Raw genomic sequence first — 45,607 nt, 5'->3', positions numbered from 1 at the left:
ATACCTCTATTCTCCCAGGTCACAGACGCTCTGTCATCACCCATTAGGGTGGGAAAACCCTCACGTTTCCCCAACGGAGGCCGCTCAAACACCTTGGGACACAAGACAAAACGGGCACCAATTGGCCCGTCCGGCTCCCACGCGCCATCCCCACGTCCGCCAACCCAACATCCACAAAGCACTCATCTCTCCGTCGTCGCCCGCCTGAACCCGCACTCAAACGAACCCCACCACGAAGACGCCACCCCAACAGGCTCCTACCTCGTCATCGCTGCCGCCCTTGGTGCAGCGCCGCCACCCGCCCACACCGTTCCCTCGCACCCGACAGGTTCCATTTCCGGTCTCCCCAGGCACGGCCCACCCCCTATGCCTGCCTAGGTCCGCTTAGGTCCGCCTAAGTCTGCAACCAGATCTTGAAGCGGTAGCGGATGTCCTCGCCGTTGGTGGACACGATCTCGAAGCCAGAGCGGGCCAGGACCGCCTGCGACGCCGTGTTGGCGATGGTGGTCTCGGCCTCGACCCTCGTGACGCCCTCGCGGCCCATCGCCCATCCGACCAGGGTCAGGACGGCGTCGGTCGCCAGGCCTTCGCCGCGGGCCTCCGGCACGAGCTCGTAGCCGATTTCGACCATGCCGTTCTCGTCCGGCGCCGCGTGGAAGCCGACGTCGCCGACCACGAGGGCGTCCTCGCTGCGCACGATCTGGTACATCCCGAAGCCCGGCTTCCACCGTCCGTCGTCCATCGCCGCCACCAGCATGCCGACAGCGATCTTGGTGCCGTCGAACGGGTACTGCCTGGACCAGTCGGACTCGCGCTCACCCGCCAGGAGGCGCTTCGCGCCGTCGGCCGCGAGCTCACGAAGCTCCACCCGCTCGCCTTCGATTCGGTTCAACTCAGCCGCCTTTCACCGCTCCGCATGGCCTGAACTTACGCCGCCCGATCGCCGGGGGTCGCCCCAAGGCCGATGCCTAGTCAAGATCCGCTGCGGCCCTGCGGATCTCGACGATCTCTGCAGCGGTGGAGAGCCGCGTGACCGCACCGATGTCGGCGAGGTGCTGGCGCTGCTCGGGAGCGAAGGCGCGCGCGACCGCACTCGGGTTTTCGAGCAGCGCGGCGTAGAGCTCGAGGCCCGCCACATAGAACAGGTCGATGAATTTGGGTTCGCCGCTCTCGGCGACCATGATGTTGTGCGGATTGTCGTCGAGTCCGCCCCAGAAGGGAATCGCCTCGGACGCTTCGGCGTCGAGGCGTTCGGCCTCCCTGCGAACCGCGGTGACCGGATCGCCGGGCGCGGCGGCGGACCAGCGTTGCTTGAGCGCGTCGGCGTCCTCCGCGGCGGCCGGGCGCAGGAACTCCATGACGGTCAGGCGCGCGCCTCCGGGTAGCGGTGCGTCGAAGTCGATCCGTGGCAGCATCGGGTGCCCCGGCAGGGCCCGGCACAGCCGCACGAAGACCTCGTAGGCGGGTTCGAACGGGCTGAGGCGCGCCGCCTGGAGTCCGTCGGGAGAGCGCCACACCGTGGCCCAGTCGCCCACGCCGCAGACGTTCCATCCATCGTTCGACAGCCGGGCGGCCACGCCCCGGTGGCGCCATCCCTGCAACGGTTCGAAGTCGTGCACGCCCGGAGCCTATGCGGCCGCGGCGGCGGGCGGAAGCGATTTATTGGAGGGACTCGACGAGCATGTCGGCCAGCGCCTTGGCGTACTCGCCGTCGGGGTCGTAGTCGGGGTCGAATACCGTCAGCTCCATGCCGGCGCAGCGCTCGTCCGAGGCGCAGGTGGAGACGATCTGGGCGAGTTCGCCGATGGAGATGCCGCCGGGGGAAGGGCCGTCGACGGCGGGCATCACTGAGGGGTCGAGCACATCGGCGTCGATGTGGAGCCAGAACGTGGTGACGTCGCCGACCGCCTCGAGCGCCCATTCGGCGGAGCGGCCGACCCCGCCGGCGCGCAGCTCGGGCACGGTGCGCATGGACACGCCGGTGGCCTCGAGTTCGACGCGGTGCGCGTCGTCGGTGCGCAGGCCGAGCATGACCAGGTGGTCGGTGTCGACGTAGGGGCGCAGGCCGCCGATGTCGGTCAGGTCCGGCTGGCCTCGGCCGGTCGCCAGGGCGAGCTCCTCGGCCGCGGCGGCGCCGACGTACTTGGAGTTGCCGGGGTGGCGGAAGTCGGAGTGCGCGTCGACGAAGACCAGGCCGCGACGCTTGCCGTCGCGTTCGGAGCGGCGGCGCGCGGCCAACAGCGGCCCGAGCATGATCGAGCAGTCGCCGCCGAGCAGCAGCGGGAAGCGGCGTTCGCGCCAGAGCCGCTCGACGCGGTCGGCGAGCTGCCTGGTGTATTCGGCGATGGCCTTGGCCTGGCCGACGCCGTCGCCGGGCCGCCACCCGGAGGCGTCGAAGCGGGGCGCGGTGAGGCAGCCGGCGTCGACGGCGTTGAGCCGCTGGACGAGGCGGTGATCGCGCAACGCCCCCGGCGCTTTGCCGCAGCCGGGGACGGTGTGCTGAGTCGGAGGCCGCAGCCCGAGGTTGGACGGCGCGTCGAGTATGGCGACGCGCTTGGATCTCGTCGCCACTGGCGCTCACCTCCCCGTATCGGCCACGCTAGCTAATCACAGCCGGGGCTGCGGCACCAGGAGAGACGTTCGCAATCACATGGTTCGGCCTCGTCCCTTAGAAGAGGACGGAGCTGAGCTTGCGGCGGGCCTTGGTGACGGTCGGGTCGTCGGGGCCGGCGATGCTGAACAGCTCGACCAGGCGCTTGCGGACGCGTTCGCGATCGTCGCCGGCGAGCATGGCGACCTGCTTGATGAGCCGGTCGTAGGCGGCTTCGGCCTCGCCGGAGAGGATCTGGAGGTCAGCGGCGGCGAGGGCGGCGTCGACGTTGTTCGGCTCGGCGTCGGCGACGGCCACGGCGTCCTGCCGCAGGTCCCCGGCGCGGCGCAGGAGTCGGACCTGGGCGAGCCCGGACTCGGCCTCGAGGGAGCCGGGGTTGTTCTTCAGGTACTTGTCGAAGGCGGTCTCGGCGGCGTCGACGTTGCCGTTGGCCATGTGCTCCTCGGCGGCGGCCAGTTCGGGGTCGACCTGCTGGGGCACGTCGACGCCCGCGGTTTGGGCGAGCTTGCCGAGCCACTGGCGCAGGCCCTGCTCGGTCTGGGGGCCCTGGAGGAGGTCGACGGGGCGGCCTCCGGCGATGGCGACGACGGCCGGGAGGGCCTGGAGCTGGAGCGCGGCGGCGAGCTGCTGGTTGTACTGGACGTCGGCCTTGGCGAGCGTCCAGGCGCCGCCGTCGGCGTGGGCGAGGCGCTGGAGCAGGTCGCGCGCCTCGACGCTCTCGGGCGACTGCTCGGCCCAGAAGACGACGACGACGAGCGTGTTCAGCGACCGTTCGAGGACTTCGCTCTGGACGGTGGCGTCGGTGACGTCGAGGGCGACGACGCCCGGTGCGGCCGAGCCGGGGTCCGGGGCCGCGGGCGGCTGCTGGCCGGCGGCCTGCCGCCGGGCGGCGGCCTGCTGCTGTTGCTGCTGCTGGGCGGCGAGTGCGCTCAGGTCTACGGCACTGCCCGAGAATCGTGACGGTACGTTGTCGCTCATGATCGTGATCTTCCCATTCCAGTTCGTGACTCGCGTGCGGGGATGAGGCAATGTGGGCGGCGCCCGGTCGCGCTCAGCAGCGGCCGGCGGCCTCGTCTCGGCCCTTGACGGCGAGCTTGTCGGCGCGTTCGTTGCCCGGGTCGCCCGAGTGGCCGCGGATCCAGCGCCATTCGACGTGGTGGCGGGCGGCGGCCTCGTCGAGCCGCCTCCACAGGTCGGCGTTCTTGACCGGCTGCTTCTGGGAGTTGATCCAGCCGTTGCGCTTCCAGTTGGACATCCAGGACATGATGCCGTTGCGGACGTACGAGGAGTCGGTGTAGAGCACGATCGTCATGGGGCGTTTGAGGGTCTCCAGGGCCTTGATCGCGGCCATGAGTTCCATCCGGTTGTTCGTGGTGGCCGTCTCGGAGCCGTAGAGCTCCTTCTCGTGGTCGCCCCATTTGAAGTAGGCGCCCCAGCCTCCCGGGCCCGGGTTGCCTGAGCAGGCGCCGTCGGTGTAAATGACGGCGGTGTCCTCGTTTCCGTCCGATTTCGGCATGATGGCAAGCCTATCCCGCGAGCGCGCGGACGGCTTGGACCCCTAGGACGAGGCCGAGGACCATGAAGAGGGCGGCCGAGCCCCAGCGGATGTACCGCTCGGGGATGCGCCTTGCGACCCAGGCGCCGGCGAAGACGGCGAGGAGGTCGGCGGCGACCATGCCGGCGGTGGCCCCGAGCCAGACGCCCCAGGGGTTGTACTGGCCGCCGAGGAAGATCGCGGCGAGCATGGTCTTGTCGCCGAGTTCGGCCAGCAGGATCGCGCCGGTGACGGTGAGGAGGCCGGACTTGCGCTCTTTGAACTCGTGCGCGTCGTCGTCGTCCTCGCCGCGGAGGGTCCACAGGCCGAAGCCGATGAACAGGACGGCGGCGCCGAGGGTGATCCAGTCGGTGGGCAGCAGGCTTCCGGCGGTGGCGCCGATGCCGACGGAGACGCCGAACAGGATCGCGGTGGCGATGACGAGTCCGGCGATGACGGAGCGGAGCTTGTAGCGGGCGGCGAAGGACAGGGCCATGAGCTGGCTCTTGTCGCCCATCTCGCCGACGAAGATGACGCCGAAACTGAGGGCGGCGGCGGAGAAGAAGACGTCCATCGGGGGTTGATCCTCCCAGTTCGGGGCCGGGAGAGGGCAGCCTTGACCTCGACCCGGCGCATTGCCTTGGTCGAAGGTCTCGCTCGCCCCGGAGCCGAGGCCGCGCGGCCGGGCACCGTTTCACAGCTGCGTGCTCGGCTGTGGGTGCCAGTGTGTCGACCGCGGCGTTGGGAGCTACTCCCCTTCTGCGCCCGCAACTATACGCCGCCGGTTCTCGATCCGGCGTCGACCGGCTCCGGCAGTGACGCGCGATGCCCCAGCAGGCGGCCGATGGCGATCGGTCCGGCGAGGGCGATGACGACGGCCAGCGCGGTCGGGACGATGAGGCCGACGGTGAGGCTGGTGGCTTCGGCGAGGTAGCCGACGCTCGCGGGGCACAGCAGGAACCCGCGGAGCCGCACATGCTCATGGCGGCGATGTCGGAGCCGGTGCCTCCGGCCTCGCTGACGGCGCTGAACAGGACGGGTATGAGCACGGCCGAGCCGACGCCGGCGAGCGCCCAGCCGCTCCAGGACAGGGCGAGGCCGCCGACGGCGTCGGCGGCGAGGACGAGGAGGTAGCCGACGAGTGTGAGCGAGCCGGCACCGTCCCGCTCCTGCCGGAGCACGAGGAGGACGGTGCCGAGCCGGGCCTCGCCGAGGTCGAGGTGCGCTTCGATCGAGGGGTATGCGGCGGCCAGGCGCCCATGACGAAGCCGGTGATGGTGAAGCATCCGAAGATGCCGATCCTGGCTCGCCGCAGCTCGGTGGCGGTCGGGGTCATCGTGCTCCTCGTGCGCGAAAGAGCTTACCGCACCAGGGTGACGTCCGCTTCGCGGTGGCCTTCGCTGGGGGCGGACCGGTTCAGCAGGCGCCACATCGTGAGCGGTCCGCCGATGGCGATGAAGGCGGCGAGGGCGGCGGGGATCATGAGGCCGACGGTCAGGTTCGCGCCTTCGGCGACGAATCCGATTGCGGCCGGGCCGAGCAGGAGGCCGGTGGAGCCGGACATCGAGATCAGGGCGATGTTCGAGGGCGATCCGCCGGCTTCGCCGATGGCGCTGAAGAGGACCGGGACCATGATGGCGATGCCCGAGCCGGCGAGGATCCAGCCGGTCCAGGCGAGGGGGAGCCCGCCGGCGGTGCCCGAGACGAGGACGAGGGCGTAGCCGCTGGCGGCGGCCGCCCCGGCCCACAGCATGGTTCGGCCGGGGCCGAGTCTGGAGCGGATCGGGTCGCCGGCTAGGCGGAAGGCGGTCATGGCGCATCCGAACACGGTGTAGGACAGCGGTGCGAGGGCCGCGTCGGCGTCGAGGACGCGGGCGGCGTGGAGGTTGGCCCAGTCGGCGGCGCCGGACTCGATGAGGTGGCTGCCGAGGCCGAGCACGAACAGCGCGCCGAGGAGTACGGCGCCGATGCGCGCGGCCGAAGCTTGGGCGCCGCTGCCGCCGCCGATCGCTCGACCCGGTGGCGGCAGCAGCGGACGTGTCCAGGCCGCGAACGCGGCGGTGCACAGCAGCGCGGCGACCACGAGCATGGACTGGCTGCCGAGGCCCAGCGTGAGTCCGAGTGAGGTGAGGGCGCCGGCGGCGGCGCCGCCGAGGCTCCAGAAGCCGTGGAAGGACGAGACGATGGGCCGCCGGTAGTGGCGTTCGAGCTCGACGGAGTGGGCGTTCATGCCGACCTCGACGAAGCCGACGCCGACGCCGTACAGCGCGGCGGCGGCGAGGAGCGTCTCGTAGCTGGGGGCGAGCGCCGGTGCGACGAGGACGAGCTGGGTGGCCGGGCCGGTCCATCGGAGCAGTCTTCTGGTGGTGATCCGGTCGGCGAGCCTGCCCGCCACCACCATCGCCGCGAGCCCGACGAGCTGGATGACCAGGAGGACGATGCCGAGTCTGGCTTCGCCGAGATGCAGGCGGGCGTCGACTGCGGGGAGCGCGGCGGCCCAGGCTCCCATGACGAAGCCGGAGGTGGCGAAGCAGCCGAAGACGCCGATTCTCGCCTTCCGGAGGCCGGTGGTGTCGGGGGTCATGACGGTCCTTGTGTCGGCTTGTTTTGTTCTTGGCAAGAACATAACATGGCGCTGAGGCCGCCGCAACAGGCGGTGCCGAGCGATGGGACATACTTCGGCCATGGTGACCACGACGAGCGCGGACCTGCGGGTCCACAATCAGGTGCGGCTGCTGCGCGCCGTCCACGACGCCCCCGAGCCACTGACGCGGGCCGCGGCCGCTCGGCGGCTCGGCATCGGGCGCAACACCGCCGCCTCGCTCGTCGGCGAGCTGGAGGAGGCCGGACTCCTCCACGAGATCCCCGCCGAGTCCTCGGGACGCGGGCGGCCGACGACGCTGCTGGTCCCCCATGCCGCCGGGCCCGTCGCGCTCGCCGCCGACATCAGGGAGGACTCGTGGACGCTCGCGCGGATTGAGCTCGGCGGGGAGCTCACGACATTGGAGGACGGGGAGCACGACCGGACCCCGGCGGTGTTCGCGCGGATCAAGACCGCGGTCGACGAGCACGCCGACGAGCGGACCGCGGCCCTCGGCATCGCGATCGCCGGGCCGATCCGCGACGGCCGGCGGCTGCACATCTCGCACCTCGGATGGGACGAGGTGGACCTCGACGATCACATCGGAGCGGGATGGCCGCCGACCGTGGTCGGCAACGACGCTCGGCTGGCGGGGCTGGCCGAGGCGCGGCGCGGCGCCCTGCGGGGCGCCGGGACGGCGATGCACTTCCACATCGACTTCGACATCGGCGGCACGCTGCTGCTCGGCGGTGACGCCCAGACCGGCGCGCGCAACGTCGCCGGCGAGTTCGGCCACATGCCGCTGACCGGCTCGGGCCTGCCGTGCATGTGCGGGGTCCTCGGCTGCTGGAGCCTCGACGTCGGGGTCAACGCGCTGGTGCGCCGGTTCGGTGCCGAGACCGGCTACGGGGTCGGGCGCGAGCTGGGCCGCGAGATCCTCGCCCGCGCCGAGGAGGGCGACGCCGAGGCCTCCCGAGCGGTCGACGACAACGCCGCCGCCCTGGGGGCCGGGCTCGGCGCGCTGGCCAACGCCCTCGACCCCGAGGCGATCAGCCTCTCAGGGCTGGGCGTGGAGCTGGTACGCCTGCGGCGCGGGCTCATCGAAGAGCGCTGCGCCGCGGGGCTGATGGAGTTCAGGCGCGCCGAACCGCCCCGAATCGTGGTCGGGACGGTCGGCGCGGTCGGTCCGCTCCGGGGCGCGGCCGAGATCGCCTTCGACGCGATCCTCACGCCTGCATGGTTGCGGCGACGGCGCTGACCCTCGGGTCACCGACGGCGGTGCTCGCTCTCGCGCTCGCCCTCGTCGCCCTGAAGTTTCTCCTTGGCGTCGTGGGCGGCTTGAGTGGCCTTGTCCCTCACGCCGTGGGCGGCCTCCTTGGCCTCGCCGGCCATCTGCTCCCGCTGGCCTTCGGCTTCGAGCTCCTCGTTGTCGGTGGCCTCGCCGACTCGCTCCTTGGCCTCGCCCTTGGCCTGCTGGCCCTTGTCCTTCGCCTTGTCGAAACCGCTCATCCTCACGATCCCCTTCGCATATCGGTGGTGGATGCGATGAGTACCCGCCCGACCGGCCCGTAACCCGGACGGCGACGGGGGCGGGCCGCTGCCCGCCCCCGTCGCTCGTTCACCGGTCTAGAGCGAGCCCTCCAGGTGGTGGTAGACCTGGTTCCAGCGCAGCTGCTGCTTGAACTCCCGGGCCGTGGTGCCCTCGCCGATCGTCACCAGCTCGATCCCCGCGATCTCCGCGAAATCCTCCATGACCTCGCGGCCGAAGGCCTGAGTGAAGCTCGTGTGGTGCGGGCCGCCGGCGGTCAGCCACGCCTCGGCCGAGGTCTCCAGGTCCGGCTTCGGTTCCCACACCGCGCGCGCCACCGGCAGGTTCGGCAGGTCCTGCTCCGGCTCGACGGCCTCGGCCTCGTTGGCCACCAAGCGGAGCCGGGTGCCGAGGTCCATCAGGCCGACCATGAACGCCGGACCGGGCGGGGCGGTGAAGACCAGACGCACCGGGTCCTCCCTGCCACCGATGCCGAGCGGATGGATCTCGCACCTCGGCTTGGCGGCGGCGATCGACGGGCACACCTCGAGCATGTGCGCGCCGAGGATCTGCGGGGACTCGGCGCCCAGGTTGTAGGTGTAGTCCTCCATGAAGGACGTGCCGCCCTCCAGGCCGGTCGCCATGACCTTCATCAGGCGCACCAGGACGGCGGTCTTCCAGTCGCCCTCGCCGCCGAAACCGTAGCCCTCGGCCATGAGGCGCTGGACCGCGATGCCCGGCAGCTGCTTGAGCGCACCGAGGTCCTCGAAGGTGTCGGTGAACGCCTTCGCGCCGTGCTCCTCCAGCATGGACCGCAGGCCGAGCTCGATGCGGGCGGCGTCGCGCAGCGACTCGTGGCGCTCGCCGCCGACGCGCAGCTCGGGCACCACGTCATAGGCCTCCTCGTATTCGGAGACGAGCCCGTCGACGGCCTTGTCCTCGATCTGGGCGACCCGCTCGGCCAGCTCCACGACGCCGTAGGTGTTGACCTCGACGCCGAGCTTGATCTGGGCCTCGACCTTGTCGCCCTCGGTCACGCCGACCTGGCGCATGTTGTCGCCGAAGCGGACCAGCTTGAGGTTCTGGACCTCGTTCCAGCCCAAGGCGGCGCGCGCCCAGTTCCCGACGCGGGTCTGGACCCGCTCGTCGGCCCAGTGGCCGACGACGGTCTTGCGTCGGTGGCGCAGGCGCGTGAGCATGTACCCGAACTCGCGGTCGCCGTGGGCGGCCTGGTTCAGGTTCATGAAGTCCATGTCGATGTCGGCCCACGGCAGGTCGCGGTTGTGCTGGGTGTGCAGGTGCAGCAGCGGCTTCTGGAGCGCGTTCAGCCCGGCGATCCACATCTTCGCGGGCGAGAACGTGTGCATCCAGGCGATGACGCCGATGCACTCGTCGCTCGAGTTCGCCTCCAGCATCACCCGCCGGATCTCGTCGGGCGTGGTCAGCACCGGCTTGGCGACGACCTCGACCGGGATCGCCGAGGCCGAGTCCAGACCGGCGACGATGTCGGCCGAGTTCTGGGCGACCTGGTCGATCGCCTCGGGCCCGTACAGGTGCTGACTGCCGGTGACGAACCACAGTTCCTTCGCTTGCATTTACTTCTCCTCAGGGGCGGGCTGCTGGCCGTAGACGTTCTGGTAGCGGTCGTAGAGCGCGTCGATGTGCGCCTGGGCGATCGGGACCGGCTCGCCGATCTGGCGAGCGATGTGGACGGTGCGGGCCACGTCCTCCGCCATCACCGCCGCCTTCACGGCCGCCCTCGGGCCCTTGCCGATCGTGAACACGCCGTGGTTCTGCATGATCACCGCCGGGGAGCGGTGGCCTTCGAGCGTCTCGACGATGCCCTTGCCGATGTCGTCCGAGCCGATGAGCGCGAACGGACCGAGCGGGATCTCCCCGCCGAACTCGTCGGCCATCGCCGTCAGGACGCACGGGATCGCCTCGGCGCGCGCGGCCCAAGCGGTGGCGTAGGGGCTGTGGGTGTGGACCACGCCGCCGACCTCCGGCATGTGGCGGTAGACGTAGGAGTGGCTCTCGGCGTCCGAGGAGGGGACGAGATCGCCGGCGAGGACCTTGCCGTCCAGGTCGGTCACGACCATCTTGTCCGGCACCATGTCGTCATAGGACACCCCGGAGGGCTTGATGACGACGATGTCGGTCCCCGGGACGCGCGCGGAGACGTTCCCGCTGGTCCAGGTCACCAGGCCCCAGCGGAGCAGCTCGGCGTGCAGCTCGCACACCTCGACCTTCATGGCCTCGACGGCCTCGGTGGTCTCGAACGTCATTTCGCGGCCTCCGTCGCGATCGTGTGGAGCTGGTGCAGTGCCTTGGAGCCGCCGCGGCCGAAGTGGTCATGCAGTTCGGCGTAGATCGCGTACAGCTCGTCGTAGGCGTCGGCCTTGGCCGGGTCGGGGGTGTAGGCGGCGCGTTCGATCTTCCCCATCGCCTCGGAGGCGGTCTTGATGTCCGGGTAGGCGCCGGCGGCCACCGCGGCGTGGATCGCCGAGCCGAGGGCCGGGCCCTGGTCGGAGGTGAGGACGGTGATCGGGCGGCGCAGCACGTCGGCGTAGGTCTGCATGAGCCACCGGTTCTTCAGCAGGCCTCCGGCGGCGATGAACTCCTCGATCGGGACGCCCGACTCGACGAGCGTCTCGACGATCATGCGCGTGCCGAACGCGGTCGACTCGACCAGCGCCCGGTAGATCTCCTCGGGCTTCGTGGCGAGCGTCAGGCCGACGATCACGCCCGAGAGGTCGTGGTCGACCAGGACCGAGCGGTTGCCCGAGTGCCAGTCGAGCGCGACCAGGCCGTGCTCGCCGACTTCCTGGGCGGCGGCCAGCTCGGTGAGGTGCTCGTGGATCGAGATGCCTTTCTTCGCGGCCTCGGCCTCGTAGTCGCCGGGCACGCCGTTGCGGGTGAACCAGGCGAAGATGTCGCCGACACCGGACTGGCCGGCCTCGTAGCCCCACAGGCCGGGAGTGATGCCGTCGCGGACCACGCCGCACATCCCGGGGGCCTCGGTCAGGGTCTCGCCGTTGACGACGTGGCAGGTGCTGGTGCCCATGATGGCGACGAGCTGCCCGGCGCCGACGGCCTTGGCGCTGGCGGCGGTGACGTGGGCGTCGACGTTGCCGACCGCGACGGCGGTGCCCTCGTTCAGGCCCGTCCAGGCGGCGGCCTCGGCACTCAGGCCGCCGGCGCGGTCGCCGAGGGCCGACAGCGGGAAGTCGAGCTTGTCGCAGAAGTCGGCGAAGTCGGGGTTGAGCGCGGCCAGGTACTCGCGGCTGGGCCGCTTGCCGTCCTGGTAGATGCCTTTGTAGCCGGCGGTGCAGACGTTGCGGTTCTCCTCGCCGCACAGCTGCCACACGATCCAGTCGGCCGCCTCGATCCAGCGGTCGGCGCGGGCGTAGACCTCCGGGTCCTCCTCGAGGACCTGGAGGCCCTTGGCGAACTCCCACTCGCTGGAGATCTTGCCGCCGTAGCGGGCCAGCCACTCCTCGCCGCGCTCGGCGGCGAGCGCGTTGATGCGGTCGGCGTGGGGCTGGGCGGCGTGGTGCTTCCACAGCTTCGGCCAGGCGTGGGGGCGGTCGGCGAAGTCGTCGAGCTCGTTCAGGGGCGTGCCGTCGGCGGTGGTCGGCAGCACCGTGCATGCGGTGAAGTCGGTGGCGATGCCGACGACCTGGTCGGCGCTCACGCCGGCCTCGGCCACGGCCTGCGGGACGGCGCCTCGCAGCACGGCGCGCCAGTCGTCGGGCGACTGCAGCGCCCAGTTGCGGGGCAGTTTCCTACCGGTGACCGGGAGCTGCTCTTCGATGGAGCCGTGCCCGTAGACGTGCTCGGCACTGGCGAGCTCGCGCCCGTCTGAGACGGCGGCGACCACGACCCGGCCCGAGAGCGTTCCGAAGTCAATCCCGATAGCAACGGCTTCGTTGTCGCTGCCAGTCATCTAGGCCTCCTCAGGGTGTTCCACGGTTCAGTTGACCGTTCACACCGCCTGGTTACGGCGGTGCGGCGGCATTGCGCACAGGTGAATCACCCACAACTTAACGCATTCGAACGCGCGGGACCACATCCGGTACGCTCCCCGTCCGCAGTGCGGTCGCGCGAACCGGTCAGGTGTGTGAGGCCGGTTACGTCAGGGGCGCTTGCCGACTCCCGTGGCGATCTCGCCGAGCCGGCCGCCCTCGACCTTGCTCTGGAGCGGCGGCGTGGGGCCCCCGGATCCGGCGCGCAGGCCCTCCAGGAACTCGGCGACCGCCTCGTCGGAGGTGTGGTGGGAGACCCAGCCGAGCTCGCGCCTGACGCGCGCGGTGTCCATGACCGGCAGCCGCGCGACCACGTCGAGCAGCTCCGGCGGGACGGGCGTCATCCGCATGCGGTAGGCGGCCGCCAGCGCGGCCCTCGCGGCGCCGAACGGCATCGGGATCGGGCGGGCGCCGAGCATCGCCGCGACCGACCGCATGTCGGTCATGGACTCGCCTGCGACGTTGAAGGCGCCGCTCGCGGTGCCGAACAGCGCGGCGCGGAAGACCTCGGCCAGGTCGTCGGCGTGGACGGCCTGGAAGCGGACGCCGTCGACGACGGGCATCGCCGGGACCAGGCCGGGCTTGGCGGCCCAGCCGGGCAGGAACGGGCCGGCGAACAGGCGGCGCTGTTCGGCGGCGGCCTTGCGCTTGAAGACGAACGCGGGCCGGATGCGGACGCTGCGGATATCGGGGTGCGCGGTCTCGAAGTGGTCCAGGAGGCGCTCGACGTAGGCCTTCTCGCGGGTGTAGGCAGCGCCGGGAAATCCGTCGGTCGGCCAGGTCTCGTCGACCGCGCGGTGGTCGACGCGGGGCGAGTACGCGCCGATCGAGGAGCTGTAGACGAGTGCTTTCGCTCCGCTGCGGGCCGCGGCGTCGAACACGCGCCTGCTGCCGAGCACGTTGGCCCGCCAGGTGGTGTCCGGGTCGCGGGTCGGCTGGAGCAGCCAGCCGAGATGGACGACCGCGTCGTGTCCCTTCAGGAGTGGTCCGAGATCGTCCTCGGCGAGGTCGGCGGCGGCGAACTCGGTCTTGGGGACCCGCCAGTCCGGGAGGCGCCGGGCGATGCCCAACACGGACTCCACGCGATCGTCGCCGCTGAGGAGCCTGATGAGGCTCGTGCCGATATTGCCTGTAGCGCCGGTGACGGCCACGCGAAGTCCGTTCATGGCGCCCGTGTACCCGAGCCGGCGAGGCCTAACCTCGGTCGCCGCCCCGGAGGTCCCCCGTGCTCCCCGACTCGATCAGCGGCCGCAGGTCCTCGGGCAGTGACTCCCGGACGCGCTCCATGACGCCGCCGGTGGTGGCCTCGTCGACGAGCTCCAGCACCACGCGGCTGTGGTAGATCGCGGTGGGCTCGTCGCTGTGCTCGCGCCGCGCGACCCGGTGGGCGAACTCGTCGAAGCCGAAGTGCTCCCCGGTGCCGCTCTTGTCCGGCTTCATGGCCCGGCGCAGGTGCTCCCCGAGCTCGGACGGCAGCTGCGAGGCCACCTTGTCGGCGAGGTGATCGGGGATGCGTTCGGACAGCGTCTCCAGCGTGGCCCGGGTGGCGCCCTCGGCCGCGCCGCGGCTCGGCAGATGCGCCCTGTCCTGCACGTACCCGATGAATTGATCGTGTCGCATGGCTCCTCCTTCAGCTCCTCCTTGGTGGAGCCCGGCGGGTACCCGACGGCTCCCGGGGCTACACGCCGGGTGCCGCGAGGCGAGGATTAGCGCTCGGCGCCAGGGGTATCCGCCAGCGCACAGCGCCCGGCACAGGACCTGACCGGGCATGTTTCGGAAGGGATGATTCGATGAGCAAGCCCGCGCAGCAGCAGAAACCGCCCGGATACACCGAGAAGATGGACCCGCGACCGCGGGACGAGATGCGCGAATACGAGGGCCGGGGCCTGCTCAAGGGCCGCCGGGCCCTGATCACCGGCGGCGACTCGGGCATCGGGCGGGCCGTGGCCGTCGCGTTCGCGAAGGAGGGCGCCGACGTCGCCATCGCCTACCTCGAGGAGCAGGCCGACGCCGAGCACACCGCCGAGCTCATCGAGGCCGAGCAGCGCCAGTGCGCGCTCCTGCCGGGCGACCTCGGCTCGGCCGAGCACTGCGCGACGGTGGTCGACGATACGGTGCAGGCGTTCGGCGGCCTCGACATCCTGGTGAACAACGTCGCGACGCAGACGCCGGTGGACCGCCCGGAGGAGATCACCGAGAAGCAGTGGCTGCGCACCTTCGAGGTGAACATGCACAGCTACTTCCGGGTGACGACGGCGGCGCTCGCGCACCTCGGCGAGGGCGACGCGATCATCAACACCTCGTCGGTCAACGGCCTGCGGGGGAACAAGACCCTCATCGACTACTCGGCCACCAAGGGCGCGATCCACGCGTGGACGTACTCGATGGCGCAGGCGTTGGCGCCGAGGGGCATCCGCATCAACTGCGTCGCGCCGGGGCCGGTGTGGACGCCGCTGATCCCCTCGACGCTCTCGGAGTCGCACGTCGAGGGCTTCGGCGAGAACGTGCCGCTCGGCCGGCCGGCCGAGCCCGACGAACTGGCGCCGTCATACGTCTTCCTCGCCTCGAATCAGATGTCGTCGTTCTACACCGGCGAGATCTTCTCCGCACTCGGCGGCGAGACCGTCCCCGGCTGAACCGGCGCCGGACAGCGTGAAAGCCCGGATATCGACGTCGATATCCGGGCTTTTACCGTATCGCCGGACCGGCCGGTCCGCGCCTACCGGTGCGTCAGTCGGCGCAGTCCGGTGCGGCGCTTGTGCGGCAGGTCGGAAGCGGCCGAGACGATCATGTCCTTCGCCTCGCCCATTCGCTTCCGAGCGTCCCTGCGCCGACGCTTCGCGGCCTTCATGTAGTGCTTGGCCGCCTTGTTGTGCTCGCGGCGGTGGGCGCGGGCGACTTTGAGACCGATCAGGGTCGCGGTGGTCGCCCCCGCGGCCGCCACGACGACGGTCACGGGGTGGCGACGCGCCGAGCCGAAGGGCCCGCCCGCGGTCGCCTCGTCGCCGAAACCGAGCCGCTCGCGCAGCTGCACCACGTCCTCGCTGAGCTGCTGCCGCGTGCGGTCGGCCTCGCGGCGCAGCTCGTCGGACGAGCGGTACCGCGCGGCCTCGGCGTCGGCCTCGGCCCACGTGGCCCGCTGCTCAGCCGTCACGCGGTCGGCCTCATCCTCCGGTTGGTACGGCAGGCCAACGCCCGGGGGCGGGCCGGTGCCGACTCCCGGAGGAACCGCCGCGCTCGGCGGCACGGTCCATCCGCTCATCGCTCCTCACTTCCTTCCGCGCAGCGCTTCGACGTCGTCGTGCGCGCGCTCCTTGGTTGCTTCGGGGACCGGCGGGATGGCGCGTTTGAGCGCCGATTTGCCGATCATCGCGAGGATGCCGGCGATCACGAACAGCGCGATGCCGACGACGAGCGCCGCCAGCCATGCGGGCCAGACCAGGGCCAGGGCGAACACGGCCGCGCTCGCGAGCCCGGCTCCGCCGAGGATCGCGACGACGCCCGCGACGGCGAGCATGCCGCCGCCTTTGGCTCCCTCTTTGGCCTTGTCCGTCATCTCGCGGGCGGCCAGCTGGGCCTCCACCCGCGCGAGGTGTGCGACGTGTGAGCTCAGGTCGCCCACGAGCTGAGTGACCGAGCGGTCCCGCTCGTCCCACTCGCGGCGCCTGGCGGTCGCGGTGTCGTAGTCATCGGCGGTTCGAAAGGTCATCCCCTGAGGATCGCGTCGAACCTCCATGTCATCACTCCTTCTCCGCCGGCTCTACTTGCGCTTGAGCGCGCGTTGGAGCTCGGCCTTGTTCATCTTGGAGCGGCCTTTGATGTTCTTGCGGCGGGCGTCCTCGTACAGCTGCTCCTTGGTGCGGCCCTGCGGGCCGGTACGGTTGCCGGAGCGTTTCCCGCCGCGTTTGTAGGCCGACATGTCATCGGTCGAGGTACGGCTGGCCTGCCGTGTCTCTCCCGCCTGCGCACGCTGCTTGTTCACCGTGCGCGCGGCGATCTCCTGCGCGCGGTCCTCGTCGGTCCCGCGCTCCACGGCCTGGCCTTTGATGTGTTTGTACTGCCGCTCTTCCTTCTTGGTCCAGTGTTGCTGCGGCATGGCCTTTCACCTCCGGTCAGGACCCGGTGTCCGATTCGGGCGTCGGGTCCGTCCGTTTGCGGGTTCCCCCGGTCCCCCCGGTGAAAACCTCTCCCCTTCAGGCGGCGACGTCCTCGGTGACGCGCGACCAGCGGCGGTGCCCCGCCATCTCCTCGGCAAACGCCTCGAAGAACGCGGCGGGCACGTCCAAACCGGAGGCGACGGAGGTGACCACGCCCTCGTCGTTGACCGGCTCGGGCCCGGTGGCGTGGTCACCGTCCACCCCGGCGGCGCGCAGCACCTCCAGTCCGGAGCCGAAGGCGGCGACGGCCTTGGCGTGCTTGTAGGCCTCCGTCACGAAATGCCTGGCGCGCCCGTCGCGGGCCAGTGCGGCGGCGCTGTCGGGCCCGCAGGGAACGGCCACGGCGTCGTACAGGACCGACGCCATGGTCGCGAGCGCCCGGTCGGCGTCGACGTCCGCGCCGTCGGCGGCGCGGATCGGCCCGTCGACGAGGCCGAGGACCTCCGCGACGATGTTCCGCTCACGCAGATAGGCGAGCAGGCGCTGGGTCCCGGTGCCGTCGACGCCGTCGGCGGCGAGCACGGCGACCTTGCGCGTCGCGACCTTGCGGACGGGCTCGGTCAACTGCGACAGGGCCGGCGAGCTGCGCCCGTGGTTGGGCGAGACTTCGGCCTCCGGCGACGGCACGCCGATGCCCTCGGCGACCCGGCTCGCCAGATCGAGATCGACGTGGCTCAGATGCTCCACGACGCGCCGGCGGATGTCGTAGTCGGTGACCTTGCCGAGCTCGAAGCGGTACGCCGCGACGATGTGCTCGGCCTCGACGGGGGTCATCGAGTTCCAGAACAAAGTGGCCTGGCTGTAGAAGTCCTTGAAGCTCTCGCTGCGCCGGCGGATCTTGGCGCCTTCGACCTTCTCGGTGTAGTGCGTGTACGAGCCCGCCTGGCCCGGCCGCGGCCAGTCCGAGCTGATGCTGTTCTTGCTGTAAGACGTCGGCGAGGTGTGGACGCGCTGCTGGCCGTAGCCGTCGCGCTGATCGTTGTGGACCTCGGCGACGGCCCGGTTGACCGGCAGGTGCGCGAAGTTGGGCCCGCCGAGCCGGATGAGCTGCGTGTCCAGATAGGAGAAATTGCGGGCCTGGAGCAGCGGATCGTTGGTGAAATCGATCCCGGGCACGACGTTCGCGGTGTGGAAGGCGATCTGCTCGGTCTCGGCGAAGAAGTTGTCCGGGTTGCGGTTGAGCGTCATCTTGCCCACCGGCCGGACCGGCACCTGCTCCTCGGGGATGAGCTTCGTGGCGTCGAGCAGGTCGAAGTCGAAGTCGAACTCGTTCTCCTCGGGCACCAGCTGCACGCCGAGCTCCCACTCCGGGTACATGCCGGACTCGATCACGTCCCACAGGTCGCGGCGGTTGAAGTCGGGGTCGGCGCCGGCGATCTTCTGCACCTCGTCCCAGATCAGCGAGTGCGTACCGAGCGCGGGCGTCCAGTGGAACTTGACGAAGGTGCCGCGCCCCTCGCGGTCGACCAGGCGGAACGTGTGCACGCCGAAGCCCTGCATCATGCGGTAGCTGCGCGGGAGGGCCCGGTCGGACATGAGCCACATCATCATGTGCATCGTCTCCGGCTGCAGCGACACGAAGTCCCACAAGGTGTCGTGCGCGGAGGCCGCTTGCGGGATCTCGTTCTGCGGCTCGGGCTTGACGGCGTGGACGAAGTCGGGAAACTTGACCCCGTCCTGGATGAAGAACACCGGCATGTTGTTGCCGACGAGGTCGTAGTTGCCCTCGTCGGTGTAGAACTTCGTGGCGAAACCGCGCACGTCCCGGACCGTGTCGGCCGAGCCGCGGGAGCCCACGACGGTGGAGAAGCGGACGAACACGGGCGTGGCCGTCGCCGGATCGGTGAGGAACCGCGCGGCGGTGTAGTCGGCGAGCCAGGAGTCATACGGCTGGAAGAACCCGTAGGCGCCCGCCCCGCGGGCGTGGACGACCCGCTCGGGAATGCGCTCGTGGTCGAAGTGAGTGATCTTCTCCCTGAAATGGAAGTCCTCCATCAGGGTCGGGCCGCGTTCGCCGACGGACAGCGAATCGTCGGTGTGGTCGACCCGGACCCCCTGCTGCGTGGTGAGGGCCTCGTCCTGGTCAACGACTCTCGAAACGTCGAGCTGTTCGTCCTTGCGGTCGCGGGCGGCATCGTCGCTCATTGAGCGCACCTCTCATCAGTCGGAGTGGAAGGGGCGGGCTCATATCCGCCCCTACAAGGCAGTAAACGACGCCGCGGCGCCGCACGCACCGTTTCGCCGGATGTCGCCCGGGTATCCGCGAACCGAGGGAGGAATCTCATGACCGAGACCATGCCGCGGCCCGGAGCCACCGACGAGTCCGCCACCCCGCAACGCGCGGGCGTCGCCGAGACCGTCCGGGTCCTGACCAGGCTCGTCGTCCCGACCGTCGCCGTGGGGGTCGTCAAGAGGCGACCGCTCATGATGGCCGTCGCCGAACGCTGCCAGATGGACCGGTCCGCGATCCGGCTCATGGGGCGGCTCCGCGAGCGGCACGGGACGTCGCCGCTGCGCTTGCAGATCCCCGGGCGCTCGATCGCTCTGGTCATGTCCGCGAGCGACGTCGGCCGGATCCTCGCCGAATCGCCCGACCCGTTCACGCCCGACACGGTCGAGAAGCGGGCCGCGCTGGGGAAGTTCCAGCCGCACGGCGTGCTCGTCTCCAGTGGTGCGTCCCGCGGCGAGCGGCGCCGGTTCAACGAGGCGGTCCTGGAGCCGCACCGGCCGCTGCACCACCTCGCCGCGCCGATGCTCGCGCGCACCGCCGAGGAATGCGACCGGCTCGCCGCCACCGTGGACGACACCGGCCGACTCGACTGGCGCACCTTCGACCGCTCCTGGCAGCGCCTCGTCCGGCGCGTCGTCTTCGGCGACCGGGCGACCGATGACCGTGAACTGACCGGCGTGCTCGACGCACTGCGGCGCAGCGCCAACTGGGCGTACCTGAGCCCGCGGCGCGAACGCGCCCGCGACGCGCTCGAAGGGCGCCTGCGGGCACACCTCGACCGCCCCGAGGACGGCAGCCTCGCCGCCGCCATCGCCGAGACGGACACCGACCCGGTGATCCAGCCGCACGACCAGGTCGCGCATTGGCTGTTCGCCTACGACGCCGCCGGTCTGGCGTTGATGCGCACGCTCGCGCTGCTGTCGGTCAACCGCGGCCACCGCCACGTCGCCCGCTGCGAACTCGCCTCCGTCGACCCGGACGGGCCCGCGGAACTCCCCTACATGCGCTCGTGCGTCCTGGAGTCGCTGCGTCTGTGGCCGACCACGCCGCTGGTGCTGCGCGACAGCACCGCCGAGACCCGGTGGGGCGACGCGACCCTGCCGAAGGGCACCTCGTTCCTCATCTACGCCCCATGGTTCCACCGCGACGCCGAGCGGCTCCCGTACGCCGACCGCTTCACCCCCGACATCTGGACCGACGGCACCGCCGAACGCGAGCCCGCGCTCGTGCCGTTCAGCGGCGGTCCCGCCCGCTGTCCGGGCCGCAACCTGGTGCTGTTCAACGTCACCAGCGCCCTCGCTCGGCTCATGCGCCGCCACGAGTACCGCCTCGTGTCCGGAAACCCGCTCTACACCGGCAGGCCGGAGCCGGCCACGCTCGACCCGTTCTCGCTCGCGTTCACCACCACGCGGGTGTGAGAAAGGCGCGGCGACGGCGCGCATACATCCCCCCGGGGCGGGTAGCCAAGTGCCGGACACACCAGACTCACTGACCAGGGACGAGCAATACAGAGCGATCAACGGGAGGAGCCCGGACCATGGCGACCGCACGCGACATCATGCACCCGACCGCGCACTGCGTCCACACCCATGACACCGCGGCGAACGCGGCCAGGATGATGGCCGAGCACGACATCGGCTCGCTGCCCATCTGCGACGCAGAAGACCAGATCAAGGGGATGGTCACCGACCGGGACCTCGCGATCCAGGTCATGGCGGCCGGCTACGATCCCGAGACCTACGAGATCGGCGACCTGCCGCAGCACCAGTCGCTGGTGCTCGCCGACGCCGACGAGGACGCCGACATGACGCTCGCGAAGATGTCCGAGCAGCAGGTCAGGCGCGTGCCGGTCGTCGAGGACGGCCGCGTCATCGGCATCATCGCGCAGGCCGACGTGGCCCGCCGACTGCCCGAACCGATCGTCGGTGAGGTCGTCAGCGCCGTCTCCCAACCCGAATAGACGCATCCCGAATAGACACATAAAGCCAACCGGGGAAAGAAAACCGCCGGCCCGGCGCAGGCATCTGGGGGGACGCCGCGCCGGGCCGGCGATGTATTCGACGGCCCGGCGACATCACGAGCCCGCTCGGAGCTACTCCTCCTCCGCCTCCGGCCGCGGCTTGCCCCCGCCGGAGCTGTGCTTGGTGGGCGTCCGGCGCATCGTGAACAGCAGCCCCAGCATCACGATGGCGAACGCGAAGTGGAGGAGGTCGTCGGCCGTGTTCATCGGCAGGAAGTTCGCCGCGTCCTCGGCGGCGACGAAGAGCCCGTAGACGCCGAGCAGCAGATACGCGATGCCACCGACCGTCAGATAAATGAGGGCACCGCGCAGGAACCACGACATGAACGCCCCCACCAGCCCGATCACGATGTGGACGATGTTGTGCAGCACCGAGACCTGGAAGATGCCGAGCAGCTTCGCCTCCGACTCGTGCCCGGCGAACGCCATCTCGTCGAAGTTCGTGGTGACCCCGGGCAGGAAACCCAGGACCCCCACCACCACGAATCCCAACGCCACCAGTACGGCGGCGTCCTGGACCGGTGTCACCCTGCCGCGCATCGTGTGGAAGCCAGGATCGGTGGCCCTGTCGGAAGTACCGGACATGTCATCCCTCCTCGAAGCCGGGCGGCGGGTCGCCGCCGCCCGGCGGGTACCCCGCCGACGGCGGGTGACACCTGCGGCGCACGAGGACGAAGCGGTTTCGCCACGAACCCGCCGGGTAGCCCACCAAGAAGGGCCACGAGGCCGAAAGCCGCACGTGAAAGGTCCCTGCCGTGACCACTATCGAAACTCGCACCACCGACCTAGCCGAGCTAGCCCAGCAATTGCGCGCCGACGCGGTGCGCTGCTCGGCCAAGGCCGGTTCGGGGCACCCGACCTCCTCCATGTCGGCCGCCGACCTGATGGCGGTCCTGCTCGCCAAGCACTTCAAGTACGACTTCGCCGACCCCGGTCTGCCGGGCAACGACCGGCTCATCTTCTCCAAGGGACACGCCTCGCCGCTGCTGTACGCGATGCTGCGCGCGGCCGGCGCGATCGACGAGGAGGAGCTGCTCACCTACCGCCGTCTCGGCAGCCTCCTCGAAGGACACCCGACGCCGCGCCTGCCCTGGGTCGACGTCGCCACCGGCTCCCTCGGTCAAGGCCTGCCGATCGGAGTGGGCATGGCGCTCGCGGGACGCCGCCTCGCCGAGGTCCCCTACCGGGTGTGGGTCCTGTGCGGCGACAGCGAGATGGCCGAGGGCTCGATGTGGGAGGGCTTCGCCGCCGCCGGGTACGAAGGACTCTCCAACATCACCGCGATCATCGACGTCAACCGGCTCGGCCAGCGCGGCCCCACGCGCTACGAGTGGGACACCGCCGCCTACGCCGCCCAGCTGCGCGGCTTCGGGTGGAACACCGTCGAGATCGACGGCCACGACCCCGCACAGATCGACAGCGCCTACACCGAGGCCACCGAGACGCCCGACCGGCCCACCGCCATCCTCGCCCGCACCAAGAAGGGCAAGGGCGTCGCGGCCGTCGAGGACAGGGAAGGAGCGCACGGCAAGCCGCTCCCCGCGCTCGACGACGCGCTCGCCGAGCTCGGCGGGCCGAGAGACCTGCGGGTGAACGTCGCCGAGCCGGCCTTCCGCGAACCGCGCCCCGAGCGGCCCGGAGAGCCGGTGCACCTGCCGGAGTTCGAGCACGGCTCCAACGTCGCCACCCGCGACGCCTTCGGCAAGGCACTCACCGCCGTCGGCGACGCCAGCCCGGACGTGGTCGTCCTCGACGGCGAGGTCGCCGACTCCGTCCGCACGCAGCAGTTCGCCGACGCCCACCCCGAACGGTTCTTCCAGTGCTACATCGCCGAGCAGCAGATGATCGCGAACGCGGTCGGCATGCAGGCGCTCGGATGGGTGCCGTACGCGGCGACGTTCGCGGCGTTCCTCACCCGCGCCCACGACTTCCTGCGCATGGCCGCCATCGGCAACGCCGACATGCGGATCGTCGGCTCCCACGCGGGCGTCTCGATCGGCCGCGACGGGCCGAGCCAGATGGCCCTGGAGGACCTGGCGATGATGCGTCCCCTGTGGCGCAGCATCGTGCTCTACCCGTGCGACGCCAACCAGTGCGCGCACCTGACCTCGACGATGGCCGACCTGCCAGGCATCAGCTACCTGCGGACCACGAGAGCCGAGACGCCGGTCATCTACCGACCCGGCGAGCTGTTCCCCGTCGGCGGGAGCCGCACGCTCGTGGCCTCCAAGCACGACCGGGTGACCATCGTCGCCGCCGGCATCACGGTCTCCGAGGCGCTTTCGGCCTCTGAGCGGCTCGCCGACCTCGGCATCCCGGCGCGGGTGATCGACGCCTACTCGATCAAGCCGATCGACACCTCGACACTGCGGCAGGCCGCCGCCGACACCGGGCGGGTCCTCACCGTCGAAGACCACTGGCCGGTCGGCGGTCTCGGCGACGCGGTCCTCGACGTCCTGGCGGGCGAGGTGCCGTCGGTCAGGTTCGCCAAGCTCGGCGTGCGGGGCATGCCGGCCTCCGCCAGCCCCGCAGAGCAGCTCGCGGCGGCGGGGATCGACGCGGACGCGATCGTGCACGCCGCGCAGCGCCTCGTGGCGTGACGAAGGAATAGACCCGAACGATGCGGGTATCCAAGCTCCGTATTCGCAAGTCCGGGGGCGAGCGGGTCGACGAGAGGAGCTGATGGCGATGGCCACAGCGAGAGACATCATGCATCCGGGTGTGACGTGCGTCCGCAGCGACGACACCGCGGCGAACGCGGCCCGGATGATGGCCGAGATGGACGTCGGCTGTCTGCCGATATGCGGCGCCGACGACAACAGGATCAAGGGCATGGTCACCGACCGGGATCTGGTCCTTCAGGTGATGGCGCTGGGCAAGGACGCCGAGAAGTACACGGTGGACCGCCTGCCGCAGGGCCATTTGATCCTGGCCGACGCGAACGAGGACGCCGAGATCACGGTCGCGAAGATGCGCGAGCACCAGGTGCACCGCATCCCGGTGCTCGACGACCACCGCCTGGTCGGGATCATCGCGCTGGCCGACGTGGCCCGCCAGATGCCGGAGCCGACCACGGGCGGCCTGGTGGAGTCCATCTCGCAGTAACAGAAGCCAAGTTCCGGGGGTATGGCGAACGGGCACCGCGCGGAGGGGACGCGGTGCCCGTCGTCGTGTGCGGGTCCGGGCTGTGAGAGCTAGCCCTTCTGCGGCTTGGCGGCGCCCACGAATTCCGCGGCCTTGCGCAGGTCGACGAGCATCTGGGCGAAGGCGTCCTTGCGCTCGGATTCGCGCAGTCGCAACACCGCGGACGGGTGGACGGTGGCCAGGAGCCGGGTGGACTCTTCGAGACCGTCGAACTCGAGTTCGTGCACGACGCCGCGCTGTGCGGTCACCCGGAAGTCGGGGCCCATGAGGGACTGGGCGGCGGTCGCGCCGGCCGCGACCACCAGTTCGGGCCGCACGGCGTTGAGCTCGGCGATGAGCCAGGGCCGGCAGGCGGTCACCTCGCCGCGCGAGGGTTTCTTGTGGATGCGCCGGCCGCCCTCCTGGAGCTGGGCGAATTTGAAGTGCTTGACGGCGTTGGTGACGTAGCAGTCGTCGCGGTCGATGCCGGCCTGGTCGAGCGCCCTGTCGAGCAGGCCGCCGGAGGGTCCGGTGAACGGTTCGCCGGTGCGGTCCTCGTCGTCCCCCGGCTGTTCGCCGACGAGGACGAGGCGGGCCCCCTTGGGGCCGATGCCGAAGACGGTCTGGGTGGCGTCGCGGAACAGGTCGCAACCCTCGCAGGTCTCGGCGGCCTCGCGCAGCCGTCCGAGGTCCTCAGAGGGCGGCACGAACCGCTCTGCGCCTTGTGCGCGTGGCGTCATCGTCGTGCTCCTTCCTCGGGTGTTCTCGCAGTTCAACGTCGAGTACCCCCGATATGGTGCGACGACACCTCGGGTTTCGGGCCCCGGGGCGCGGGTACCTCGTCTCCCGTTCGAACCGTCCCATCACACCTGGAGGACCGATGGCGAACACCGAAGAGGACACCGACCTGATCGGCGTCATCATCAAGGACCACCGCGAGGTCGAGGCCGCGTTCGCGGAGCTGGAGAACGGCGCCGTGCTGGGCGGGGCCCGCAAGGACCTGGCCGACCACGTCATCGCGGAACTGGTGCGCCACTCGGTGGCAGAGGAGCAGTTCATGTACCCGGCCGCCAGAGAGCACCTCCGCGACGGCGACGAGATCGCCGACCATGAGATCGAGGAGCACGCCGAGGCCGAGGAGATCATGAAGCGGCTCGAGGGGCTCGGGCCGGATGATCCGGACTTCGAGCCGCGCCTGAGCGAGCTCATGAGCTCCATCAGGCACCACGTCGAGGAGGAGGAGTCCGACCTGCTCCCGCGGCTGCGAGAGGCGTGCAGCGCCGAGGAGCTGCGGGACTTGGGCCACAAGGTGCAGAAGGCCAAGGAGTTCGCCCCGACCCGTCCCCATCCGAGCGCCCCGGACAAGCCCCCGGCCAATCTGATCCTCGGGCCCGGGGCCGGCTTCATCGACAAGATCCGCGACACACTGACCGGCCGCGACGTCTGAGCGGTATCGGTCGGCACGTGCATGGCCGGTCTCCTGCCGGGTACCCCGAACATCGGGACTAGGGAAGGAGACCGGCCATGCGCCGTCTGCTGCGAAGGTTGAGCGATGCGGTGAGGCGATGGACCTCGGAGGCCGACACCGGCCACGAGAGCGTCCACGACGACCCGCACGTGGGCCAGAAGTCCTCGGACGCGCCCGAGTTCGGCCGGCCCACCGGGGCCGAGAAGCGCCGGGAGCGTCCCGACGAATCCGGCCCGGAGGGCGACGACCGTTCGACCTTAGGTCGTAGCGCTGGTGAGGCCCTCGCGCAGCTCGTTGAGCATGCGGTTGAGCAGCCTCGAGACGTGCATCTGCGAGATGCCGACCTCCTCGGCGATCTGCGTCTGGGTCATGTCGCCGAAGTAGCGCAGCGCCAGAATGCGGCGCTCCCGGTCGGGAAGCTCCTGGATGAGCGGCACCAGCGACTCGTGGTTCTCCACGAATTCGAGCGCGGTGTCCTCTTCGCCCATCGACTCGGCCAGCGGGGCGCGCTCCTCGTCCTCGAACGGCGGTTCGTCGAGGGAGACGGCGCGGTAGGCCTGCCTGGCCTCGTAGCCCTCTTCGACTTCGGCCTCGGTGATGTCGAGATGCTCGGCGAGCTCCGCGTTGGTGGCCGGCCTGCCGAGGCGCTGCGCGAGCTCCCCGTTGGCCTGGTTGATCGACAGTCGCAGCTCTTGGAGCCGGCGCGGAACGCGCATCGGCCAGCTGGTGTCGCGGAAGTGTCGGCGCACCTCCCCCATCACCGTCGGGACGGCGTAGGAGAGGAAGTCGGCGCCCTGGTGGGGATCGAAGCGGTCGACCGCGTGGATCAGGCCCACCGAGGCCACCTGCACGAGGTCTTCCTTGGCTATGCCCTTGCCGGAGAACCGCTGAGCGATGTGCTCCGCGAGGGGCAGATAGCCGGTGACAAGCCGGTCGCGTACTTCTGCGCGGCGCGGGTCGCCCTCGTCGAGTTGCTCCAGTTCGTTGAACAGCGGCGCCAGGTGTGCGTATTCGTTCGAGCCGACGCGTCGTTCGGTTGATTGCTTGTCCGCCATGGGAATCCCATCCTGCCCGTTCTCTCTGCCTTGCTCCGGCGCGTCGCGCCGGATCTTGCTTCGTCGTGGGCTTGCCGCGTGAGCGGCGTTGTTCGGAGACATCCGGGGGCGTTCAGTGGAGGGCCGAGTTTGTGAATCTTTTCTTGAAGGCGCTCGTCCCGTGGTGTGGCGACTGGTGTGGCGGCTCGCGCGCCGCCCGATTCACCGACTGTCGGCCACCTCCGGGACGTGGACTCGCGATTCGTTCATGTCATTGAATCAGCGTACTACATCAAGATCACCCCGTCAGCATTTTCTACGGTGAATATTTCTCTGATACCGACAGTGGTGCCCATCATAGTTTCCACTATAAAGGGGCACATGATGGGATGACCAGCAGACCCGGGGCTGTGGGCAGGCACGATACTGCTCAGAAACGGACACCAGCAACAACCTTAACGCGCGGATGATGCCCCACTGGGACCACTGAATCAACGTCTTCGATCATATTCGACATAGAGATGTCGCATATCCGAATAACTATTCAGCGACCAAATGACAAGCATTGTTCATTAAGATGCAACGGCGAGCGCCTTCAATCATATGACGATTCGAGAGGGCGCGCGGTGAAATCGCTGCGCGTCGGCGAGCAGCGCTTCAACGAACCATTGAAAGAAAGGCATGCCTTAGTGACCGGCTCGGCGCACGCGCCGCCGGCACCGCGCTCGTCGCGCGCGCCTCAGATGCGCGCGGGCTCGCGGTATTCGCCCCACTCATCGCGCAGGGCGCCGCAGATCTCGCCGAGGGTGGCCTCGGCGCGGGCCGCGTCGAGCATCGGCTCGATGAGGTTCCCCTCGCCCTTGGCGACCTCGACCATCCGCGCCAGCGCGGCGTCGACCGCGGACTGGTCGCGCCCGGTGCGGCGCCGGTCCAGGACCGCACGCTGCTCGTGCTCGATCTGGTCGGAGATGCGCAGGATCTCCACCTCCGGGGTGACGCTCTCGGTCAGCTCGGTGACGCCGACGATGTGCTTGGCGCCCTCCTCCAGCTGCCGCTGGTAGGTGAAGGCGGCCTCGGCGATCTGGGAGGTGAACCATCCGTCCTCGATGCCCCGCAGGATCCCGGTGGTCACCGGCCCGATCTCGTGGCGGCCTGCGGCCTCTCTGGCGGTCTCGGCAGGGTCGTCGCCGGCTTCGCCGCCGAGCGCGAGGATCTGTTTGAACAGGTCCTCGGCGGCGGCCTCGATCTTGTCGGTGAGGGCCTCGACGTACCAGGAGCCGCCGAGCGGGTCGGCCACATTCGTCACGCCGGTCTCGTCGCGCAGCACCGACTGGGTGCGCAGCGCGATCTCGGCGGACTGGTCGGTCGGCAGGGCGAGGGTCTCGTCGAGCGCGTTGGTGTGCAGGGAGTTCGTGCCGCCCATGACCGCGGCGAGCGCTTCGACGGCGGTGCGCACCACGTTGTTGTACGGCTGCTGGGCCGTCAGGGAGACGCCGGCGGTCTGGGTGTGGAAGCGGAGCCATTGGGCGCGTTCGGTCTTGGCGCCGTAGACCTCCTTCATCCACTTGGCCCAGAGGCGGCGGGCGGCGCGGAACTTCGCGATCTCCTCGAAGAAGTCGATGTGGGCGTCGAAGAAGAAGGACAGGCCCGGCCCGAATCGGTCGACGTCGAGCCCGCGCGAGCGCCCGAGCTCGACATAGGAGAAGCCGTCGGCGAGCGTGAACGCGAGTTCCTGCGCGGCAGTCGAGCCGGCCTCGCGGATGTGGTAGCCCGAGACCGAGAGCGGCTTGTAGCGGGGGATGTTGGCCTCGCAGTACGTCATGAGGTCGCCGATGAGCCGCAGGTGCGGCTCGGGCGGGAACAGCCACTCCTTCTGGGCGATGTACTCCTTGTGGATGTCGGTCTGGAGCGTGCCGTCCAGCACCGACAGGTCCACGCCCTGGCGCTCGGCCGCGGCCAGGTACATGCAGAAGATCGGCACGGCCGGGCCGGAGATCGTCATCGAGGTCGTGGTCGCGCCGAGGTCGATGCCGTCGAACAGCACGTCCATGTCGGCGGTGGAGTCGATGGCGACGCCGCAGTGGCCGACCTCGCCGGCCGACGCCGGCTCGTCGGAGTCGCGTCCCATGAGCGTGGGCATGTCGAAGGCCACGCTGAGCCCGCCGCCGCCCGCGCCGAGGAGCATCTTGTAGCGCTCGTTGGTCTGCTTGGCGTTGCCGAATCCGGAGAACTGCCTGATCGTCCAGGCTCGGCCTCGGTAGCCGGTGGGGTAGAGCCCGCGCGTGTAGGGATACTCGCCCGGCCAGCCGATCCGCTCCATCCGCGGGTCGGCGACTCCTTCGGGCGGACCGTAGGCGGGGTCGACCTCCATTCCCGACAGCGTCGTGAAGTCGGCCTGCCGCTTGGCGGCGGACGCGTAGCGCTTCTCCCAGCGCTCGCGGGCTTCGGCGATCTCCTCAGGGTCCACGGCGGTACCTCCTCTCAACTCAGACTACCCGTCTACTGAACGGTCGTTAAGGCACCTGGAGTCGAATTTAGTCGATGTCCCGCCACGCGCGGAAGGCCTCCAGTTCGACGGCGACGAGTTGGCCGGGGTGCAGCAGCCGGGACACGGTGACGACGGTGGCCGTGGGCTTCACCACACCGAAGAACTCGCCGTGGACGCGGCCCACCGGGTCGGCGTGGGCGGGATCGGTGACGTACAGCCGCGAGCGCACCACGTCGGTGACGCTCGCCCCGGCGTGCACCATCGCGTCGAGCGCGGTACGGAACGCCTCTTTCGCCTGCGCCGCGGGATCGTCGAGGAGGCTCGGACGGCCGTCGACGTCGGCGGTGCAGGCGCTGGTGACCACCAGCGGCCCCACCGCCACCGCGCGCGAGTAACCGTAGAGCTGCGCCCACGGCCCCGTCTCCTCTACTCGATGGACCAGGGCCATGTGCGCCTCCCGAGGGTTTTAGAGCTCCTTCAGCAGGTTCAACGCCTCAGCGACCGTGAAGTTACGCTCGTACAGCGCCGTTCCGACGATCGCACCTTCGACGCCGGCGCCGGTCAGGCCCGCCAGCGCGCGCAGGTCGTCGAGCGAGGAGACGCCGCCGGAGGCGATGACGGGCTTGTCGGTGGCCTCGCAGACGCTGCGGAGCAGGTCCAGGTTCGGCCCGGAGAGCATGCCGTCGCTCTTGACGTCGGTGACGACGTAGCGGGCGCAGCCGGCCCGCTCCAGGCGCTCCAGCGTCGCGAACAGCTCGCCGCCCTCCCGTGTCCACCCGCGCGCGGCCAGGCGCCCGCCCTTGACGTCGAGGCCGATGGCGACGCGGTCGCCGTACTCGCCGCAGACACGGTCGCACCACTGGGGGTTCTCCAGGGCGGCGGTGCCGATGTTGACGCGGCGGGCCCCCGAGTCCAGTGCCCGTTTCAGGGTCTCGTCGTCTCTGATGCCGCCGGAGATCTCGACCTCCATGTCGACCTGGGCGACGACCTCGGCCAGCAGCTCGTGGTTGGTGCCGCGTCCGAAGGCGGCGTCGAGGTCGACCAGGTGGAGCCAGGCGGAGCCCTGTCGCTGCCATTCGAGGGCGGCCTCGAGCGGGTCGCCGTACTGCTTGCCGGAGCCGGCGACGCCCTGGACGAGCTGGACGGCTTTGCCGCCGGTGACGTCGACGGCGGGCAGGAGCTGAAGCATACTCATTGCAATCCTCTGATCCAGTTGGCGAGCAGGGCGGCGCCGGCGTCGCCGGACTTCTCGGGGTGGAACTGGGTGGCCGCGACCGAGCCGCGCTCGACGGCGGCCACGAACGGCTCCCCGTGGACGGTGGTGGCGACCAGCGCACCGGGCGGGGCGGTCTTGGCGGCGTAGGAGTGGACGAAGTAGAAGCGCTCGTCCGGGTCGATACCGGCGAACAGGCGCATGCCTTCGGCGGCCTGGAGCGTGTTCCAGCCCATGTGGGGGACGCGCTCGGCCGCGAGTCCCTCGACGCGTCCCTCGAAGACGCCGATGCCTTCGGTCTCGACGCCGTGCTCGACGCCCTCGGCGAACATGACCTGCTCGCCGACGCAGATGCCGAGCACCGGGGTCTCGGCGGCGGCGCGCTCACGCACCACCGCGTCGAGTCCGTGTTCGACGACGCCGGCCATGCAGGCGGCGAAGGCGCCCACGCCGGGCACGACGAGGCCGTCGGCGCGGCGGGCCGCGTCGAGGTCGCTGGTGAGCTCGACATCGCCTCCGGCGCGCTCGAGGGCGCGGAAGGCGGAGCGGAGGTTCCCTGATCCGTAGTCGAACAGGGCCACGGTCGGTTTGGGCACTGCGGGCTCCTAGCCGTAGATGAGGAAGGCGCCGCCGGCGAAGGCGGCCGCGCCGATCAGCGCGCACCCGATCGAAGCGAGGCGTCGGCCGTTCTTGTACAGGGCCACGGCGCCGCCCACGAGGATACCCGCGACGGCCATGAGCAGCATGGGTCCGACGTAGTCGTTCACAGCACGCCCTTGGTGGACGGGATGTCGTCGCCCTCGATGCGGGTGGCGGCCTTGAGCGCGCGCGCCAGGGCCTTGAACTGGGCCTCGATGACGTGGTGCGCGTCGGGCTTCTGGCCCGGATTCGAGGCGCGCAGCACGGTCACATGCAGGCAGATCCGCGCGTGGTAGGCGAAGGACTCGAGGATGTGGCGGGTCATCGACGTCGGGTAGTCGGTGTTGATCATCGGCGCGATGTCGACCGGTTCCTCGTGGACCATGTAGGGCCGCCCCGACAGGTCGACGACGGCGCGGGCGAGGACCTCGTCGAGCGGCACGGAGGCGTCGGCGAAGCGGACGACGCCGGCCTTGTCCCCCAGCGCTTCGGCGAACGCCTGGCCGAGGGCGATCGCGGTGTCCTCCATCGTGTGGTGGGCGTCGATGTGGAGGTCGCCCTTGACGTTGATCTTGAGGTCGAAGCCGCCGTGCTTGCCGAGCTGGTGGAGCATGTGGTCGTAGAAGCCGACGCCGGTGGCGATCGCCACGGTCTTCTCGGTGCCGTCGAGGTCGACGTAGACGTCGACGCTGGTCTCACCGGTGGTGCGGGTGATGTGGGCGGTGCGGCTCACTTGCTCTCCTCGAACAATGCTGGTCGTTGCGCCATGACGGCCTCGAAGGCGTCGAGGACGGCGGTGGTCTCTTCCTCGGTGCCGGCGGTGATGCGCAGGCGGCCGGGCAGGCCGACGTCGCGGATGAGGACACCTCGGTCGAGGACGGCCCTCCATACCTCGGCGGCGTCGCTCAGGCCGCCGACGAGCACGAAGTTCGCGTCGGAGTCCGCGACCGGCAGCCCTTTGGCGCGCAGATTCTTGACGATGCGGTCCCGCTGGTGCTTGAGTTCGTCGACCTCGGCCTGGAGGCGGGGCGCGCAGGCGAGCGCGCCGCGGGCGGCGGCCTGGGTGAGGCTCGACAGGTGGTACGGCAGGCGCACCAGCAGGAGCTTCTCGATCAGCTCGGCGTCGGCGGCGAGGTAGCCGACGCGGGCTCCGGCGAAGGCGAAGGCCTTGCTCATGGTGCGGGTGACCACCAGGCGCGGGCGGCCGTCGAGGCGGCCCAGCGCCGTCGAACGCGGATCGCGGGCGAACTCGGCGTAGGCCTCGTCGACGACGACGATGCCGCGGGCGGCGTCGTAGGCGGCGTCGATGACCTCGGCGCTCAGCGCGGTGCCGGTCGGGTTGTTCGGCGAGACGAGGAAGACCACGTCGGGGTCGTGCTCGCCGATCGCCTCGCGCACGAAGGCCGGGTTGAGCGTGTAGTCGGCCTCGCGGCCGGCGTCGACGAACGCCGTGCCGGTGCCGCGCGCCAGCAGCGGGTGCATCGAGTACGACGGCATGAAGCCGAGCACGGTGCGGCCGGGCCCGCCGAACGCCTGGAGCAGCTGCTGCAGGATCTCGTTGGAGCCGTTGGCGGCCCACACGTTGTCGACGGTGAGGTCGTGGCCCAGGTAGGCGGCGAGGTCTTGGCGGAGCGCGACCGCGTCGCGGTCGGGGTAGCGGTTCAGGCCCCGGATCTCGCGGCCGATGAACTCGGCGACGACCTCGGCGACGTCGTCGGGGATCGCGTAGGCGTTCTCGTTGGTGTTCAGCTGGACCGGCACGTCCAACTGGGGCGCGCCGTACGGCGACTTGCCGCGCAGTTCCTCGCGCAGCAGGTGCTCGATCTCGCTCGCCCGCCCGTCATCCGCCGATGCCCGAACCGGAGTGAATCCTGTACTCATTCGAACCTCGCCGAGACCGCTTCGCCGTGGCTGGGCAGGTCCTCGGAGTTCGCGAAGGTCACGACATCGCCGGCGACGGCTTCGAGGGCCTCGCGCGAGTAGTCGACGATGTGGACGCCGCGCAGGAAGGTGTGGACGCTGAGCCCGGCCGAGTGGCGGGCGCACCCGCCGGTGGGCAGGACGTGGTTGGACCCGGCGCAGTAGTCGCCGAGGGATACCGGCGAATAGGCGCCGACGAAGATCGCCCCGGCGTTGCGGACGCGGTCGGCCAGCTCGCGGGCGCCGGCGCACTGGATCTCCAGGTGCTCGGCGGCGTACGCGTCGGCGACGGCGACGGCCTCGTCCAGATCGGCGACGAGGATCGTCCCGGACTGCTCCCCCGCCAACGCGGTCGCGATGCGCTCGCGGTGGCGCGTGGCCGGGACGCGGCGCTCGAGTTCGGCGTCGACGGAGTCAGCGAGCTCGGGCGAGTCGGTGATGAGGACGCTCGCGGCGGCCGGGTCGTGCTCGGCCTGGCTGATGAGGTCGACCGCGACGTGCGCGGGGTCGGCCCCGGCGTCGGCGATCACGGCGATCTCGGTGGTGCCGGCCTCGGCGTCGATGCCGACCAGCCCCTTGACGGCGCGCTTGGCGGCGGTGACGTAGATGTTGCCGGGGCCGGTGATCATGTCGACCGGTTCGCACTCGTCGGTGCCGTAGGCGAACATGCCGATCGCGGTGGGCCCGCCGACGGCGTAGACCTCCTCGATGCCGAGGAGCCCGGCGACGGCGAGGATGCCGTTGTCGGGCAAGCCGCCGTTGGTCCGCTGCGCGGGCGAGGCGAGCGCGATGGAACCGACGCCGGCGATCTGGGCCGGGACGACGTTCATGATCACGCTGGAGGCGAGCACGGCGAGGCCGCCGGGGGCGTACAGGCCGACGCGGCCGACCGGGACGTACCGCTCGGTGACGACGCCGCCGGGCGCGACCTCGGTGACGACCTCGGGGAGGCGCTGCGCCTCGTGGGCCGCCCGGACCCGGTCGATCGAGGTGGCGTAGGCGCGCCTGAGGTCCTCGTCGAGGTCCTGCACGGCCGCTTTGACGGCGGACTCGGGGACGCGCAGGTGCTCCAGATGCACGCCGTCCCACTGCTCGACGGACTCGACGACGGCCGCCTTGCCGCGCTCGGCGATGTCGTCGAGCAGCGGTTGGATCTGCCGCAGGGCGGCGTTCACGTCGAACGCGGCGCGCGGCAGCAGCCCGCGCAGGGCGCGGGCGGAGTATTCGGCTACTGCTCCGGAGAGTTCAATGCGTCTGAGCACGCTACAAGCCTAGTTGGCGCCGATTCCCGCGCGAAAGGTATACCGCTATTCGGGAACGTCCGACCGAAGACTGGACCGACGTGACCAACCTGCGCAAACGGTGTAAGTGAAGGCCGCCGCGAGGGCCATGACGGCGAGCCCGCCGAGCTGGAGCGAGGCGAGCGCGTCTGTGAAATGCCCGACCTTGAGGGCCTGCCAGGCGGCGGCCGGGTCGAGCTCGACGAACAGGACCGACGGCGGGCGCCACATGTGGAGGCCGGGCGGGGCGGCGCGCATGGCGTCCCAGAAGGCGTCCCATTCCGCGGTGCCGATGCGCCAGGCGACGACCTGGCAGGCGACCGAGCCGACGACGAGGCCGAGGAGCGCGATCGGGCCGCGCCGGGCGCGCATGGCCGTCCAGGCGACGAGGGCGGCGACGATGCCGAGGACCAGTCCCATGCCGGCGAAGTAGAGGTCGGCCAGGAGGTACTCGTCGGGGTAGGGCTCGACGCCGACCCAACCGCCCTCGACGGTGATGAACTCCACCCTGGGGGTGACGGTCTGCCACAGCATCGCGAAGGGGAAGCCCAGGGCGGTGAGGACCACGGCCAGGGCTCCGGAGGCGAGCAGGTCGCTCCCGAGCGTGCGCCGGTCGCCCCCGGTGGGCGTTTCGGCGACCGCTGCTCCCGGCCTTCCGGGCTCGGCGTCCTGGACATCGGAGGGGAGGGCCTCGGCGGGCCGCAGTTCGGCGGTGCGTTCGGCGTCGTCTGTCACGGGCACGATCCTGCCACAGCGATGCAAGGCACGCCCGCGGTGCGTCCGCCTGTTCCTAGAGGCCGTCGATAATGGTGGCCGCGGCCTCGAACCAGGCGGTGCGCGTGGCGGGACGCAGGCCGGAGAACTCGATCTTCGCGCCGGGCTCCAGGGCCGGGTCGTAGGGCACGACGGCGACCGAACGGGTGCGCGAGCCGAAGTGCCGGCGCAGATCGTCCAACAGCGGCCCCGAGTTCGGCGTCGGCATCGACAGGAGCGTGACGGCGTTCTTCACGAGGTGCCCGTAGCCGTTCTCCTCGAGCAGGTCGAGCATCCAGTCGGCGGAGAACGCGGCGTCCTCGCGGGGCACGGTCGTGACGACGAGTCGGTCGACCGAGGAGACGACGGTGCGCCAGTTCGCGGATTCGACGTTGTTGCCGGTGTCGATGCAGACGATCTGGTGGGTGCGGGTGAGGATGTCGAGCACGCGCAGGACCGTGGTCGGGTCGAGCTGGCGCTGGAGCTTCGGGTCCTCGTCGCCGGCGAGGACGTCGAAGGAGCCGTCGGCGGAGTGGCGCAGGAACTCGTCGAGGTGCTCGGGCAGGTGGACGCCCGCCGCCTCGACCTCGTTCAGGTGCTCCACGAGATGGCGGATGGTGCGCCCGTGCCGGGCCGAGCCGGCACGCAGGCCGAGGGTGCCGCGCAGCTCGTTGTCGTCCCAGGCGATGACGCCGCCGTCGCGGGCGGTGCCCATGGCCGCGGCCGACAGGACGGTGGCGGTGGTCTTGTGCACGCCGCCCTTGGGGTTGATGAAGGCGATGACCTGGCTGCGGCCGAGATCGCGGCGCAGCCGCTCCATGGTGGCGGGACTGGGCCCGGTCGGCTGCGGAGTCTGGTGCCTGACGGAGGAGGGCGGCAGACCCTGCGGCACGCGCGGCGGTGTCTGCGGCGGCGGCATCTGCTGCGGCACCGGCCTCCGACCGGCCGAAGGCGCGGACGTCGGCGGCGGTGCGGCGGGCGGAGAAGCATAGGTCTCGCGCGGCGGCGGCGTCGGCGTCTGCTGCGCACCGCCTCGGCCCCGTCCTCGTCCCAGCAAATTCCGCCATCGCGAACCCGCATCCGGGCGTTCGCTCCAAGCTTCGGGTGAGCCCACGCGCAACCTCCTCTCGGCCAGGCTGAATAACGAGCCTTCCCCGGCCGGATAACTACCACCCGCGACTATTAGAACACAACGATTCCTCAAGGCCCGGCGTGAATCGCGGGCGCGCGGGCCCGGTCGGGGAGACGTGCGTTACCCGGCGCGACCTTGCACCGGGCAGTCAGTACAAGTGAAGTCTAGTGGCTCCTCATTGCTCCGCCCGCAACCGCGCCAGGGCGGCGGCGAGATCCTCGGGGTAATCACTCTCGAAGGTGACCGGCCGGCCGGTGCCCGGGTGGACGAACTCGAGCCGATAGGCGTGCAGCCATTGCCTGCTCAGGCCCAGCTTCTCGGTCATCGTCGGGTCGGCGCCGTAGGTGGAGTCGCCGACGAGCGGGTGCCCCAGGGCCGAGAAGTGGACCCGGATCTGATGGGTGCGGCCGGTCTCCAAGCCGACATCCATCAGGGACGCACCCGGGAAGACCTCGATCGTGTCGTAGTGGGTGACGCTCGGCTTGCCGCCGGCCACGACCGCCCACTTGTAGTCGTGGCGCGGGTGGCGCCCGATCGGCGCGTCGACCGTGCCCGACAGCGGATCGGGGTGGCCTTGGGCGATGGCGCGGTAGCGCTTGGTGACCCGGCGCTCCTTGAAGGCCCGCTTGAGCTCGGAGTAGGCGCGTTCGCTCTTGGCGACGACCATGAGGCCCGAGGTGCCGACGTCCAGGCGGTGCACGATGCCCTGGCGTTCCTCGGCGCCGTAGGTCGACAGGCGGTGCCCCGCGGCGGCGAGGCCGCTGGTGACCGTGGGACCGGTCCAGCCGGGGCTCGGGTGGGCCGCGACGCCGACGGGCTTGTCGACCACGACGATGTCCTCGTCGGAGTGGACGACGTCGAGGCCGTCGACCGGTTCGTCGGCGAACGCCTGGACGTCCTCTGGCGGGGGCGGCAGCGTCACCTCCAGCCAGGCGCCGGCGCTGACGCGCTCGGATTTCGTCGCGCACGAGCGGCCGTCGACGGTCACGTCCCCGGCCGTGACGAGCTCGGCCGCGACGGTGCGCGACAGGCCCAGCAGCCGCGAGACGACCTGGTCGACGCGCTGGCCTTCGAAGCCCTCGGGAATCGGCAGCGAGCGCGTGGGGCGCTCGGTGATCACTGCTCGTCCTCTTTCCCCGCGGCCTGGCGCGCGGCCGGCGAGAAGCCGTGCCCCGTGAGCTCCAGCAGCACGATCAGGATGACGCCGCACACCAGCGCGGAGTCGGCCGCGTTGAAGATCGGGAAGGCCTGGCCGTGTGGCTGGAACACGCTGATGAAGTCGACGACGTGGCCCTGCCCGAAGTGGCCGTCCGTCGGGTTCGACGGATCCGACGGCGCGCGGAAGACGCGGTCGATGAGGTTCCCGGCGGCGCCGCCGAGGACCAGGCCGATCGCGATCGCCCACGCCGGGTAGACGATCTTGCGCGCCAGGAAGATGAGGAAGACGACGACGCAGGTGGCGATGATCGCCAGGACCCACGTGTAGTCGGTGGCGATGCTGAACGCCGCCCCGGGGTTGCGCGTGAGGCTGAGGTACACCAGCCCGCCGAACAGGCGGTCCGGATCGGCCGGGTCGAGTCCGTTGACCGCGAGGGTCTTCGTCCACTGGTCGAGCCCGATCGCGACCGCCGCGATGAGATAGGCGGCCAGCATGAGGCCCGGCCGGCGCTTCGGGGCGCGACCCGGGGGTTCGGCGGTATCGTCGTCTCGCTCCGTGCGACCGGTCATCTCGGTGTCGGGCTGCGTGTCCTCGCTCAGCGTCGCTCCTCCAGCTGTTTGCAACTGACGCAGAGAGTAGCCGACGGGAAGGCGGCGAGACGAGCCGCCGGGATGGGTTTACCGCACTTCTCACAGATGCCGTAGTCGCCGTCGTCGAGGCGCTCGAGCGCGTGGCTGACCTGGCGGATCCGCTCGGAGATGGCGCCCGCGACGGCCACCTCGTGCTCGTGCTCGACGGTCTTGGAGCCCGAGTCGATCTGGTCGTCGCCGGCGGTGTCGGAGAGGCGCTCGCGCTGCGCGGTGGCGATCGAGTCGATGAAGCGCTCCTGCTCCTCCACGAGCTCGTCGAGCCGCTCTTTGAGCGCGGCGCGCAGCTCGGCCTGTTCTGAGTCGGTGCGCAGCGGTTCGGCCTCGGCGGGGGCCCCCGTGGGGACCGTCTCTCGCACCGCCTTCTTCGCGGCGGCCTTCTTGGCCGGCTGTTTGGAGGCGGCCTTGCTCGGGGCGGCGTGCCCAGCGGACGACTTTGCCGCGGTGGCCTTCTTCACCGCTTTCTTGGCCGCCTTCTTCGCGGCGGCCTGGTTCGGTGTCTTCTTCGCTGCACTCATGACGGGCCTCTGGAGGGATGTGTCGGTGTTGGTTCCGGTCGGTGCCGGGTAGGCCGCGAACGCGCACACGGTTCCTCCCCGGCTGTGCTCAGGGCGGTGGCGTTCGGCATCGTGGCTCCCCATATCGCGTACCTCTTGACACCTCGTCAAGACGAGGACAATGCGCGGTGGGGTCCGTCGAGACGGACGCACGCCGCGCAATTAAGCACACAGGATACGCAAGACCTGCAACTAGGTCAATTACTTCGGGAACTTGGACCCGGACTGTGCGTGCCGGTCAGCGAACGGGGGCGGGCGCCATGAGGAGCCGCGAGGCGGGCTCGCAGAGGGAACAGGGGGTGAAGCCGAGTTCGACCGCCTCGGCCACGGGCAGGGGCTCGGGGTCGCGCCCGACGAGGTGGACGCAGCTCGGCGCGTGGAAGCGCGGGCGGCCGTCGACGACGGCGACCTCGGCGTCGAGGCGCATGAGCGCGGCGGCGTCGACGCGGGTGATGCGCTGCTCACTGGGCTCGTCCCGCAGGTCGGGGACGCTGTCGGCGGCGTGGGAGCCCGCGGCGACGCGCTTCGGCGGGGTCTCGAAGCGGATCTCCGGCTCGCGGTCCACCGCGTAGTCGGTGGGTTCGAAGACGCGCCCGGCGATGACGGGGAGCTCGGTGGTGGGCGTGTCGTCGAGCCCGATCCGGGTGAGTTCCTGCGTGTCGTCGGCGGCGGGGCGGCGGCGAGGAAGGCTCGGTCGAGGGGCGCGGCTGCGGGCGCCGATGTAGAGGGCGACGCCGGCCGCGAGGCTCGCCGCGATCGACGAGTAGAGCAGCTGGTTGTTGCCGGTGATCAGACCGATGGTCAACAAGACCGCCGCAGTGACGAGGATCAGCAGGCTGCTGACGATCACGACGAGTCGCCTCCCCAGCGCGGCGGGTCTCCACCCGGCCGCGCATTTCGAGCGGCCCGAGGGGGCCGCGTCATCCGAACGCATGCGTGGCGGTGAGGGCGGCCCCCTTGAAGGAAGGAGGCACCCTCACCTGCTCACTCACGTCTAACGAGGCGATGCCCGTTCAGGTTACGGCCTGGAGACGGCTCAAAACGAGGGGCAGGGAGGGTTCATCCACGCGTCGGCAGTCCGGCGAAGCCGCCGGATCGTGCCGCCGGCGTCTTGCCCGTCCGCTCGCTCTCCACGCTCTCGGCGGCCTGCTCGTAGACCTCCTCCTCGCTGGAGGCCTGCTGCCCGTTGAGGTCGCGCAACTGGCTCTCCAGGTACAGCTTGAGGCGGGTGCGGTACTCGCGCTCGAAGGTCTTGAGCTCCTCGATGTGCTTGAGCAGCGAGGCGCGCTTGTTCTCCAAGGCGCCCATGACCTTCTGACGCTCCTGCTCGGCCTCGATCTCGAGCCGCTCGGCCTTGTCGCGGGCCTGGCCGACCAGGTCCTCGGCCTGCGTGCGGGCCTCGGTGACCATGGTCTCGGCCTCGCGCTGGGCCTCGGACATCATCGTCTTGGACTCGCGCTGGGCCTCGGACATCATCGCCTTGGCCTCGCGGTGCGCCTCGGACACCAGCGTGTCGGCCTCACGGCGGGAGTCCTCGAGGTGCTCGTCGGCGGTGCGCTGCGCGACCATGAGGAGACGCAGGGCCTCCTGCTCGCCGCCCTGGCCCATGCCGTCGCCCTGCGAGCCGCGCTGCTGCGAGGCCTGCTGGAGCTGCTGCTGAAGCTGCTGCTGAAGCTGCTGGGCGGCCACCATCTGCTGGTGGCTGTCGTGCAGTTCGGCTTCCAGCTCCTGGAGCTGCTGCTCCATGGCGTGCTTCTCCCGCTGCACTCGGTCGAGCGCGGCGGCCATCTCGGCGTGGTCGGCGGCCCCGGGGGGAGCACCGGCGCGGAGGCTTTCGATCTGAGCGCGAAGTTCGCCGTTCTCATCGCTGAGGCGAGCGAGTTCCCGCTCCACCTCGTCGAGGAAACCGTCGACCTCGTCCTCGTCGTATCCGCGCTTTCCGAGCATGGGTTTCTTGAACGTGACGTTGTGAACGTCTGCTGGGGTCAGCGGCATTCGAAACTCCTTCTCAGCTATTAGCCTGGCGGCCAGGGCCACTCGACACCATAACCGGGTCTCGCACCACACCCCCGCCACCGCTACGAGATCTGTCTCCCGATGACGAAGTCCATCAGGATCCACACGATCAAGAGCAGCGCCAGGAACGCCAGATCAATCGATACAGTACCAAGCCTCAGGGGAGGGAGCACCTTCCTCAACCCCTTCAGGGGAGGGTCGGTCACGCTGAACACGGTCTCCAGCAGCGCCGCGGCCCGAGCACTGGGCTGCCAGCGACGTGAGAACTGGATCACCACGCTGCCGACCAGACGCGCGAGGAGGAACAGGTAGAACGCGAAGAGCGCCAGATAGATCAGCTGAAGAGCGAGGTTCACGGTCAGCAGTATCCCTCAGTCAGGACTGGTTGAAGAAGCCGCCCTCGGCGATCTTCGCCTTGTCTTCGGCGGTCACCTGGACGTGCGGGGGCGAGAGCAAGAACACGCGGTTCGTCACACGCTCGAACGAACCGCGGGTGCCGAAGATCAGGCCGGCGGCGAAGTCGACGAGGCGCTTGGCGTCCGCCTCCTCCATCTCCGAGAGGTTCATGATCACCGGGGTGCCGTCGCGGTAGCGCTCACCGATGGTACGCGCCTCGTTGTACGTGGTGGGGTGCAGGGTGGTGATCCGGTAGTTCGTCGGGGACTCCTCCTCCGGAACGGCGCGCACCGGCGACGTGTCGGCCAGGGCGAGGTTGTCGCGGGTCAGCGGGGTGACCGAGCCGGAGCCGCGATTGAGCTGCCGGACGGTGCCGGTGCCGCGGTCCTCACGGCCGAGCCGGCCGGTGGTGCGCTGGGTGTGGCGGCTGCGGGCCGGTTCCTCATCAGCGAACTCGTCGTTGTCGTCGTAGGCCGAATAGCCGCGGTCCTCCTCGTCTTCGATGAGGCCGAGCCATACGCCTGCCTTCCGCATCGCGCCCATCGATCGTGCTCCCTCCTCGGGCCGCCCCTGTTGAGTCAGGTACGCGGTCTCATCCTAGCGCCGACTCCTTAAACGGATGTGTTTTTACTGCGATATTCGACCGCCTTCGACGGCTGAATGCTCCGATAGTCCAATACCTTACGTCATGACTTCACGTTCGCCGAGCACGTTTCTGCCGAGTCTGACCATTGTGGCCCCACAGGCGACGGCGGCGGCGAAGTCGCCGCTCATCCCCGCCGAGATCTCGGTCGCCGAGGACTCGACCGAACGGACGGTCTGGGAGCATTCGGCAAGGAGCTCAAAGGCTTTGACCGGCTCCCAGTCGATCGGGGCGACGGCCATGACGCCCCGCAGCCGAAGCGATCCGGCCTCGGCGACGCGTTCGGCGAGTGCGCTCAGATCTGAGAGGAGAACGCCGCCGCGAGAAGTGTCGCCGTCGAGGCTCACTTGGAGCAGCGCCTCGATCATCCGGCCTTGCGCGGCCGCGGCGGTGTCGAGGGCGTCGACGAGGCGGATTCGGTCGACGGAATGGATCAAGTCGGCGTAGCGGGCGACCGAACGGGCCTTGTTGCGCTGCAGCTGGCCGACGAAGTGCCACACCGGCTCGATCCCGAGGCGTTCGAGCTCGGCGGCCTTCGGCGCGGCCTCCTGGTCGCGGTTCTCCCCCAGGTCGGCCTGGCCGAGTTCGACCAGCGCCGCCGCGTCGGAGGCGGGAAACGTCTTGGTGACGGCGATGAGCCGCACCGATTCCGGTTCGCGGCCGGCCTCCCGGCAGGCCGATGCTATGGCGTCGCGGGTACGGACCAGATTGGCCCGCAACTGCTCTCGGCGGTCGGCGTCAGGAGCCATTCTTGAGGAAGTCCGGAACGTCCACGTCGTCGAACAGCACCTTGCGCGGCTCGGGAGCCGATTCGCGCACCGGCTCCGGCTCGGCGGCCGGCTCGGGCCGCTCCGGCTCCGGGACGCTGCTGGGAATCCGGCTGGGCTGGGCCAGTTCGAACTCGGCCTCGTCCTGCTCGAATCCGGCGGCGATGACCGTCACCCGCGCCTCCTCGCCGAGGGCGTCGTCGATGACGGCGCCGAAGATGATGTTCGCGTCGGTGTGGGCGCAGTCGGAGACGAGTTCGGCGGCATCGTTGATCTCGAACAGGCCGAGATCCGAGCCGCCCGCGATCGACAGCAGGACGCCGTGGGCGCCTTCCATGCTCTGCTCCAGCAGCGGCGACTCGATCGCGGCTCGGGCCGCCTCGACGGCGCGATTCTCACCGCGCGCGGAGCCTATGCCCATCAGGGCGGAGCCGGCGCCGCTCATGACGCTCTTGACGTCGGCGAAGTCGAGGTTGATCAATCCCGGCGTGGTGATCAGATCGGTGATGCCTTGGACACCGGAGAGCAGCACCTGGTCGGCGAGGCGGAAGGCGTCCATCATCGAGATGGTGCGGTCGCCGAGGTGCAGGAGGCGGTCGTTCGGAATCACTATGAGCGTGTCGCACTCGTTGCGGAGATCCTCTATTCCCGACACGGCCTGAGTCTGGCGCCGCTTGCCCTCGAAGGCGAACGGGCGCGTGACCACGCCGATGGTCAGTGCCCCGAGCTTGCGCGCGATATTGGCGATGACGGGCGCGCCACCGGTGCCGGTGCCGCCGCCCTCGCCGCAGGTCACGAAGACCATGTCGGCGCCCTTGAGGACCTCTTCGATCTCGTCGCGGTGATCTTCGCACGCCTTCGCGCCGACCTCCGGATTGGCCCCGGCGCCGAGGCCCCGGGTCAGTTCCCGTCCGACGTCGAGCTTGACGTCGGCATCGCTCATCAGCAGTGCCTGGGCATCGGTATTGATGGCTATGAACTCGACGCCCTTGAGCCCCGCCTCGATCATCCGGTTGACAGCATTGACGCCGCCGCCTCCGACTCCAACGACTTTGATGACGGCGAGGTAGTTGTGCGGTGGTGTCATCGCGGCTGCCTTCCTTCCCTGACCGGCCCCATGGTGCGACAAACGAGAGGTGCGAACACGCCCCGTTCCCCCTAACGCTAACTCACAGAGGGGGCATCTGGTGCGCTGACATCGACATGTTCGTACCCGCTCTCCAACAATCGAGTGGCGACGAGGGATTTCTCCTCGTTCTCCGAGCCGTCGCCCCAGCGGAGCGTCCGTCCATCTTCGAGATAGAGAGTCACCCCAGCCGGAGACGGTGTCTCGACCCGTTCGACCATGTCAGCGAGGTCGGAGGGAAGTGCTTGCAGGACTTTGAGGGTCTCGATGGTGGCCAGGTCGCCCGGTCCTGGGGCGGAGAGTTCGACGTTCCAAATTGTCTCGGGGATTTCGGCGACTTCGTCGAAGACGACTCCTTCGGAATCGACCATGAGAAAAGTCTCTTCGCCCGCCGGCACGGCGAGATATGGTTCGCGCTCAGTGACCTCGATGCGGATCGCAGTCGGCCACGCGCGCGACACCGCTACTGATTTCACTGCGGGCAACGAGGCGACTTCAGTTGCGATGGCGTCGAGATCGGCGCGGAGGATGGAGCGATCGACGTAATCGTCCGCGGCAGCGGACACCTCGGCGGGGTCGAGGACGCTGGTGCCGGAGACGCGGACGTCATCGACGGCGAACAGCGGCGTGCCCCAGACGATTCCCAAAAAGACGGCGCCGAGCGCCACCACGGCGGCGATCCACAGCCTGAGCCGGCGATTGGGCATGCGGCGGCGCACCACGTGGACGAGCCGCCACGGGCTTTGCTCGGACTCTTCGCGTCGACCGCGCATCGCTCGATGATGCCATGTGAAGGCCCGACAGGGGTGGCGACATGCCGACGGGCTCGTATAAGGTTAGCCAAACCTAATTCTCTTGGAGGAGCAGCGTGACGACACAGACCGTAGGACTCGCCCTCAACACTGTACGACCCTGGCAGCCTTTCCCCTGCCGCGTCAAGGAGTTGCGGCGATTGAGCCCCTCGTTCCTGCGCGTCACCTTCGCCTCCGACGAGCTGCGCCGGTTCGCCGACAACGGCTACGACCAGCGCTTCAAGCTCATCTTCCCGGCCGAGTCGTGCGGTTTCGAGAAGTTGCCGATGAGCGATCGGTGGTACTCCGAGCTGCGGGAGCTGCCCGATGACGAGCAGTGCAGCGTCCGCACCTACACCGTACGGGCAGTACGGCCCGAGCTCGGCGAGGTCGATGTGGACATGGTGATTCACGAGCCGCAGGAGGGCCACCGGGCACCCGCGCTGCGGTGGGCGCTCAACGCCGAGATCGGCAGCGAGCTCGTCCTGCTGGGTCCGGACGCGCGCTACGAAGGCCCGCACGGGGGCATCGACTTCAATCCCCCCGAGGACGCCGAGCTCCTTCTGGGCGGCGATGAGACGGCGGCGCCGGCGATCGCGGCGATTCTGGAACGGCTGCCGATCACGGCACGCGGCAAGGTCTTCATCGAGGTGCCCGAAGTCGCGGACGCGCTGGCGCTGGACGCGCCGCCGGAGGTGGAGGTCCACTGGCTGCCCAGAGAGGGCGCGCAGTGGGGCGAGAAGCTCATCCCGGCCGTGGCCGAGGCCGCCGCCGGGCTGGAGATGCAGGCGACGCTCGATGAGGTCGAGGACGTCGACGTGGACACCGAGACCCTTTGGGACGCCCCGGAGCAGGTCGGGGCGTGCGCGTCGTATGTGTGGATCGCCGCCGAGGCCGGAGTGGTGAAGTCCCTGCGCCGCACGATCCGGCAGGGCCTGGGACTGCCGAAGGAGTGCGGGGCGTTCATGGGCTACTGGAGGCTCGGTCGCGACGCCGATTGAGCGACGCGTACTGAACTGTGCTGTGGGAGGGCGAGTCGGGCACGCCGATCCGGCGGGCCGTCCCCTCCCCAGCTCGCTCCTTGTCCTCGAAATGCCGGAGCAGTGCACGGGAACCCGAGTTATCGATGGTGGATGCCGCACCACGGTGTCGCCCTCACGGCGTACGTTGGCGAACCGGCCTCGCGCCATTTCATCTTCCATCGGATCAGCTGACATCTTGGATGGCCTCTCTATATAGACCTCTCTATATAGATGGCAGTTCGGTTCGGGGCGGTGCCTGACCGGCATGGCCGATCCGAGCGGCGGGCGTTCGGGAGGTGCGTTGGGCGCGGGCCGGGGCAGGTGGCCGGATGGGGCGGGTGGCCGGAGGGGGCCGGTGGCCGGAGGGGGCGGGTGGCCGGAGGGGGCCGGTGTGGTGGCCTCCGCGCCTGGAGGGGGCCGGTGTAGCGGCCTCCGCGCCTGGGGAGGCCTGAAATGGAACTTGGGGCGCTGGCGGGAGCAAGGTGGGCGGATGGTTGTGCTGCCCCAAGGGCGTCAGCGACGGAGAGGTGGAGTCTTTTGTGGAGGTCGGGTTGGCGGGCCACCGGGGGGCTTGGGGCGCAGGCCGAGGCGGTGACCCTTTGTCCGGGTTATCTTGCGGGGCAATGCGGTTCGATGGTTCCGGCCATGGAAACGTGAGGGTTTTCCCACCCTAATGGGTGATGACAAAGCGTCTGTGACCTGGGAGAATAGAGGTATAGCACGAACCGGCGGAAACAGCAGGTTCGT

Annotated in this window: 49 protein-coding genes; 8 read left to right on the top strand and 41 right to left on the bottom strand. The window is 70.0% G+C overall.

Annotated features, from left to right (window positions below; translation table 11 throughout):
- Positions 1–394: 394 nt before the first annotated feature.
- The 8 genes from ACYVK3_RS21055 to ACYVK3_RS21020 form a co-directional block, all read right to left on the bottom strand.
- Complete coding sequence (locus ACYVK3_RS21055; RefSeq protein WP_460499314.1) at positions 395–892, bottom strand: GNAT family N-acetyltransferase; 498 nt, start codon at positions 890–892, stop codon at positions 395–397.
- Positions 893–968: 76 nt separating this feature from the next.
- Positions 969–1,619 (bottom strand): hypothetical protein, encoded by a 651-nt coding sequence (locus tag ACYVK3_RS21050; protein WP_460499313.1) that lies wholly within the window; start codon positions 1,617–1,619, stop codon positions 969–971.
- Between the two features lie 40 nt (positions 1,620–1,659).
- On the bottom strand, positions 1,660–2,571 hold the full coding sequence (locus ACYVK3_RS21045) for an arginase family protein (protein ID WP_460499312.1): 912 nt from the start codon (positions 2,569–2,571) through the stop codon (positions 1,660–1,662).
- Positions 2,572–2,668: 97 nt separating this feature from the next.
- Positions 2,669–3,589 carry a co-chaperone YbbN gene (locus ACYVK3_RS21040; RefSeq protein WP_460499311.1) on the bottom strand — a complete coding sequence of 307 codons (921 nt, stop codon included), beginning with the start codon at positions 3,587–3,589 and terminating at the stop codon, positions 2,669–2,671.
- Positions 3,590–3,662: 73 nt separating this feature from the next.
- Complete coding sequence (rnhA, locus tag ACYVK3_RS21035) at positions 3,663–4,127, bottom strand: ribonuclease H family protein (RefSeq protein WP_460499310.1); 465 nt, start codon at positions 4,125–4,127, stop codon at positions 3,663–3,665.
- Between the two features lie 10 nt (positions 4,128–4,137).
- Complete coding sequence (locus tag ACYVK3_RS21030) at positions 4,138–4,719, bottom strand: TMEM165/GDT1 family protein (RefSeq protein ID WP_460499309.1); 582 nt, start codon at positions 4,717–4,719, stop codon at positions 4,138–4,140.
- 197 nt (positions 4,720–4,916) lie between these two features.
- On the bottom strand, positions 4,917–5,120 hold the full coding sequence (locus ACYVK3_RS21025; RefSeq protein WP_460499308.1) for a hypothetical protein: 204 nt from the start codon (positions 5,118–5,120) through the stop codon (positions 4,917–4,919).
- 385 nt (positions 5,121–5,505) lie between these two features.
- Complete coding sequence (locus tag ACYVK3_RS21020) at positions 5,506–6,729, bottom strand: MFS transporter (protein WP_460499307.1); 1,224 nt, start codon at positions 6,727–6,729, stop codon at positions 5,506–5,508.
- 100 nt (positions 6,730–6,829) lie between these two features.
- On the opposite strand from ACYVK3_RS21020, the gene ACYVK3_RS21015 reads away from it, so the two are divergent.
- Positions 6,830–7,984 carry an ROK family transcriptional regulator gene (locus tag ACYVK3_RS21015; RefSeq protein WP_460499306.1) on the top strand — a complete coding sequence of 385 codons (1,155 nt, stop codon included), beginning with the start codon at positions 6,830–6,832 and terminating at the stop codon, positions 7,982–7,984.
- An 8-nt stretch (positions 7,985–7,992) separates the two neighbouring features.
- Here ACYVK3_RS21015 and ACYVK3_RS21010 read toward each other — a convergent pair whose 3' ends face one another.
- From ACYVK3_RS21010 to ACYVK3_RS20985, 6 genes are all read right to left on the bottom strand, one after another.
- Positions 7,993–8,235: a CsbD family protein gene (locus ACYVK3_RS21010; RefSeq protein WP_460499305.1), complete on the bottom strand. Its 243-nt coding sequence runs from the start codon at positions 8,233–8,235 to the stop codon at positions 7,993–7,995.
- Between the two features lie 117 nt (positions 8,236–8,352).
- Positions 8,353–9,849: an L-arabinose isomerase gene (gene araA / locus ACYVK3_RS21005; protein WP_460499303.1), complete on the bottom strand. Its 1,497-nt coding sequence runs from the start codon at positions 9,847–9,849 to the stop codon at positions 8,353–8,355.
- Positions 9,850–10,539, bottom strand: coding sequence for an L-ribulose-5-phosphate 4-epimerase (locus tag ACYVK3_RS21000; RefSeq protein ID WP_460499302.1), 690 nt, complete (start codon positions 10,537–10,539; stop codon positions 9,850–9,852).
- Positions 10,536–12,200, bottom strand: coding sequence for a ribulokinase (araB, locus tag ACYVK3_RS20995; protein WP_460499301.1), 1,665 nt, complete (start codon positions 12,198–12,200; stop codon positions 10,536–10,538). Before araB ends, ACYVK3_RS21000 begins: the two co-directional genes overlap by 4 nt.
- Before the next feature lie 189 nt (positions 12,201–12,389).
- The gene (locus tag ACYVK3_RS20990; RefSeq protein ID WP_460499300.1) at positions 12,390–13,445 is read right to left on the bottom strand and encodes an NAD-dependent epimerase/dehydratase family protein; all 1,056 of its coding nucleotides are present in this window, start codon (positions 13,443–13,445) and stop codon (positions 12,390–12,392) included.
- 28 nt (positions 13,446–13,473) lie between these two features.
- The gene (locus ACYVK3_RS20985) at positions 13,474–13,899 is read right to left on the bottom strand and encodes a DUF2267 domain-containing protein (protein WP_460499299.1); all 426 of its coding nucleotides are present in this window, start codon (positions 13,897–13,899) and stop codon (positions 13,474–13,476) included.
- 170 nt (positions 13,900–14,069) lie between these two features.
- On the opposite strand from ACYVK3_RS20985, the gene ACYVK3_RS20980 reads away from it, so the two are divergent.
- A complete protein-coding gene (locus ACYVK3_RS20980; RefSeq protein ID WP_460499298.1) occupies positions 14,070–14,915 on the top strand; it encodes a Rossmann-fold NAD(P)-binding domain-containing protein in 846 nt (281 codons plus the stop codon).
- 83 nt (positions 14,916–14,998) lie between these two features.
- Here ACYVK3_RS20980 and ACYVK3_RS20975 read toward each other — a convergent pair whose 3' ends face one another.
- The 4 genes from ACYVK3_RS20975 to ACYVK3_RS20960 form a co-directional block, all read right to left on the bottom strand.
- Positions 14,999–15,541 carry a hypothetical protein gene (locus tag ACYVK3_RS20975; protein ID WP_460499297.1) on the bottom strand — a complete coding sequence of 181 codons (543 nt, stop codon included), beginning with the start codon at positions 15,539–15,541 and terminating at the stop codon, positions 14,999–15,001.
- Between the two features lie 6 nt (positions 15,542–15,547).
- Positions 15,548–15,988, bottom strand: coding sequence for a phage holin family protein (locus ACYVK3_RS20970; RefSeq protein ID WP_460499296.1), 441 nt, complete (start codon positions 15,986–15,988; stop codon positions 15,548–15,550).
- Between the two features lie 51 nt (positions 15,989–16,039).
- Positions 16,040–16,375 (bottom strand): plasmid stabilization protein, encoded by a 336-nt coding sequence (locus ACYVK3_RS20965; protein ID WP_460499295.1) that lies wholly within the window; start codon positions 16,373–16,375, stop codon positions 16,040–16,042.
- Positions 16,376–16,472: 97 nt separating this feature from the next.
- Complete coding sequence (locus tag ACYVK3_RS20960) at positions 16,473–18,581, bottom strand: catalase (protein WP_460499294.1); 2,109 nt, start codon at positions 18,579–18,581, stop codon at positions 16,473–16,475.
- Positions 18,582–18,719: 138 nt separating this feature from the next.
- Here ACYVK3_RS20960 and ACYVK3_RS20955 point away from each other — a divergent pair, with 138 nt between their 5' ends.
- Complete coding sequence (locus ACYVK3_RS20955; RefSeq protein WP_460499293.1) at positions 18,720–20,084, top strand: cytochrome P450 family protein; 1,365 nt, start codon at positions 18,720–18,722, stop codon at positions 20,082–20,084.
- Between the two features lie 119 nt (positions 20,085–20,203).
- Complete coding sequence (locus tag ACYVK3_RS20950) at positions 20,204–20,626, top strand: CBS domain-containing protein (RefSeq protein WP_460499292.1); 423 nt, start codon at positions 20,204–20,206, stop codon at positions 20,624–20,626.
- A gap of 132 nt (positions 20,627–20,758) precedes the next feature.
- Here the strand turns inward: ACYVK3_RS20950 and ACYVK3_RS20945 are convergent, their stop codons facing one another.
- Complete coding sequence (locus ACYVK3_RS20945; protein ID WP_460499291.1) at positions 20,759–21,271, bottom strand: DUF4383 domain-containing protein; 513 nt, start codon at positions 21,269–21,271, stop codon at positions 20,759–20,761.
- A 179-nt stretch (positions 21,272–21,450) separates the two neighbouring features.
- Between ACYVK3_RS20945 and ACYVK3_RS20940 the strand changes: the two genes are divergently transcribed.
- A complete protein-coding gene (locus ACYVK3_RS20940; RefSeq protein ID WP_460499316.1) occupies positions 21,451–23,286 on the top strand; it encodes a transketolase in 1,836 nt (611 codons plus the stop codon).
- 88 nt (positions 23,287–23,374) lie between these two features.
- Positions 23,375–23,791 (top strand): CBS domain-containing protein, encoded by a 417-nt coding sequence (locus ACYVK3_RS20935; protein WP_460499290.1) that lies wholly within the window; start codon positions 23,375–23,377, stop codon positions 23,789–23,791.
- Positions 23,792–23,880: 89 nt separating this feature from the next.
- Here the strand turns inward: ACYVK3_RS20935 and ACYVK3_RS20930 are convergent, their stop codons facing one another.
- Positions 23,881–24,549, bottom strand: a complete 669-nt coding sequence (locus ACYVK3_RS20930; RefSeq protein WP_460499289.1) for a uracil-DNA glycosylase family protein — start codon at positions 24,547–24,549, stop codon at positions 23,881–23,883.
- Between the two features lie 140 nt (positions 24,550–24,689).
- Between ACYVK3_RS20930 and ACYVK3_RS20925 the strand changes: the two genes are divergently transcribed.
- Entirely contained in the window at positions 24,690–25,256 is a 567-nt protein-coding gene (locus ACYVK3_RS20925) for a hemerythrin domain-containing protein (RefSeq protein WP_460499288.1), read from the top strand.
- Positions 25,257–25,534: 278 nt separating this feature from the next.
- Here the strand turns inward: ACYVK3_RS20925 and ACYVK3_RS20920 are convergent, their stop codons facing one another.
- The 21 genes from ACYVK3_RS20920 to ACYVK3_RS20820 form a co-directional block, all read right to left on the bottom strand.
- Complete coding sequence (locus ACYVK3_RS20920; protein WP_460499287.1) at positions 25,535–26,332, bottom strand: SigB/SigF/SigG family RNA polymerase sigma factor; 798 nt, start codon at positions 26,330–26,332, stop codon at positions 25,535–25,537.
- A 718-nt stretch (positions 26,333–27,050) separates the two neighbouring features.
- The gene (locus ACYVK3_RS20915; protein ID WP_460499286.1) at positions 27,051–28,778 is read right to left on the bottom strand and encodes an acyl-CoA mutase large subunit family protein; all 1,728 of its coding nucleotides are present in this window, start codon (positions 28,776–28,778) and stop codon (positions 27,051–27,053) included.
- Between the two features lie 67 nt (positions 28,779–28,845).
- Entirely contained in the window at positions 28,846–29,247 is a 402-nt protein-coding gene (locus ACYVK3_RS20910; RefSeq protein ID WP_460499285.1) for a RidA family protein, read from the bottom strand.
- A gap of 18 nt (positions 29,248–29,265) precedes the next feature.
- Positions 29,266–29,994 carry a 1-(5-phosphoribosyl)-5-[(5-phosphoribosylamino)methylideneamino] imidazole-4-carboxamide isomerase gene (gene priA / locus ACYVK3_RS20905; protein ID WP_460499284.1) on the bottom strand — a complete coding sequence of 243 codons (729 nt, stop codon included), beginning with the start codon at positions 29,992–29,994 and terminating at the stop codon, positions 29,266–29,268.
- On the bottom strand, positions 29,991–30,608 hold the full coding sequence (hisH, locus tag ACYVK3_RS20900; RefSeq protein ID WP_460499283.1) for an imidazole glycerol phosphate synthase subunit HisH: 618 nt from the start codon (positions 30,606–30,608) through the stop codon (positions 29,991–29,993). The genes priA and hisH overlap by 4 nt, the downstream gene beginning before the upstream one ends.
- A 9-nt stretch (positions 30,609–30,617) precedes the next feature.
- Positions 30,618–30,779: a hypothetical protein gene (locus ACYVK3_RS20895; RefSeq protein WP_460499282.1), complete on the bottom strand. Its 162-nt coding sequence runs from the start codon at positions 30,777–30,779 to the stop codon at positions 30,618–30,620.
- Positions 30,776–31,384 carry an imidazoleglycerol-phosphate dehydratase gene (gene hisB, locus ACYVK3_RS20890; RefSeq protein WP_460499281.1) on the bottom strand — a complete coding sequence of 203 codons (609 nt, stop codon included), beginning with the start codon at positions 31,382–31,384 and terminating at the stop codon, positions 30,776–30,778. Before hisB ends, ACYVK3_RS20895 begins: the two co-directional genes overlap by 4 nt.
- Complete coding sequence (locus ACYVK3_RS20885) at positions 31,381–32,532, bottom strand: histidinol-phosphate transaminase (protein ID WP_460499280.1); 1,152 nt, start codon at positions 32,530–32,532, stop codon at positions 31,381–31,383. The genes hisB and ACYVK3_RS20885 overlap by 4 nt, the downstream gene beginning before the upstream one ends.
- The gene (gene hisD, locus ACYVK3_RS20880; protein WP_460499279.1) at positions 32,529–33,833 is read right to left on the bottom strand and encodes a histidinol dehydrogenase; all 1,305 of its coding nucleotides are present in this window, start codon (positions 33,831–33,833) and stop codon (positions 32,529–32,531) included. The genes ACYVK3_RS20885 and hisD overlap by 4 nt, the downstream gene beginning before the upstream one ends.
- Positions 33,834–33,878: 45 nt before the next feature.
- A complete protein-coding gene (locus tag ACYVK3_RS20875) occupies positions 33,879–34,586 on the bottom strand; it encodes a DUF2567 domain-containing protein (RefSeq protein ID WP_460499278.1) in 708 nt (235 codons plus the stop codon).
- A 55-nt stretch (positions 34,587–34,641) separates the two neighbouring features.
- On the bottom strand, positions 34,642–35,535 hold the full coding sequence (locus tag ACYVK3_RS20870; protein ID WP_460499277.1) for a MinD/ParA family ATP-binding protein: 894 nt from the start codon (positions 35,533–35,535) through the stop codon (positions 34,642–34,644).
- Between the two features lie 376 nt (positions 35,536–35,911).
- Positions 35,912–36,856 carry an RluA family pseudouridine synthase gene (locus ACYVK3_RS20865; RefSeq protein WP_460499276.1) on the bottom strand — a complete coding sequence of 315 codons (945 nt, stop codon included), beginning with the start codon at positions 36,854–36,856 and terminating at the stop codon, positions 35,912–35,914.
- The gene (locus ACYVK3_RS20860; protein WP_460499275.1) at positions 36,853–37,518 is read right to left on the bottom strand and encodes a signal peptidase II; all 666 of its coding nucleotides are present in this window, start codon (positions 37,516–37,518) and stop codon (positions 36,853–36,855) included. Before ACYVK3_RS20860 ends, ACYVK3_RS20865 begins: the two co-directional genes overlap by 4 nt.
- On the bottom strand, positions 37,491–37,901 hold the full coding sequence (locus tag ACYVK3_RS20855; protein ID WP_460499315.1) for a TraR/DksA family transcriptional regulator: 411 nt from the start codon (positions 37,899–37,901) through the stop codon (positions 37,491–37,493). Before ACYVK3_RS20855 ends, ACYVK3_RS20860 begins: the two co-directional genes overlap by 28 nt.
- A 436-nt stretch (positions 37,902–38,337) precedes the next feature.
- Positions 38,338–38,949 (bottom strand): hypothetical protein, encoded by a 612-nt coding sequence (locus ACYVK3_RS20850; protein ID WP_460499274.1) that lies wholly within the window; start codon positions 38,947–38,949, stop codon positions 38,338–38,340.
- Between the two features lie 209 nt (positions 38,950–39,158).
- The gene (locus ACYVK3_RS20845) at positions 39,159–40,094 is read right to left on the bottom strand and encodes a DivIVA domain-containing protein (RefSeq protein ID WP_460499273.1); all 936 of its coding nucleotides are present in this window, start codon (positions 40,092–40,094) and stop codon (positions 39,159–39,161) included.
- A gap of 83 nt (positions 40,095–40,177) precedes the next feature.
- A complete protein-coding gene (locus ACYVK3_RS20840) occupies positions 40,178–40,471 on the bottom strand; it encodes a YggT family protein (protein ID WP_460499272.1) in 294 nt (97 codons plus the stop codon).
- Positions 40,472–40,490: 19 nt separating this feature from the next.
- Positions 40,491–41,054, bottom strand: a complete 564-nt coding sequence (locus ACYVK3_RS20835) for a cell division protein SepF (protein WP_460499271.1) — start codon at positions 41,052–41,054, stop codon at positions 40,491–40,493.
- Between the two features lie 138 nt (positions 41,055–41,192).
- Positions 41,193–41,903, bottom strand: a complete 711-nt coding sequence (locus ACYVK3_RS20830; RefSeq protein ID WP_460499270.1) for a YggS family pyridoxal phosphate enzyme — start codon at positions 41,901–41,903, stop codon at positions 41,193–41,195.
- The gene (ftsZ, locus tag ACYVK3_RS20825) at positions 41,893–43,008 is read right to left on the bottom strand and encodes a cell division protein FtsZ (protein ID WP_460499269.1); all 1,116 of its coding nucleotides are present in this window, start codon (positions 43,006–43,008) and stop codon (positions 41,893–41,895) included. The genes ACYVK3_RS20830 and ftsZ overlap by 11 nt, the downstream gene beginning before the upstream one ends.
- Before the next feature lie 77 nt (positions 43,009–43,085).
- Complete coding sequence (locus ACYVK3_RS20820; protein ID WP_460499268.1) at positions 43,086–43,820, bottom strand: cell division protein FtsQ/DivIB; 735 nt, start codon at positions 43,818–43,820, stop codon at positions 43,086–43,088.
- Positions 43,821–43,915: 95 nt separating this feature from the next.
- Here ACYVK3_RS20820 and ACYVK3_RS20815 point away from each other — a divergent pair, with 95 nt between their 5' ends.
- Entirely contained in the window at positions 43,916–44,839 is a 924-nt protein-coding gene (locus tag ACYVK3_RS20815) for a siderophore-interacting protein (RefSeq protein WP_460499267.1), read from the top strand.
- The last annotated feature ends 768 nt before the right edge of the window (positions 44,840–45,607 follow it).

The organism is Glycomyces tarimensis (genome assembly GCF_054776215.1).
The sequence above is the reverse complement of the archived record's forward strand: the minus strand, read 5'-3'. Positions and strand labels throughout refer to the sequence as shown.

Coding starts and splice junctions, on each gene's coding strand:
- ACYVK3_RS20975 (WP_460499297.1), bottom strand. CDS start 15,541: ATGAGCGGATGGACCGTGCCGCCGAGCGCGGCGGTTCCTCCGGGAGTC.
- ACYVK3_RS20930 (WP_460499289.1), bottom strand. CDS start 24,549: ATGACGCCACGCGCACAAGGCGCAGAGCGGTTCGTGCCGCCCTCTGAG.
- ACYVK3_RS20960 (WP_460499294.1), bottom strand. CDS start 18,581: ATGAGCGACGATGCCGCCCGCGACCGCAAGGACGAACAGCTCGACGTT.
- ACYVK3_RS20820 (WP_460499268.1), bottom strand. CDS start 43,820: ATGCGCGGTCGACGCGAAGAGTCCGAGCAAAGCCCGTGGCGGCTCGTC.
- araA (WP_460499303.1), bottom strand. CDS start 9,849: ATGCAAGCGAAGGAACTGTGGTTCGTCACCGGCAGTCAGCACCTGTAC.
- ACYVK3_RS21015 (WP_460499306.1), top strand. CDS start 6,830: ATGGTGACCACGACGAGCGCGGACCTGCGGGTCCACAATCAGGTGCGG.
- ACYVK3_RS20950 (WP_460499292.1), top strand. CDS start 20,204: ATGGCGACCGCACGCGACATCATGCACCCGACCGCGCACTGCGTCCAC.
- ACYVK3_RS20885 (WP_460499280.1), bottom strand. CDS start 32,532: ATGAGTACAGGATTCACTCCGGTTCGGGCATCGGCGGATGACGGGCGG.
- ACYVK3_RS20990 (WP_460499300.1), bottom strand. CDS start 13,445: ATGAACGGACTTCGCGTGGCCGTCACCGGCGCTACAGGCAATATCGGC.
- ACYVK3_RS21040 (WP_460499311.1), bottom strand. CDS start 3,589: ATGAGCGACAACGTACCGTCACGATTCTCGGGCAGTGCCGTAGACCTG.
- ACYVK3_RS20965 (WP_460499295.1), bottom strand. CDS start 16,375: ATGCCGCAGCAACACTGGACCAAGAAGGAAGAGCGGCAGTACAAACAC.
- ACYVK3_RS20935 (WP_460499290.1), top strand. CDS start 23,375: ATGGCCACAGCGAGAGACATCATGCATCCGGGTGTGACGTGCGTCCGC.
- ACYVK3_RS20980 (WP_460499298.1), top strand. CDS start 14,070: ATGAGCAAGCCCGCGCAGCAGCAGAAACCGCCCGGATACACCGAGAAG.
- ACYVK3_RS21030 (WP_460499309.1), bottom strand. CDS start 4,719: ATGGACGTCTTCTTCTCCGCCGCCGCCCTCAGTTTCGGCGTCATCTTC.
- araB (WP_460499301.1), bottom strand. CDS start 12,200: ATGACTGGCAGCGACAACGAAGCCGTTGCTATCGGGATTGACTTCGGA.
- ACYVK3_RS20970 (WP_460499296.1), bottom strand. CDS start 15,988: ATGACCTTTCGAACCGCCGATGACTACGACACCGCGACCGCCAGGCGC.
- ACYVK3_RS20910 (WP_460499285.1), bottom strand. CDS start 29,247: ATGGCCCTGGTCCATCGAGTAGAGGAGACGGGGCCGTGGGCGCAGCTC.
- ACYVK3_RS20830 (WP_460499270.1), bottom strand. CDS start 41,903: ATGGCTCCTGACGCCGACCGCCGAGAGCAGTTGCGGGCCAATCTGGTC.
- ACYVK3_RS20925 (WP_460499288.1), top strand. CDS start 24,690: ATGGCGAACACCGAAGAGGACACCGACCTGATCGGCGTCATCATCAAG.
- ACYVK3_RS21000 (WP_460499302.1), bottom strand. CDS start 10,539: ATGACGTTCGAGACCACCGAGGCCGTCGAGGCCATGAAGGTCGAGGTG.
- ACYVK3_RS20845 (WP_460499273.1), bottom strand. CDS start 40,094: ATGCCGCTGACCCCAGCAGACGTTCACAACGTCACGTTCAAGAAACCC.
- ACYVK3_RS20835 (WP_460499271.1), bottom strand. CDS start 41,054: ATGGGCGCGATGCGGAAGGCAGGCGTATGGCTCGGCCTCATCGAAGAC.
- ftsZ (WP_460499269.1), bottom strand. CDS start 43,008: ATGACACCACCGCACAACTACCTCGCCGTCATCAAAGTCGTTGGAGTC.
- ACYVK3_RS20920 (WP_460499287.1), bottom strand. CDS start 26,332: ATGGCGGACAAGCAATCAACCGAACGACGCGTCGGCTCGAACGAATAC.
- ACYVK3_RS21010 (WP_460499305.1), bottom strand. CDS start 8,235: ATGAGCGGTTTCGACAAGGCGAAGGACAAGGGCCAGCAGGCCAAGGGC.
- ACYVK3_RS20985 (WP_460499299.1), bottom strand. CDS start 13,899: ATGCGACACGATCAATTCATCGGGTACGTGCAGGACAGGGCGCATCTG.
- ACYVK3_RS21020 (WP_460499307.1), bottom strand. CDS start 6,729: ATGACCCCCGACACCACCGGCCTCCGGAAGGCGAGAATCGGCGTCTTC.
- ACYVK3_RS20955 (WP_460499293.1), top strand. CDS start 18,720: ATGACCGAGACCATGCCGCGGCCCGGAGCCACCGACGAGTCCGCCACC.
- ACYVK3_RS20945 (WP_460499291.1), bottom strand. CDS start 21,271: ATGTCCGGTACTTCCGACAGGGCCACCGATCCTGGCTTCCACACGATG.
- priA (WP_460499284.1), bottom strand. CDS start 29,994: ATGAGTATGCTTCAGCTCCTGCCCGCCGTCGACGTCACCGGCGGCAAA.
- rnhA (WP_460499310.1), bottom strand. CDS start 4,127: ATGCCGAAATCGGACGGAAACGAGGACACCGCCGTCATTTACACCGAC.